Genomic DNA, 52,380 nt, shown 5'->3' with positions numbered 1-52,380 from the left:
AACAGGACCCTAGACAAGTCCCATCGTTGCAGGTCAGGAGCACTCTCCGCTTATTTGATCAAGCCTCGGACGTCCCACCTCGTGAAAGCGCGAGGTTAGCTGCAGCACGTAGAGGTTGAGTCTGTCCCGACGGCCGGTGTTGACGGGTGTGTCCCGCACGGCGACGGCCGTGCCCGATTCCAGCTCCTCGATCCGGTAGGTCGCGTACGTCTCCGTACCGGCCGTGCCGGCCGACGAGCCCTCGCCGGTGTCCTCGCACGGGGTCCGCCGGCTGCTGCCCAGCTCGTCGCTCACGGTGAAGTCCGCGTGCTGCACCCGCGTGTAGAGCTCGCCGCGGAACCGGACCCCGAACGCGCAGGACGCCGCTGCGCCGCCGCCGTCGTCGCCGGAGGAAACCGTGGTGCAGGCCGCCGCGAAGAAGAGGGACGACGCGGCGAACACCGGAGCGGGCGACCTTCGGAAACCGCGAAAAACGTGATCTCCACCGGCATATTCAGTCGTTGCTATTCCGGGGTCGATGCCGCCACCTCGTTCGAATGTTCGGTAAGTGATTTTCGGAATTCGAAACGCCAGCCAAAGTGCAACAAATCGGTCACAAAGCTGACTGGGAGGGGTATTCCTGGCGGTGGCAGAAACTCTGTTGATACTTGAACAGGGCATCTCGCCTTTCCGTATTCAGTGACGTGGCCAGGAATCCGATAACCCTCACGGTCGCGTATCGGGTGACACCCGGTCGTGAGGCCGAGTTCCACTCGTGGGGGTGGGGCGTGCTGCGCGCCGGAGCGCGGCAACCAGGGTTTCTCGGCGGTGGCGTGCTGGTCGACGGAGAGGCGGAATGGCACGTGGTCTACCGCTTCACCAGCGCGGACGCGGCCCTGGTCTGGGAGACCTCGCCCGAGCGGGCGGACTGGCGGGGCCGCGGGGAGACGCTGGCCCAGGAGACCGGCCGACGGACCGTGCAGGGCTCCAGGGCCTGGTTCGATTCCATGGCCGAGAACGCTTCCGCCGCCGCGGCGGCCCCGCGTCCGCCGCCGAAATGGAAGCTGTGGTTCGTGAATATGAGCGCGGTCTTCCCGCCGGTTCTCCTGTTCAATGTGGCAATTCTTCCTTATCTCGGCAGCCTCAATCCTCTCATCCGCACCCTGCTGCTGTGCCTGGCCGTCGCGGCCATGGTCACGTGGATCCTCATGCCCCGGCTGCAGCGTTTCTTCAAGAAATGGCTGTACCCGCCGCTCCAGGCCATACGTGGACGGCACAAACGCCGGGCTGTGCAAGGCTGAGAACGACGATAAAGGGGGGTGGGCGGGTGAAGACCCTGCTCATCGACAATTACGACTCGTACACGTACAACCTGTACCAGCTGATCGCCGAGGTCAACGGCGAGGAGCCGACGGTGGTCCTCAACGACACCCCGGCGGACGGTCTCCCGGACCTCGCCGCGTTCGACAACGTGGTGGTGTCGCCGGGGCCGGGCCACCCGGAACGGCCCCGTGACTTCGGGATAGGCGCCTCGGTGCTCGCGGAGTCCCCCATCCCGGTCCTGGGCGTCTGCCTCGGACACCAGGGCATCGCGTCGGGCGAGCGGGCCCGGGTGACGGCCGCACCGCAGCCGCGGCACGGGCATCTCTCCAGAATCCGGCACGACGGCGAGGACCTGTTCCGCGGACTGCCGCAGGACTTCACCGCGGTCCGCTACCACTCGCTGTCCGTACGGGAGCCGCTGCCCGCGAGCCTCAAGGGCACCGCCTGGGCGGAGGACGGCGTCCTCATGGGACTGCGGCACCGCACCCGCCCCCTGTGGGGTGTGCAGTTCCACCCGGAGTCCGTCCTCACCGAGTTCGGCCACCGGCTGTTCCAGAACTTCCGGAGCCTCACCGTGGCCCGGCCGCGCACGGTCCGACGGGCCACGTCCCCGGTGCCCGGGCCCTGTACCGCGAACAGCGCGGCCACGCTCCTCGTGCCCCGGCCCCGGCGGCCCGCACCGCCCGGCTTCCGGCTGCACACCCGCCGGATCGAGGCAGCCGTGGACGCCGAGACGGCCTTCACCCGGATGTGCGGCGACGCGCCGAGAGCGTTCTGGCTCGACAGCGCGCGGGTCGAGGAGGGGCAGTCCCGCTTCTCGTTCTTCGGCGACGGCACGGGTCCGCTGGCCGAGTTCGTACGCTACGACGTCGAGCGCGGCCTCTGCGAGATCGAGCGGACGGGCCGGCCCACGCGCAAGGTCCGGGCGGGCGTCTTCGACTATCTGAAGCGGCAGTTGGCGACCCGCCGGGTCGACGCCGGTGAGCTGCCCTTCGACTTCACCGGCGGCTACGTCGGCTGGTTCGGGTACGAGGTGAAGGCCGACTGCGGCTCGCCCAACCGCCACCGGGCCGAGACCCCGGACGCCTGCTGGCTCTTCGCCGACAGGCTCGTCGCGGTCGACCACCGGGACGAACACACCTACGCCGTCTGCCTGGCGGAGAACACCCCGCAGGGGACCCGGGACGCCACCGACTGGCTCGACGGCGCGGTCGAGCAGCTGAGCTTCGTGCCGCAGTCCGGTCCCGCTCCCGTACCGCCGTCCGCCGCCGAGCCCGATCCGCGTGCCGCCGAACCGTGGCTGGTCCGCGACCGCGCGACCTACCTCGCCGACGTCGAGGCCTGCCGGCGCGAGCTGACCGCCGGCACCAGCTACGAGATCTGCCTGACCAACGCCGCCGAACTGCCCGCGCCCGCCGACCCGCTGGCCTACTACCGGGTGCTCCGGCGCATCAACCCGGCCCCCTACGCCGCCTACCTCGACTTCGGCGAGGTGACCGTGGCCGGGGCGTCCCCCGAGCGGTTCCTGCGGATCACCCGCGACGGCGTCGCCGAGGCCAGGCCCATCAAGGGCACCGCCCCTCGCGACAGCCGCCCGCAGGAGGACGCCCGCCTGCGGGACGCGCTCGCCACCGACGCCAAGACGCGCGCCGAGAACCTGATGATCGTCGACCTGCTCCGCAACGACCTGGGCCGTGTCTGCGAGACCGCGACGGTCCACGTCCCCCGGCTGATGGCCACGGAGACGTACGCCACCGTCCACCAGCTCGTCTCCACCGTCGAGGGCCGGCTCCGCGCGGGCGTCGACGCGGTGGACTGCGTCCGCGCCTGCTTCCCCGGCGGCTCCATGACCGGAGCGCCGAAACTGCGCACGATGGAGATCATCGACACGCTGGAGACCGAGGCCCGCGGCGTCTACTCCGGCGCTCTCGGCTACCTCGGCTGCAGCGGCGGAGCCGACCTCAACATCGTCATCCGCACCGCCGTCCTCACCGGCGGCCGGATGCGCCTGGGCGCGGGCGGCGCCATCGTCCTCGATTCCGACCCCGAGGCGGAGTACGACGAGATGCTGCTGAAGGCCGCCGCGCAACTGCGGGCCCGTCGCGAGGCCACCGCCACCCCGCCCGCCGCTCTGCCCGCCTCGCTGCCGGAGCGGGTGCGGTGACGCCCCCGACCTCCGCCCCGAGCCCCGCCGGCACGGCCGCTCCCGGATCTGCGGAGACCGCCGAGGCCACCCGGACCGCCGAGGCCACCGAGGGCGGCAACCTGGCCGCCGCGCTCGCCTCGCTGGCCGAGCGGCGGGGCTGGACCGACCGGCCCGCCTTCCACCAGGACCACCGGTCCTGGACCCACGGCGAGGTGCACGACCTCGCGTCGCGCGCCGCCGGTGTCCTGGCCGGGCACGGCGTCCGCCCCGGCGACCGGGTGCTGCTCGCGCTGCCCGACTCCCTCGCCTGGGTGACGGCCTTCCTCGCCACCGCCCGGCTCGGCGCGATCGCGGTCCTCGTCAACCCCGAACTGACCGCGGCCGACCACGCGTTCATGGCCGACGACGCCGGAGCCGACCTCTGCGTCACCGGACCGGGCCTCGAAGAGCGCTTCGCCGGCCGGACCCGGCTGGGCGCCGACCTGCTCCTGGCGCTCACCCACGGCGCCCCGCCGGCCACCGGCGCCCATCCGGCCGGCCCGCGCACCCCGCTCTACCTCCAGTACACCTCCGGCACGACCGGCACCCCCAAGGGGGTCGTGCACTGCCACGGCGACCCCGGGACCTACCACGAACTCATCGGCGAGCGGCTGCTGCGCGTCACCCCGGACGACGTCACCCTGTCCGTGTCGAAGCTGTTCTTCGCCTACGGCTTCGGCAACACCTTCGCCTTCCCGCTCTTCTCGGGCTCCTCGGCCGTACTCGTCGACCGGCGCCCCTCGCCCGCGACGGTGGACGAACTCGTCGCCCGCCACCGGGTCACCCTGCTCTACTCCGTCCCCTCGGCGTACGCGGCACTGGTCGCCGACCGCGCCGACCGGCACGCCGCCTGCTTCGCCTCCGTACGCGCGGCCGTGTCGGCGGGGGAGGGCATGCCCGCCGGGCTCGGCGAACGCGTCACCGAGCTGCTCGGCGCGCCCGTACTGGAACAGATCGGCTCCACCGAGGCCGGACACGCCTTCTGCGCCAACAGCGTCGACGACAACACACCGGGCACCGTCGGCCGGCCGGTGCCCGGCTTCGACCTGGAGCTGCGGGACCGCGCGGGGTGCCCCGCGCCGGACGGCACCGAGGGTGAACTCTTCGTACGCGGACCGACGTTGACACCCGGCTACCTGAACCTGCCCGAGGAGACGGAACGCGTCCTGGCCGGCGGCTGGCTCGCCACCCGGGACCGCGCGCTGCGCACGGTGGACGGCACGTACCGCGTGCTGGGCAGGACCGACGACATGGAGCTGGTCGGCGGCATCACCGTTTCCCCGCTGGAGGTGGAAGCCGTACTGCGCAGGCATCCCGCCGTACGTGAGGTCGCCGTCGCGTCCGCCACCGACGAACGCGGGGCCAGCGCCCTGCGGGCCTATGTCGTCATCGGCGTCTCCTCGACGGCCGCCCCGACCTTCGCGGCCACCAGGGCCGACCTGCAGACTTCCCTCATGGCCCTGGCCCGTGAACACCTCGCCGCGTTCAAGGTGCCCAGGACCATCCACGTGGTGCCGTCGCTGCCCCGCACCCCGACCGGCAAGCTCCGCCGTCACCTCGTACGCCGGGGGGCGTGGTGACCGTCACCGCGGCCGTGGACGCCCACGCCGCAGCAAGGAACAGGCCCATGTCACCAGCACAGCACCTGCTGTCCGACCGCGGCTTCCGTCTCGGCCCGATGTTCGCACGGGCCGCCGCCCGCCACGGAGCCGTCCCGGTCACCCTGGACCGCCAACTGGACGTCGCCCCCGACCTCGGGCTCGACCTCACCTATCCGCAACTGGGCGCACTGGTAGCCGACTTGTCGGCCCGGCTGTGGGCGGCCGGGGTCAGGCCCTCCGAGCACGTCGCCGTCCACAAGAGCGACAACTTCGACATCGTCCTGCTGGCCTGTGCGATCTCCCGGATCGGCGCCGTACCGGTCCTGCTCTCGCCCGACCTCGCGGGCCCGGTCGTCGAACAGCTCCTCAAGCGGCTGAGCGAGCCCTGGCTGATCACCGACCGGGCCAAGCTCACCGGCCCGCTCAGCGACATCGACCTCACGGGAGCGGTCCTGCGGACGCTCGGGGTGGACGACGCGCCCGGTGCCGTCCCGCTGGACACGTACCTCGGCGCCCCGCCCCACGGGCCCGTCCGGCTGCACCCCCGCGAACCCGCGCTCATCACCCACAGCTCGGGCACGACCGGTGTCCCGAAACTCGCCGTGCACTGCGCGAACAGCATGTGGAACCGTCTCGTACCGCAGAAGGCCATGGGCTGGCCCACCCGGGGCGAGCGGGCCGCCCTGCACCTGTCCTTCGTGCACTCCCGCTTCTACCATCTGCTGGGCGTCCTGCTGCACTTCGGCAGCCCGCTGCTCCTCCTCACCGACCCCGAACCCGCCGCCGCGGGCCCACTGCTGGCCCGCCACCGCCCCGGCATCGTCGAGACCCACCCCAACACCTTCGTGCTGTGGGAGGAACTGGCCGACGCGCCCGGCGCTCCGCTGGCCCGCGTCCGCTCGTACGGCAGCACCTTCGACGCCATCCATCCGCGGACCGTGCAACGGCTCCTCGGCGCGTCCGAGCGGCGCTCGCCCTGGCTGATGCAGCTGTACGGGCAGAGCGAGACGGGCCCGGTCGCCTTCCAGTGGTACACCCGGCGCGGCGCGGCCCGCGCCGACGGCCGCCGGGTCGGCATCGGCATCCCCGGCTTCACCCGGGTCCGTATCGCCGACGGCGCGGGACGACCGGCCCGGCCCGGCACCCCCGGCCGCATCGAGGCGCGCACCCGGGGCCGCATCCTCACCTACCTCGGCGCGCGGCAGAGTTACGACCGCCAACTGGACGGCGACTGGTGGCAGATGGGCGACATGGGGCATCGCAGCCGGTGGGGCGCGCTGTATCTGATCGACCGCGAGATCGACCGGATCGACGCCGTGCACAGCAACCTGGAGATCGAGGACACCCTGATGTCCCGCCTCGACGAACTGCGCGAGGTCGTCATCGTGCCCGGCGCCGACCGCGAACCGGTGCCCGCGGTGTGCGTCCGGCGCGAACAGCCCCTCGACCCGGTGCGCTGGCGGGAGGCCACCGCGGACCTGCCCGAGCTGGCGGAACCACGGCAGTGGCGTTTCGAGGACCTGCCGATGACCTCCACCTGGAAGGTCAGGCGCCTCGAGATCACCCGCATGCTCACCGAGGACGCCGCCGCGCCCGCCGACCTGTCCGGCGGTGCCTGACATGGACCCCGTCGTCGTGGTCGGCGCCGGCCCCGTGGGAATGTCGGCCGCGCTCGGCCTGCGCGCCCGCGGACTGCCGGTCACCGTCCTCGAAGCGGAGCCGCGAGGACGCACCCGGCCCGGCAGCCGGGCCCTGTTCGTGCACAAGGAGACACTGCGGCTGCTCGACGACATGCGGCCGGGCCTCGCCGCCCGCGTCGCCGAGTACGGACGGACCTGGCAGACCCGGCGCACCCTGTACCGGGGCCGCGAGGTGTACGCGCGGACGTTCCCGCCGCCCTCCTTCCCGCCCCCCTTCACCAGCCTGCGCCAGGTGGACACCGAACGGCTGCTGCTCGCCGCCTGCGAGGCGGCCGGGGTGGAGTTCGTGTGGGACGCGCGCGTGGCGGCCGTCAGGGTCACCGCCAGCTCAGCCGTGGTGAGCTGCGAGGACGGCCGCGGCTGGACGGCGGGCCACGTCGTCGCCGCGGACGGCGCCCGCTCGGCCGTCCGGCAGGAGCTGGGCATCCGGATGGAGGGCACCAGCTCGGCCGGGTTCCACGTCGTGGTGGACGTCGCCGACATCCCCGGGGCCGAACTCCCGCTGGAACGCATCTTCCACTACGAGCACCCGGGCGTCGGCGGCCGCAGTGTCATGCGGGTCCCGTTCACCGGCGGGTTCCAGCTCGATCTGCAGTGCCGGGACGACGACCGCCAGGAGTCCTGGGGCACCGAGCAGGCGGTACGGGAGTGGCTGCCCGCGGTCGTGGGGGAGGGGTACGCCGAACGGATCCTGTGGGTGTCGACCTACCGTTTCCTGCGCAAGGTGGCGGCGGACTTCACCGATCCGGGGCACCGGGTGCTGCTCGTCGGCGAGGCCGCCCACCTCTTCCCGCCGTTCGGCGCCCGCGGCATGAACAGCGGCATCGCGGACGCGGCGGCGGCAGCGCAGGCCGTGGCCGACGGCACGAGGGAGGCGGTCGCGCGGTTCGCGGCGGCCCGGCGCACGGCGGCCCTGTTCAACAGCGAGGCGGCCGGGGCGGCCCTCGCCCACCTTCGGCCGCGGAGCCGGATCGTACGGGCGAAACAGCGGACGGCGGCGGCTCTCGCCCCCGTTACTGCCGTGGTGCGGGACCTGGCTGGAGCATGCTCCTTACGGCCCCAGACACGGCTCACCGGCGAGTGCCGGCCGGAAGTACTGATCATGCGGACGAGCCCGGGATGAATCCGGACGCGTCGGCGGACGTACTGACGGATGTACTGAGAGGAGAGATTCTTTGATGACACAACCGGCAACCGCAGAAGGACTGTTGGCGTGGGTGCCCGGCCACGGGCTGATCGCGGGTCTCGCGGCCGACACACAGCTGCTGGTCGCGGACTCCTGGCTGCTCAGGGACGGACAGGTGCGCGGCCTCGACCGGCACCGGGAGCGGTTCCTGCGGGCCTGCGGCGACTGCGGAGGGCCATCTCTCCACCAACTGACCGAGTTCTGGCGGGACATGACGGCAGCGCTGCCCCGCACGGGATCCTGGTTCCCGCGCGTCGAGCTGGTGGCCGGCTCCCTCCAGCTGAGACTGCTCCTGAGGCACGCCCCGCCCCTCGCCCCGGAGGTGCGGGTGTGGGCGGCGGGCCAGCCCGACCCGCGTACCGTGCCGCGCCGCAAGGGACCGGACCTGGACGTCCTGGCCCGGGTGCGGCAGCGGGCGTCCGGACAGGGCGCGCAGGAGGCGGTGCTGATCGCCCCGTCCGGCCTGGTGCTGGAGGCGGCCACCTCCAGCGTCCTGTGGTGGGAGGACGACGTCCTGTGCCTGCCCCCGCCGCAGCTGCCGATCCTGGCCGGCATCACCACGGGCCTCGTCCAGGAGCACGCCCTGCGCAGCGGGATCGAGCTGGCCCACCGCGAACGGAACCTGGACCAGCTGGCCGGCCGCGAGGTGTGGCTGGTGAACGCCCTGCACGGAATCCGTCCGGTGGCCGGCTGGGAGGGACGGCCCATGGAAGCGGGCCCGGCTCCCCGCGCGAAGGAATGGCAGGAATGGCTGGACGGCCGTATGGAACCCCTACCGGCTGACTGACCGGTCGACCCACTGGCTGGTCGGCCGATTGGCCGGCCGGGTGGCCGGGTGGCCGGGGAATTCACCAGAAAAAGGCGCGCGCCGGACCGATCGAATTCGGCCCGGCGCGCAAAGCCATATACCGATCAGTGAATCCTTCGAGGGCTGCCGGAATTCCTACTGGGCCGGCTTCGGCTGATAACCGCCCGGAACCATCCGCGTGGCGATCGCGATGCGGTTGTACGCGTTGATGACGGTGGCCGCCCAGATCAGTGCCGCGGTCTGCGCCTCGTCGAAGACCTCGGCGGCCCGCGCGTAGACCGCGTCAGGGACCTGGCCGTCGTGCACCAGCGTCACCGCCTCGGCCAACGCCAGCGCGGCACGCTCCCGGTCGCTGAAGAAGGGCGTCTCCCGCCAGGCGTTGAGCGCGTACACCCGCTGCTCGCTCTCGCCCCGCGCACGGGCGTCTGTCGCGTGCATGTCGATACAGAACGCACAGCCGTTGATCTGCGACGCGCGAATCCGCACCAGCTCCAGCAGTTCCGGCTCGACCTTCGCGTCCCGCGCCGCCGAAACGGCCGCGCCGTGCAGCGCGCCCATTGCCGCGGACACATCGGGGGTTGTCTTCTTGAGCGCCACGCGGGGTACGGATTCGGCGGATTCGACGACGTCTGCTCTTTTCATGAGGCGACTCTATCCGCACCGAATGAGGTGTGCGGCGAATTCAAAACACTGCGAACAGCGGGCCGTCGTCCGAGCGGAGTTTCCGCGCAGAGTTTCCACGCGAGGCTTCCGCAGGACGACGTGATCGAGACGTTGTTCAATGGACGAGTCCGACACATGACGTCGTAGGAGTGCGTATGTCATCGACGGAGTCCAGCTCAGGAGGGGGGCGGGACGCAGCGGGGAGGCTGCGCAGGCTGGGGGAGTGGTGTGCCCGGCATTTCGTGATCGTCATCGTGGCCTGGCTGGTCGTCCTCGCGGCCGTGCAGGTCCTGAACCGGTCGTTCGGCGGGGAGTACTCGGACGACTTCTCCCTCTCCGGCGTCCAGTCGCAGCAGGGCCAGGACGTCCTGAGACAGCACGATCCGGCGGCGGGCGGCTACAGCAGCCAGATCGTGCTGCGCGACGGCAAGCAACCGCTGACCTCGGTGAGTTCGCAGCTGGGGCAGACGGTCACCGACCTGCAGAAACTGCCGCACGTCCTGGCCGTGCAGAACCCGCTGACGGCCCAGAACTCCCAGCAGTCCAGCCAGCAGTCCTCCCAGCAGTCCTCCGCCCCGTCCTCCCAGCCGTCCTCAGCCCCGTCGTCCCAGCCGTCGTCGGGACAGTCCCCGCAGCAGAACGTGGGCCCGCTCTCCGGCGACGGCAAGACCGGATACATCACCGTCCGCTTCGACGTACAGCCGTCCACGCTCGGCGACTCGTACCTCGACGGCGTGGACACCTCGGTCGAACCCCTGCGAGCCGCGGGAGTCGACGTCGAGTACGGCGGACCGCTCGGCGAACTCGCCAGACCCGCCCCCGACGACCGGGTCAGCGAGCTGATCGGATTCGCTGTGGCGATCGTGGTCCTGCTCGTCGGCTTCGGCAGTGTCCTCGCGGCGGGCATCCCGCTGCTGACGGCCCTGATCAGTGCCCTCGGCGGGCTGGCCTGCCTGGGACTGCTGGCCGCGGCCTTCACCTTCGCCACGGTGTCACCGACGCTGGCCACCATGATCGGGCTCGGCGTCGGCATCGACTACGCGCTCTTCCTCATCACCCGGCACCGGCAGAACCTCATGGACGGCGACGATCCGGTGCGGGCGGCGGGACGGGCCACCGCCACGAGCGGCCGGGCGGTACTCGTCTCCGGCTGCACGGTCATCGTCGCCCTGGGCGGACTGTCGGTCTCCGGCGTCGCCTTCATCGGGAAACTGGGCGTCGCCGCGGCCGTGACGGTCGTCTCGGCCGTCGTCGGCGCGCTGACGCTCGTACCCGCCCTCCTGGGCCTCATCGGTCACCGCATCGACCGCTACCGGGTGCGGCGCCCCGTCGCGGAGACGGACGCGGAACCGGGAGCCCCCGCCCACGGCACCTGGCACCGCTACGCCCGGCGCGTACAACGGCGGCCCTGGTGGTTCCTGGCGGGCGGTACCGTCACCGTGCTCGTCCTCGCCATTCCGCTGCTCTCGATCCAACTGGGTCACATCGGGGACGGCGCGGACCCGAAGTCGTTCACGGACCGGCGGGCCTACGACATCATGGCGCAGGCCTTCGGGCCCGGCTCCAACGGCCCGCTGACCGTCGTCGTGGACCAGACGGGTGTGCCCTCCGACCAGCGGTCGTCGCTCAAGACACAGGTGCAGAAGTCACTCACCGATGTGCCGGGTGCCGCCACGACCACCCCGCTCACCGCCACCCAGGACGGAGACGTGCTGGTCGCCACCGTCTACTCGAAACAGGCCCCGCAGAGCGCCGACACGACCGACCTGACCAACCGTCTGGTCGACCGGACCCTGCCCCAGGCCGTCTCGGGAACCGACGCCAAGGGCTATGTCACCGGTACCACGGCAGCCCAGGTCGACTTCCGTGACATCGTCGCGGAACGCCTCCCGCTGATCATCGCGGTGGTCGTCGCCCTGGCCTTCCTGATCATCCTGATGGTCTTCCGCGGCCTGCTGGTCGCCCTCAAGGCCGCGGTCCTCAACGTCCTGTCGATCGCGGCCTCGTACGGCGTGGTCGTCGCCGTGTTCCAGTGGGGCTGGGGCGGCCCCGCCCTCGGCGTGGACGGAAAGGTGCCCATCGAGAGTTACGTACCGATGATGATGTTCGCCATCATCTTCGGCCTCAGCATGGACTACGAGATCTTCCTGCTGTCCCGGGTGCACGAGGCCTGGCTGCACACCGGTGACGCGAAGGCGAGCGTCGCCCACGCCCTGGAGATCACCGCCCGGGTCATCACCTGCGCGGCCCTGATCATGGTGAGCGTCTTCGCCGCGTTCATCGTCAGCGACAACATCGTCGTCAAGATGCTCGGACTCGGCCTCGCGGTGAGCGTCCTGATCGACGCCACGGTCGTACGCCTGCTCCTCGTCCCCGCGGTCATGACCCTGCTCGGCCGTCACGCCTGGTGGACCCCCGGATGGCTCGACCGGATCATGCCCCATGTGGATCCGGAGGGCGATCACAGCTGACCGGGGGCCGTGGCGGGCGGACGCACAGGGCGTACGCGGCGGGCGGGTTGCTCAGGGAGCGATGCCCACACCGTCGATCCGGCTCCAGGCCTTCTCCTGGCCGGACGTCATGGCCGGCCAACGCAGGCCGCCCGGACGGGCGTTGACCTTCGAGGCGTACGAACCGGGCCGGAAGCCCGGGTCGTAGAAGCAGCCGGTGCCGTGGTCGGCGTCGAAGGCGGGGCAGGACGCGGCGACCGACTTCGGCGTCGGCTTCCTGCCCGTGCGCACCCAGGAGTCCAGCGCGGAGATCGAGGTGGCGTACTCGGAGTCGCTCAGCCCGCTGTGCTCGCTCTCCCGCGAGAACGTCTGCACGAGGTACCGGTCCCGGCCCGCGCCCCGGAGGCTGTCCCGGTACGCCGACTCGTGCTCGACGAACGCCGTCGGGTCGTCGATCGCGTGGAGCGTGAGCACCGGGATGTCGACCTTGCCCGTCAGGTCACTGTCGTACGAGAGGTCGCGCACGGCGGTGGGGTCGGCGGAGAAGCGCTCGACGCCCGCGTTGAGCGCCTTGTCGTTGTGGGACCCGGAGTAGCGCACACCCTGGTTGCTGAACGGATTGCGGCCGCCGAGCCGGTTGTGCACGATGTCGCGGAAGGTGAACGTGGCGAACCGCAGATGCGACTCCAGCGTGCGCTCGGGCACTCCCGTGACACCGAGGATGTCGTCCAGATTGCGCTGCTGCGCAGCGGTCCGGTCCTGCGGCGCGGACTCGAAGCCCGTGCACTCCTGCAGTCGCGCGCCGAGCCCGGCGGACGTCATGGTCGAGCCCTCCCGCAACCCCTCCCACAACGGGTACTGGGCCTCGGTGGGACGGGGATGGTTCTGGCAGTAGTACTGGTAGACCACGCGCAGATCCACCCGGTAGTCGTACCCGCGCGACCCGCCGCCGAGGACTCCGTTGGTCAGCAGCGCCCCGTCGTAGGGGCCGTGCTTCCCGGCGCCGTAGGTCTCCACGACCTTCGCGGCGACATCGCCGCCCCAGGACTGGCCGTGCACGTACGTCCGCTTCGGTGTGCCGAACTCCTCGACGAACAGCCGGCGCACCTTCTCCGTGTCGGCGGCGGCCATCCGGGTCCCGTACCCACCGCGACGGTACGACGAGCCGGCCCACGCGTAGCCCTCGTCCACCATCACCGACCAGCGCTCCAGGTCACCCGTGCTGCGCTCCGGGTCGGACTCCGCGCCGAGGTCGGGGCCGCCGTGCGCGTGCACGACGAGGGATCTGTTCCAGTTCTTCGGGACGGCCATCGCGTAGTAGGCGCCGTCGGCGTCCCGGCCGGTGTAGCAGGTGGCCTTGCCGGCGAGGTTCGCCGGACACTCCACGGCCGCCGGAGCGGTCGCGGTCGTGGCCGTCGTCGCGGAGGCCGGCCCGGAGAGGGTGCCGAGGAGGATTCCCGCGATGCCCGCGGCGACCGCCGCCCGGCGGCGCCGCAGGAAACCGGACCCGCCCTGGATCTCCGACGTACGCGGCCTCGTCCTGTCCATGACGTGCTCTCCCTCTCCTCGGCGGCGCACCGTTGCGCGGCGGGGCCGATGCTAAGGAGCGGCGCGGCGAAAACCCATGGCTTGATCATTACGTTCATTGAGTTCGTGATCGGACCGTGCGCGACCGGAGCCCCGGGCCGCCGCGGCGGCCGTGAGATCCTGCTCCTGCGTCCGGAGCTCCGTGACTCGGGGGGATCATCCGTGCTCCACATACATTTCTCCACGGCGGATCTCAGCCGGATCCGTATCGCCCAGGACCCGGACCCGGCCTGGGAGATCCTGCTGAGCCTCCACGCCCTGGGAGGCCCGCCCGACCACGTGGTCTTCGGCCCCTGGCGGTCCGAGACGCTGACCCGCGTCGACTCCTCGACGCGCATGCTGCTCGCGCTGGCGCCACCCCGCGGGTACTCGCCCGACTTCCTCACCCCCGCCGGTGCCCCCGACGTGCGCTCCGCCGTGGACGCCGTGGTCAGTACCGGCCGCAGGCGGCTGCGTGCCGACCTCGCCCAGTTCGCCGTCCGGCGCAGGACACCGTCCTGGACGCGGCTGATGGCGGAGGGCGACACCGAGACGATGGACCGGCTCGGCAGCGCCCTGAACCGCTACCACGACCGTGTGCTCGCCCGCCGCTGGGACCGCATCCGCGCGGTGACCGAGGCCGAACGAAGCCTGCGCGCCCGCGACTTCCTGGACGGCGGAGCCGAGAGACTCCTCGGCGGTCTCGGCCCCCTGGTCCGCTGGGAGGCCCCGGTGCTGACGGTGGACTACCCCCTCCACCAGGAGCTGCGACTCCGGGGCAGGGGACTGCGGCTGGTTCCCTCGTACTTCTGCTGGCGAAGGCCCATCACCCTGCTCGACGAGGAGCTGACACCGGTCCTCGTCTATCCGGCCAACCGCGGCCTGCACCTGCTCACGGGACCCGAACGGCCGGGCCGGTCGGCGCTGGCCCGGCTCCTGGGACGAACCCGGGCGTCCGTGCTGGAGGAGATCGCCCTGTCCGGCGGAACGACGGGCGCGGACATCGCGCGGCGGCTCGGCATGTCACCCGTGTCGGCGGGCGAGCACACCGCCGTCCTGCGGAGCACCGGACTGATCGCCACGCACCGGGGCGCCGACATCGCGCGGCACACCCTGACCCCGCTCGGCCTGGCACTGATCGAGGGACACCTGCCGATCGGCGACCTGCCGTACGGGACAGGGGCGCCGGGCCCGGAGCACTGACATACTCCACGACCAACGAAGCTTGTCCTCAAGGAGGTTGCCGGTGACCCAGGACCCGTCCGCTCCCGACGAAGCGGCGTTGGCGAAGATCGACTCCACGGTGCCGCACTCGGCCCGGATCTGGAACTACTGGCTCGGCGGCAAGGACAACTACCCCGTCGACCACGCGGCGGGCGACGCGTTCCGCCAGGTCTTCGGAGGCATCACCGACCTCGCCCGCGGCTCACGTGCCTTCCTCGGCCGGGCCGTGCGTCATCTGGCGGGCGAGGCGGGAATCCGGCAGTTCCTCGACATCGGCACCGGACTGCCGACCGTCGACAACACCCACGAGATCGCCCAGCGGGTGGCCCCCGAGGCACGCGTCGTCTACGTGGACAACGACCCCCTGGTCCTCGCCCACGCCCGGGTGCTGCTGACCAGCACACCGGAAGGCGCGACGGACTACGTCGACGCCGACCTGCACGACCCCGCGACCGTCCTGCGGGAAGCGTCGAGGACCCTGGATCTCACACGGCCGGTCGCGCTGACGCTGATGCAGGTCAGCGGACACATCGCCGACTACGACGAAGCACGCCGTATCGTCGGCACGCTGATGGCGGCGCTCCCCTCCGGCAGCTACTTCGCGTTCAACGACAGCGTGGACACCAACAAGGGCAACGCCGAGGCCACCCGCCTCTACAACGAGAGCGGCGCGGCACCGTACCACCTGCGCAGCCCGCAGCAACTGGCCGGATTCTTCGAGGGGTTGGAGCTGCTCGCCCCCGGTGTGGTCCCCATCGACGACTGGCGCCCCGACCATGGCGAGGAGCGCGCCGCCGACGTGATCGCGCTGGGCGGCGTCGCACGCAAACCCTGAACCGGGCGATGCGGGGAGGCCTGACAGAACCGGAGAGCCCCGAGCCGCCGGGACATCGGCGGCACGGCTCACCGCCGGCGGACCCGCCGGTTGCCGTCGTCCGCGATCGCCTCGATCACCTCGGTGAGTGCCATGAGGCTGTGCCCGCTCACGAACGCGTCGCAGTGGGGGAGGGCGGCGGCCATCCCGCCGGTGCGCGGCGCGTAACCGGGCGCCGCCCTGCGCGGGTTGACCCACACGATCCGATGGGCGAGCCGCGCGAGACGGGACATCTCGCGCCCGACCGCACCGGGATCCTCGCCCTCCCACCCGTCGGAGAAGACCACCACCACCGCTCCGCGCGCCATGCCCCGGCGGCCGTACCGGTTGTTGAACTCCGCCAGCGCATGGCCGATCCGGGTGCCGCCCGACCAGTCGGAGGCCGCGCCGCCCACCCGGCGCAGCGCCGCGTCCACACCGGAGGGACCGGTGTGCCGCAGTACCGGAGTGAGCCGTGTGAGCCGGGTCGCGAAGACGAACGCCTCCGCCGCGCCCCCGGCCGCGGCGCGCGGAAAGAGCCGCAAGTAGGCGCGTGTGTACGGCTCCATCGAGCGGGAGACGTCGCACAGCAGCACCAGCCGTCGCCGCCTGAGCCGGTCGCGGCTGCGAGCCAGTGACAGCACCTCGCCGCCCGTGCGCTGTCCGGCGCGCAGGGTGCGGCGCAGATCGATGCGGCGCCCCCGTCCGCCGGTCTCCTGGCGGCGACCGCGGCGCAACGGCGTCCGCAGCACCAACAGGGCGAGCAGCCGTTCCACCTCGGCCAGTTCACCGGCGTCGAGAGCGGCGAAGTCCTTGTGTCCGAGAACCTCGGCCGCGCTGCCCACGGAGGGCAGCGCCTCGGTCCGCCGGTCCCGGCCCGGTCTCCGGGCGCGGTCCGGCACCGCGTCGAGGGCGCCGCCCGGCAGCGGCGCGGCGACGGCGTCAGGACCGGCCCCGGGCGGCACCGGAGCCCGCCCGCCCACGGGATCGGGCCCGACGCCCGCCCCCGGCACGGGCCGCCCGCGGTCCTGGCGCACGGACAGCGACACCGAACGCGGCAGACCCCCGAAGACGGTGTCGAAGACCCGGTCGAACGGACCGATCTGCTCGCGCCCCGTCACGAAGGCCAGCCGCGCCGCCCAGTACAGGGCCGCCCGGTCCACCGGCGGCAGCAGACGCAAGGCATCCAGGAACCGCACCGACCGCTCCGGCGTCACCGCCACCCCGGCGCGGCGCAGTTCCGCGCCCAGCCGGACGCCGAACTCGGCCCGGTCGAAGAGCGGAATTTCCACCGCCGTCACGACCGGCGGCCCGCGACCAGCCAGTCCAGACCGCGCTCGCGCACCGACTCCTGGTCCTCCCGGTACTTGAGCAGCGAGCCGAGGGTGCTACCGGCGGTCGGCGCGTCCAGGACGTCCACACCGAGCAGCTTCAGCGCGGAGATCCAGTCGATGGTCTCGGCGATGCCCGGCGCCTTCTGCAGCTCCAGCGCCCGCAGCCGCCCCACGGCCGCCGCCACCGCGACCGCCAGCTCGCGTGACGTGCCGGGCACCCGTCGGCGCACGATCTCGATGAGCCGCTCGGTCTCCGGATAGTCGATCCAGTGGTACAGGCACCGGCGTTTCAGCGCGTCGTGGAGGTCACGCGTGCGGTTGGACGTGAGCAGCACGACGGGCGGCACCGCGGCCCGCACGGTCCCCAGCTCGGGAATGGTGACGGCGGCCTCGGAGAGCACCTCCAGCAGGAACGCCTCGAAGTCGTCGTCGGCGCGGTCGATCTCGTCGATGAGCAGGACGGCGGGCGCGGGCCCGGGATGGCTGAGCGCGGCGAGCACCGGCCGCCGCAGCAGATACGCCTCGCTGAACAGGTCGTCCTCGCCGATCTGTTCGTGCCGCGCCTCGGCGAGCCGGATACCGAGCAACTGGCGGGGATGGTTCCACTCGTACAGCGCCTCCGCCGTGTCCAGGCCGTCGTAGCACTGCAGCCGGATCAGCGGGCTGCCCAGGATCGCGGCCACCGACTTGGCCGCCTCGGTCTTGCCGACGCCCGCCTCTCCCTCAAGCAGCAGCGGCTGGGGCAGGCGCAGTGCCAGGAAGAGGGCGGTGACCAGGCCGTCGTCGGCGAGATAGCCCAGGGCGTCCAGCGCGGCGCGAAGACTCCCGACCCCCGGGAGAGCGCGCTCGACGTACTCGCTCACGGAGCCCCGGCCTCCGTGTCCGCCGCCGCCCGCGCCCGCGTGTGACGGACGGGGTCCTTCTCGTACGCCTCCCGGCAGGAGGGGCAGCAGAACCACTGCCTGCCCGCGCCGCCCGCGTCCGAGTACGGGGTGGTGGCCGCCGACCCCGCGACCTCCATCCCGCAGACCGGGTCGGTGGCCGTCACCGTCACCGGGCCGGCCACCGTGGCCTCTGCCACCTCTGCCGCCGCTGTCGTCCCTTCCGTCACTGCCGCCTCAGCCGTCGGCGAGCGGACCGCCTGGACCACCTCCGCCAGGATCGACAGCGCGATCTCGCCCGGCGTACGGGCTCCGATCCACAGGCCCGCCGGAGTCCGGACGCGGGCCCGCTGCTCCTCGTCCAGCTCGTGGGCGAGCCCGGCCAGCACCGCCGCCCCGCGCCGGGGACTGGCGACCAGACCCACGTACGGCACCCCGGCCCGTACCGCCGACAGCAGGGCCCGTTCCTCGTCGCGGCCGTGCGAGGCGATCACCACGGCCTGGGTCCCGGTCAGCGTCTCGGCGCCCGGGGTGCGGAGCGCGTCGGCACCGGACACCGAGGAGATCGCGTAACCGAGCGCCGGGCCGAAGTCGAGCAGGGTCCGCGCGATGGGGGACTCGCCGAGCACCAGCACGCGGGGCGCGGGCCGCAGCGGTTCGAGGAAGATCTCCAGTTCACCGCCGGACAGACACGGGTTGCAGACGCTGACCGCGCCCTCCTCGACGACCGGTTCCCCGGTGCCGTCGGCCGTCTCCTCCGGCGAGATGCGCAGCAGCAGGGACTCGCCGTCACGCAGGGTCCGCAGGGCCTGGACCCGTACCGTGGCCTCCGCGCAGACCCCGCCGACGAAACCCTCGATCCTGCCGTCGGCGAGGACCAGCGCGGTGTCACCGGGGCGCGCGCTCGCCGGACGGCGGGCACGTACGACGGTGGCCTTCACGAACGGCACCCGCCGGCCCGTCAGTTCGGCCATGCGCGCTTCGAGCGGCCCGGCCCGCGGCGGTACGACGGGCGGGACGGGCAGGACGGGGACGACGCGACTCATTGCGGTGCCTCCACCTCGCCGCCCTGCAGCGCCTGCCACACCCGGCTCGGCGTCAGCGGCATATCGGCATGGCGTACGCCGATGGCGTCGAGGACGGCGTTGACGACGGCCGGCGGTGAACCGACGGTCGCGGACTCGCCGATGCCCTTCGCCCCGAACGGATGGTGCGGGGACGGCGTGACGGTGTGGTCCAGCTCCCAGGCGGGCACCTCCAGCGCGGTCGGCAGCAGATAGTCCATGAAGGACCCGGAGAGACAGTTGCCGTCCTCGTCGAAACCGATGATCTCCATCAGCGCCATGCCGATGCCGTCGGCGAGACCGCCGTGCACCTGTCCCTCGATGATCATCGGGTTGATACGGGTCCCGCAGTCGTCGACCGCCACGAACCGCCGCACCTTCACCGAGCCCGTACCGGGATCGACGTCGACGACGCAGACGTACGCGCCGAACGGGTACGTCATGTTGGGCGGGTTGTAGACGGTCGTCGCCTCCAGATGGCCTTCCACACCGTCCGGCAGCTCCAGCGAACCGTGCGCCGCGAGCGCGATCTCCTGGATGGTCCTCGTCATCGCGGGATCGCCCTTGACCGACCAACGGCCCTTCGTCCAGGAGAGATCGTCCGGGGAGACCTCCAGCATCGCGCCCGCGATGATCCGCGCCTTGTCCCGCACCTTGCGCGCCACCACGGCCGCCGCGGCGCCCGACACCGGCGTGGAGCGGCTGCCGTAGGTGCCGAGTCCGAAGGGCGTCTGGTCGGTGTCGCCGTGCACGACGTCGATGTCCTCGGGCGGGATGCCCAGTTCCTCCGCGACGATCTGCGCGAACGTCGTCTCGTGGCCCTGCCCTTGCGTCTGCACGCTCAGCCGGACGACCGCCTTGCCCGTCGGATGGACGCGCAGCTCGCAGCCGTCCGCCATGCCGAGACCGAGGATGTCCATGTGCTTGCGGGGCCCGGCGCCGACCGTCTCGGTGAAGAACGACAGCCCGACGCCCATGAGTTCGCCCCGGGCCCGCTTCTCGCTCTGCTCCTTGCGCAGCTCCTCGTACCCCGCGAGATCCATGGCCTTGCGCAGACAGGCGGGGTAGTCACCGGAGTCGTACGTCCAGCCGGTCTTGTTCTCGTACGGGAACTGCTCCGGCCGCAGCAGATTCCGCATCCTCAACTCGGCCGGATCGGCGCCCAGTTCGTCGGCCAGACAGTCCACCAGGCGCTCGATGAGATAGACCGCCTCGGTGACCCGGAACGAGCAGGCGTACGCGACACCGCCGGGAGCCTTGTTGGTGTAGACCCCCGTGACCTGGCAGTGCGCGGCCTCGATGTCGTACGAGCCGGTGAAGATGTGGAAGAAACCTGCCGGGTACTTGGTGGGCTGCGCCGTGGAGTTGAAGGCGCCGTGGTCGGCGAGGACCTTGACCCGGACACCCAGGATCTTCCCCTCCCGCGTTGCCGCGATCTCGCCGGCCATGTGGTAGTCGCGGGCGAAGGACGTGCTCATCAGATTCTCGGAGCGGTCCTCCATCCACTTCACCGGCCGCCCGGTGACGATCGATCCGACGATCGCGCAGACGTACCCCGGATAGATGCCGACCTTGTTGCCGAAACCGCCGCCGATGTCGGGGGCCACGACCCGGATCTTGTGCTCGGGGATGCCCGCGACCATCGCGTAGAGCGTGCGGTGGGCGTGCGGGGCCTGGGTGGTCGAGTAGAGGGTGAGCTTGCCGTCCACCGGGTCCATCGAGGCGACCGCGCCGCAGGTCTCCAGCGGGGCGGGATGGACCCGCGGATAGAGCATGTTCTGCTCCACGACGACGTCGGCCCGTGCGAACACCTCCTCGGTGGCCGCGCTGTCGCCCGCCTCCCAGTCGAAGACGTGGTTGTCCGTACGGCCCTCCAGATCGTCCCGGATCACGGGAGCCTCGGCGGCGAGGGCGTGCCGGGCGTTGACGACCGGGTCCAGCGGCTCGTACTCGACGTCGATCAGCTCGATCGCGTCGCGCGCCGCGTAGTGGTCCTCGGCGACGACGAACGCGACCTCCTGGCCCTGGAAACGGACCTTGTCGGTGGCGAGCACGGCCTGCGTGTCCATCGACAGGGTCGGCATCCAGGCGAGCCCCAGACCGGCCAGGGTCTCGCCGGTGATCACCGCTGTGACCTTGGGGTGCGCCTCGGCGGCGGACGTGTCCACGGAGAGGATGCGGGCGTGTGCGAACGGGCTGCGCAGGACCGCGCCGTGCAGCATGCCGGGCAGTTGGATGTCGTCGACATAGCGGCCCTTGCCACGGACGAAGCGGGGGTCCTCCTTGCGCTTCATCCGGCCGAAGCCGATGGGCCGTTCGGGCGCCTGTCCCTGTGCCTGCTCCTGCGGTGTCACCGGGGGTTCGTCGACGGCGGTCATGTCTGGCTCCCCGTTGTTGTTGCTGTTGCCGGGGTCGTGGCTTCCGGGGCGGTGGCGGCGGCCTGTTCCTCGGCCGCCCACCGGATGGACCTGACGATGTTCAGATAGCCCGTGCACCGGCACAGCTGGCCGGAGATGGCCTCACGGATCTCCTGGTCGGACGGGTCCGGATTGCGGTCCAGGAGCGCCCGGCCGGTCAGCATCATGCCCGGCGTGCAGAACCCGCACTGCAGACCGTGCTGTTCGATGAACCCCTGCTGCACGGGGTCGAGCCGGTCGCCGTCCGCCAGGTCCTCGACCGTACGGATCTCATGACCGGCCGCCATCACCGCGAGGACCGTGCAGCTCTTCACGGGCTCGCCGTCCATCAGCACCACACAGGTGCCGCAGTTGCTGGTGTCGCAGCCCCAGTGCGTGCCCGTCAGCTCCAGGTCGTCGCGGAGGAAGCGCACGAGCAGATGGCGGGGTTCGACCTCCCGGGTCCGGTCCTCACCGTTGACGTTGACGGTGATCCGCATACGTCTCACGCCTCCCCTGTGGTGCCCTGGGCGGTCCGTGCCCTTGCGACGGACCGCCGCAGGGCCCGCCTGGTGAGTTCGCCGGCCAGATGCCGTTTGTACTCGGCGCTGCCCCGGCCGTCGGTGACCGGCGAACAGTTCGCGGAGGCCAGCCGGGCCGCCTCCTCGTACAGTGCCTCGGACGGTTCGCCGCCGTTCAGCAGTTCCTGGACCGCGTCGAGGTTCAGCGCGCCCGCGCCCACCGCCGCAAGACCCACGCCCGCGTCGGCGATCCGCCCCTCGCGCAGGGTCAGGGCGACCCCGGCGGCGGCGACGGCCCAGTCGCCGGACTTGCGCTCGACCTTCTCGTACGCGCTGCCCGCCCCCGGCAGGACCGGGATCCGCACCTGGACCAGCATCTCGCCGACGCCCACCGCGGTCTCGTACGGGCCCTGGTGGAAGTCGGCCATGGGCACGACCCGTTCGCCGCCCTCCCCGCGGATCACGACCCGCGCGTGCAGCGCCCCGCACACCGCGGACAGGTCCTCCGACGGGTCCGCCTGGCACAGGGAGCCGCCGATCGTGCCCCGGTTGCGGACCGGCGGATCGGCGATCACCTTCTCCGCGTCGTGGACGATGGGGAAGCACCGGCCGACCAGCGGCGACTCCAGGAGGGTGCGGTGCCGGGTCAGCGCGCCGATGCGCAGCTCGTTCCCGACCTGCTCGATGTGATCGAGTTCGTGCAGGTCGTTGATGTCGACGAGCAGTTCGGGTCCGGCGAGGCGCAGCTTCATCATGGGCAGCAGGCTGTGTCCGCCGGCCACGACCCTGGCCTCCTCGCCGTAGCGCCGCAGCAGCTCCAGCGCCTCGGCCACGCTCGTCGCACGCCGGTAGTCGAACGAAGCGGGTACCTGCACGGCACGCTCCCTCCCTCGAGGACCGGGCCGGTGCCCGGCGATCCGGCGGTCCGGCGGCCGGTCCGGGGGAACAATCGCGCGGTCGTACGGGCCGGTCAACGGCGACTCAAGCGAATGCTTAAGTCGGCCGGTAACGGAACGGGTCCTACCGGCCGAACAGCCGCTGTAATGGCGAACATGACGCTGACTCAGCTGCGCGCATTCGTCACAGTGGCCCGACTGGGTTCCGTGAAAGGCGCGGCTCAGTCGCTCGGAGTCACCGAGGCCGCCGTCTCCGGAGCGGTCGCCGTGCTCCGCCGCGAACTGGGTGACGTGCTCTTCATCCGGGCCGCCGGCGGGATCAGCCTCACCCCGGGCGGCAGCAGGCTGGCCGCGGGCGCCGCCGAGATCGTCGGTCTCGCCGAGGAGACCCGGCACCGGGTCCGCCAGGCGAGTTCCGGCACCGCCCATCTGCGGGTGGCGTCCACCGAGGCCGGTGTGGAACAGGTACTCCCCGCACTGCTCACAGCCTTCGGGCGCAGGCAGCCCGACCTCGACGTGGAGACCCTCGCCGTGCCGGTGGCGGTCTTCGGCGACCTGCTCCGCGACCGCCGCGCCGATGTCACCATCGGTCCGGCGCCGCGCCCGGCACCGGCCGTCGAGTCGATACCGTTCCTGCGCTTCCAGCTGGCCGTCGTCGCCGCGCCGGACCATCCGCTGAAACACCGGCAGCGGCTGGGCCCCGCCCAACTGGCCCACGAACCATGGCTGCTGGGCCCGGCCGGACTCGACCCGGACACACTGTCCGGGGCGTTCCTCGCCCACATCGGCGTCGAGGCGACCGGCGCGAAGGCCTTCCCCAGCGTCACGGCCTCGCTCAACGCGGTGGCCGCCGGGGCCGGGCTGTCCGTGGCCTTCCTGCACGTCGTACGCGACGACCTGCGGCGCGGGTCGCTGATCAGGCTCGATGTCACCGGCGCCCGGCTGGGCGGCATGCTGTACGCGAGCGCGCTCACCGGCGAACGCCGCTCGACGACGGCCGCCGCGCTGTGGCGCTTCGTGACGACACCGGCCGCGACGCAGGCGGTGCTGACGCGGTCCAACGGGGTTCCCATGAACGAGTTCCGTCCACCGGTCCACGTCACGATCTGGAGCTGACGTCCACCACGGCAGTTCGTCGCGGTTGTCCGTCGGGCGTCTTAAGCAAAGGCTGAAGAGCGCGTTGACGGTCCGGCGGGCTGCGCCCATCGTGTGTCCGTCATGGACTTCACCAATGAGTTCCGAGTGAACCTGCCGCCCGACGAGGCCTGGGCCCTGCTGACCGACGTGGAGCGGATCGCTCCCTGCATGCCGGGCGCCCAGCTCACCGGCGTGGACGGCGACGCGTACAACGGGGTCGTGAAGGTCAAGGTCGGACCCATGACCGTCCAGTACAAGGGGGTCGTCTCCTTCGAGGAGAAGGACGAGCCGGGGCGTACGGCGCTGCTGCACGCGCGGGGCCGCGACACCCGGGGGCAGGGCAACGCCGACGCCCGGGTCACCGCCCGGCTCGTCCCGGACGACTCCGGAACGCGCGTCACGGTCGACACCCGCCTCACGATCACGGGCCGGGTCGCGCAGTTCGGCAAGGGGATGATCGAGGAGATCAGCGGGCGGCTGCTGACCCAGTTCGTCGACAACCTGGAGGAACAGCTGGCGGCGGACCGGCGCCGGGCTACGGCCGGCACCGGCGAACCACCGACGCAGTCGGCTCCGGCGCCTGCTGCGGCTGCGGCTGCGCCAGGACCGGCCGCGGTGGGGGCGGACACCGGCCCGGCCCCCGGCGCGGAGGCCGCGGTACCGGCCGCTGCCGCCCCGGGGTCCACGGCGGCGGACGCCTCCGCGGCCGGAGCCGCCCAGGAGGCCCCGGCGGCAGCTCCCGCGACCCCGGTGTCGAACGGGGTCCGCCCCACGTCCCCGCCGCCCGCCCCGGCAGCGGTGCAGCCCCTGAACCTGATGAGCGTGGCCCGCGGCGCCGTCCTGAAGCGAGCCCTCCCGGCAGCGCTGCTGCTGGCCGCGCTCGTCATCGCGCTGATCGTCTGGCTCACGCGCTAGCCCTGCCGGTCCTGGGGCAGGGTTGCCTTGGGCGGTGGCGGTGTGCCGCGGGTCTCGCGGCCGGGGGTGCCCGAGGGGTGGCGGCCTTCCGCGGGTCCCGCGGCCGGGGCGCCCTGGACGGTGACGGTCTGCTGCCGGGTCCACGGCCGGGGGCGCCTTGGGCGGTGGCGGCCTTCGGCGAGTCCCGCAGCCGGCGGTGCCTGAGCGGTGGCGGTGTGCTGGGCCCTGTCGTCCCACAACCGGGCGCACCTGGGCAGTGAGGTCCTTCGGCCCCGCGGCCGGGTCGGCCCGGCAGGCGCCGGTCGAACGCCGGTCTCGCGCCGGTTTCTTACCGGCCCAGCCGCCGGGCTCACCCGGACTGCGGCGGTGCGTCCCGCCCGCCGGTTCCGCGGCCCGGTTCGCGCGGGCAACCGCGGTGTCCCGCCGGGCTCGCGCGGCGCCCGGCGTGTCAGCGGTGCCCGGCGTCTCAGCCGCGCCCGGCGTGCCGCGCCCGGCGTGTCAGCCGCGCCCGCGTGTCAGCGGTGCCCGGCGTGCCGCGTTCGGCATGGCAGCGGTGCACGCTGTGGGCGGTCGCGCGGGCGGCGCGGCCGTCCGGTGGGGGCGCGAGCGAGCTCGCGGATTTCGCACTCACGCCCGCGTATCGACAGGATGGGGGCATGAACGACATCCGTACCCCCCGCCTGCTGCTGCGCCGCTGGCAGGACGACGACCTCCTGCCCCTGTCAGAGATCCACGCCGACCCCACGGTGATGCAGTGGATCGGCGACGGCCTGCCGCGGTCCCTTGAGGAGACCGCGGAGCAGATCGAGGCGTGGGAGGAGGAGTGGGACGACGAGGGTTTCGGGGTCTTCGCCGTCGAACTCCTCGGCTCGGGAGAACTCGCCGGAGCCGTCGGCCTGTACGTCCCCGACTCCCCGCCCGAGATCGCGGAGCGGATCGCCATCACCTGGCGGCTCGGACGGGTCTACTGGGGACAGGGGTACGCGTCGGAGGCCGCCCACGCCGCGCTCGAGTTCGCCCTCCAGGACCGTGGCATCGACCGGGTCGTCGCCGCGCCCCGGCCGGGCGACAGCGCCTCCGCGAACGTGCTGGAGAAGCTCGGCATGAAGATGGAGGGTGCCGTGCAGGACCCGGTCCACGGATACGACCTCCGGCTGTACACGATCGACCTCACGGAGTACGAGGGCTGACGGACCCGACGCGCGCACGGCCGTCGGCGGACCTGCCGTCGGCCGGTGCACAAATGGCTGGAGTTCGCCCTGGCCCGGCACGGTCGGGCTTCGTACGATGCGATCGCTCCCGGCCTTCACAGCGCCTTCATTGAACCTTCACAGGGTCGGGTCCGAGCGCGCCTCCGCGTGATGCACATGTAGTTGATTGAGTGACATGTGCATGACTATCCGTGCGCTCTGCCGTTCCTGCGCTCCCTGCCCGATCGTCTGATCCCAAGCACCTGGTCCGCGAAGGCCCCCTGCACATGGGGGCCGCACCCCCCATTTCGCGGCGGGGCACGTTCCCCGCCGCCGGAACACCGACGCAACGGATTGGAACACCATGACCGGCGGACTGCTTCTGAGCGGCGCGATCGCCGCTCTCTTCGCCACCGCACTGCCCGCGCACGACCCGTCGAGCGCGATCGTCGACCCGCCCCCGGACAAGATCGTCATCAACGTCGCCACCGTGAACGGCTCCGGCTGTCCCGCGGGCACCGCCGCCGTCGCCGTGTCCCCGGACAACACCGCCTTCACGGTGACCTACAGCGACTACCTCGCCCAGGTGGGAGGCAACTCCGATCCCACCGCGTTCCGCAAGAACTGCCAGCTCAACCTGGTCGTCGCCGTGCCGGGCGGCTTCACGTACGCCATCGCCAGCGCGGACTACCGAGGCTTCGCCTCGCTCAAGGCGGGGGCGACCAGCACCGAGAAGGCCTCGTACTACTTCCAGGGCTCGTCGAACACGGCCTCCATCACGCACCCCTTCAGAGGCCCGCTCGTCGACAACTGGCAGGCCACGGACACCACGGAATGGGCCCAACTGGTCTGGGCGCCCTGCGGTGTCCAGCGGAACTTCAACATCAACACCGAGATCCGCGTCAACGCGGGCACGTCGGCTCCCAGCAGCACCAGTTTCATGACCATGGACTCGACGGACGGTGAACTCAGCACCATCTACCACCTGGCATGGAAGGAGTGCCCCGCCTCCTGAGAACCTGAAGGGCCCGCACCGGGTCCCCTCGGCCGGCTCCTCCGCACCGGGAGCCGGCCGAGGGCGTGCCCCGGGTTCACGGGATTCAGCCGCCGGGGCCGGCGCAGATGTGCTCGGGCGGCCGGAACGAGCGGGCGTCGTCCGCGTCCTCGTCCACCTGGACCCGTATGGTCTCCAACTGCCGCAGCAGCGAGTCGAGATGTTTCCTCGCGGGGTCGCGGAAGAACTCCAGGACCGCCCGGTGGAAGGCGTCCCGCAGCTCCGGCGGCATCACGTCGGAGGCGTCGAAACACAGGGCCTGGGCCGTCGAGTTGAGCAGGTGGTCGATCTCCTGCTCGACGGTGTTCGCCGACTCCGTGGGAGGCAGCCCCTTCGTGTCCGGGAACAGCGGACGCACCGCCGGGTCCGCCTCGGCCCGCCACCGCGCCCGCCCGGCCGGGCTCGACAGCCGCTCGACCAGTTCCTGGGCGTCGGGGTCGTCGCTGAAGACGGCGGCCATGTCCCCGGCGACCTCGAAGGTGTCGCGGTTCTCGGCCCGCCCGCGCAGGAACCGGGCCGACGGCTCCACACGGATGTCGTCGCCCGCGTACACGTACCGGATGAAGGCGCTCTGGTGTTCGTGGGAGCAGTCGAAGCCGGGGGAGTTCAGCAGTCCGCGGGGCCCCGCCGGGCCGGACGTGCCCTCGTACGACGTGGTCAGCGACTGCTCCACGGAGTCGTCGGTGCGGCCGTCGAGGAGTTCCGCCCAGGTCGTCCACGCCCGTACGACGTCAGGGTCGCGCCAGCTGAGCCTGCTCGTGGCCCATTGCTCGTAGCGGCCGGGACCCGCCTGGTGGAGCATGATGTCCTCGATCCAGTCCGTACCGGGCCAGCCCGAGGTGGCCTGCGAGGCGAGCCCCACGCACCACGTCGGATCGTCGCTCGGCGTGCCCTTCTTGCTCCACACCAGGCTCTTCAGGTCGACCTTCAGCGGCACCCAGTAGGTGCGGCTGCTGCCGTCCACCAGGATCTCCGGCGACCACGGGGAGAAGGCGCGTTCGAGGGTCGGCGAGGCGAGCGGCTTTAGCTTGTCGCGGCGGGCGTACTCGGTGAGTTCGCCGATGCTGTTCAGGACCGCCACGTCCGGCGGGGTGTCCGCCTCGAGCTGCGAGACGAGGGTTTCGCGCAGGGAGCGGGTGCCCTCGTAGGTGTAGGTCCTGCCGGTCCCGTCGTCGAGCCGCTGGAGCGCGGCCTCGAAGGCCTCGCCCTCCTTGCCGGTCCACGGGCCGAGCACGACGAGCGGGTCGGGGGCGTCCGAGGAGCAGCCGGGAACCAGGGCCAGCAGACATCCGGCCATCACGACACGCAGCCCCCGCAGGAGCCGCATGCCGTGCAGGGCGGCCGGTGGGCGGGTCATGAGACGGCTCCCGGACGGGCGACCACGAGATACTCGCGGCGGTACGCGTGCAGGGCGCCGCCGACGAGACCGGCGGCGAGCAGACCGACGGGCAGGACGAAGGGCGCGACTCCGTCGAGGAAGGGGAGCCGGCCGTCGGACAGCGTCTCGTCGATCCGGGTCTCCAGTACCTCGATGGCTTGTGGGTCGGGGCCGTCGAAGGGGCGCTCCTCGGCGATCGTCTCCGTCTCCGTGGAGGTCCGCTCGGCGAGCGCGTCGGCCAGCGGAGCGGACCGCGCCTGGGCGTTCTGCGCGAGCAGCGCGTCGGCCGCCAGGAGCGGCACGGCGAGCAGCGGCAGGGCGGCCGCCGCCAGCGGAACGCTGAGCCGGATACGGAAGCGGCGGCGCAGGAACACCACGGTGCGCCACAGCCCGACGGCGAGCAGCACCAGAGCGAGACCGGAGACCACGGCCGCGGTGAGCACGCCCCCGCCCCAGGCGGCGCGTTCCGCGAGCCGTTCGTGCAACTCCCGCTCCAGCCCCGTGACGCGGTCCACGATCGAGGTCGCGCCCGAGCCGGTCGCCGCAGGACACGGCGGGTAGCGGTCCTGGCGGTCCGCGGCGGCGACCGGCTCCGAACAGAGCATGCTGCGCGCGTAGGTCAGCTCGGCGTCCCGCAGCACGGCGTCGTTCGCGTGGCCCTGGGCGCGGCCGATCCACCCCGTGTAGTCGACGACCAGCGCGGACACCACACGCAGCTCCTGCTCCTCGGCCACGGTCAGGGCTCCGCTGCGGGTGACCTGGTTGAGGCTCTGCGTCGCCCGCGCCACCCGCGTGCGGTATCGCTCGCTGAGGCCGCCGAGTTCGGCCGCTCCCGCCTCGGCGAGGTTCTGCTCGGCCTCGCCCTGCGCGATGAACAGCGACGCCTTGGCGTTCGCGAGGCCCACCAGCGCGGGCGCCAGCCGGTCCCGCAGATACGCCGAGTCGTCCCGTACGTCCATGTACGCCCACCCGAGCGTGCCGAACGCCACCACGATGAGCAGGGGCAGCGCGATGAGCCGGTCCCGCAGGAACACCCGGTTGCGGCGGCCGGTGGGCGAGGGCCACAGGTAGCGCCAGAGCCGGCGGGCGAGTTCGGCGACGACGACCACCGCTCCCCGCGCGGCCCGGCGGGGACGGGCGAGCGGTGGGGTCGCGGGCGGCGCGATTGCGACATCCGTGCCCCGGGTCGTACGTCCGCGTCGTGTCGCACCGGTCACTCGCGGGCCGTCCGGACGTTCTCGCCCTGCGTCGGCTGCGGCTGATCCCGTGACTCCCGTGACTCCCGTGAGTCCCTTGACTCCGGGGATCCATGAGGCTTCCGCGACCCCGGCGGCTTCTGCGATCCCTGCGACGGCGTGTGGGCGATCGAGCGCAGCCAGGCCGTCGCCCTCTTCCCGAGCCATGGGCTGTCCCGGTGGTGCCGGAAGGCGAGCGGGCGGACCGCGTAGGCACGGTCCAGCAGGGTCTCGGCGACGGCCCCGTCCTCCGCGGTGGCGGAACGGGCGGCCTGGTGCGCGAGGGTGAGATAGAGACGGGAGAGTTCTCTGCGCAGCCCGGGTTCGTCGGACGGGAGTCCCAGCCGTGCGTCGGCGTCCGCGGCGAGCCCGGCCAGCCCCGCCGCGTCGATCGCACCCCGGACGAGGGCGCCCCGTACCGCCTCCCACACCTCCGCCGTCATACGGACCCGGGCCTGTTCGTCCGTCAGCCCGTGCGCGTGGAACAGCCGGGCCAGCCTGGCCAGCACCTCGCGGAGCCGGTCGGCGGCCCCGTCCGGGCGTTCGGCGGTGCGCACGTGCTCGACGCCGACGCGTACGGCGGCCGTCCGCGCGGCGGTCCGGTGCCGGGAGTGCTGCGGCACCGCGTCCAGGGCCCGTACGGCGTCGTCCCACGCGGGCTCCCCGCCCAGCGCGAGCCGGGCCCGCGCCGCGCCGAACGCGGCGCTGCCGAGGGAGGGGTTGCGCAGCCGGACCGCCTCGTAGAACGTCAGCGCCTCCTGCCAGCGGCCGAGGCGCTCGGCGCAGTAGCCGAGGGCCAGTTTCGGCGCGTACTCGCCCGGGATCGCCGCGAACACCTCGTCGAAGTGCCGCCGGGCCGCCCCGACCCGGTCCTGGCCGAGCGCGAGCAGACCGCGGTGCCAGCCGAGCCGCCAGTCGTGCGGGGCGTGCTCGGCGCCGATCAGGGTCTCGGCGGACCGCAGTTCCCGTTCGGCGGCCGAGGTGCCGCCCCCGGCGCTGCGCAACCGCAGCCGGCAGCGCAGCAGCAGGACCTCCGGCGAGTCCCGCCAGTCCCCGGTGTGCTGCAGCAGCGCCTCGGGAGCGGCGTCGGCCAGCCTGCTCAGCTCGGCGTGGTGCAGGTCCTGCGGATCGGGCCGCGGCACGGGCAGTCGGCTGGCGACCTCCGCGGGCGACGGCGGCGCGTACGGGGCGGGCGCGTCCGGCGCGGCCCACCGGGTGACGGGCGGTGCCGAACCGAGGGCCGCGTCGAGCGCGTACGGCGACTGGAAGAAGAGCGGGGACGGCTCGAAGGTCTCGAGTCCGGTCCGCAGCGAGCGCAACTCCCGGAAGACACCGCGCAGTTGTTCCTCCATCTCGCGCGCGGTGGCGAACCGTTCGGCCCGTTCGGCGCGGGTGGCGCGGTGCAGGACCCGGGCCAGTGACACCAGGCCGAGTCCGTGGGGAGGAGGCGCCGTCATGGGAGGCGCCCCGGGGGTCCGGGGGGTGCCGCCCCCGCCCGGTGACTCCGGCGGACTGGTCGTCGTGCCGGTCGCCGGGCCCGTCGTCGGGCTGATCATGTCCAGGCGGCCCAGCTCCGCCAGGTCGTCGGGACAGCGCCCCAGTCCGCTCAGCCGCCGCAGGGTCTCCCCGAGGCTGAACAGGTCGTCCTGGCCGGTGGACTGCCCGTTCGGGCCGACGGTCGGGGCCCGGAAACCCTCCGTGGTGTGGCCGGGCAGCCCGGCCGAGCGGACGCTCCCCACATCGATGATCTTCGTGGCGGTGCCGTCGTGCATCACGTTGTCCGGCTTGAGGTCGCCGTAGACCTTGCCGGGTCGGTCGGCGTGCAGATGCCCGAGAGCGGCCAGGATCCTCACCCCGTAGGCGAGTACGAACTCGTGGAAGCGACCGCCGCCGAACTCGGCCGGGTTCACCTGGACCCGCGCCCGCACCTCTTCGAGCGTGAGCCCGTCCACGTACTGCAGGACGAGGAAGTCGCCGACCTCCGGATGGTGTCCGTAGTTGAAGACACGGATGATGTCGCCGTGGCTGAGATCGACCAGGGCCCGCCGCTCCTGGGCCAGCGCGCCCGACGAGGCCGCCGCCTGCTGCGGGTGGAGGATCTTGATGGCGACCTCGCGGTTGTCGACCTTGGTGTCGAGCGCGAGATAGACCTCGCCCATGCCGCCGTAGCCCAGCGGTCGGATCAGCCGGTACTGGCCCGCGAGCAGCCGCCCCGAGGGAAGGGGCAGTTCCTCCCGGCCGCCGCCGTGGGACGCCGCCCGGTCCAGCAGGGTGATCGACGGCAGCAGCACGGGGTCCGGGCTCTCCTCGGGCAGGACGACGTGCGCGGCCCGCAGAATCGGCGACGAGACCACGAGCGGGCCGAACGACGCGCTGGACTCCGGTGGCTCACCGGTCGTCCCGCTGCCCGCTGCCCCCTCCATGCGACCCCAGAATAGACGCGGCGGCTCCGAATGACCCCGTGCCGAGGGGGAGATGCTGTGTCGGAGTCGATCTGCGTGCCGGTCCGGGAGGGGTCAGTCGGTGGCCTTCGCGTACTCCTGTGCCATGCCCCCGGCGAAGTCGAACACCACGGTGGGTTCGTCCCCCACGACCCAGGCGTCGTGGCCGGGCGGGCAGACGAAGACGTCTCCGGGGCCGACCTCGCCCTCGGCGCCGTCGTCCATCCGGATCCGCATGCGGCCCTGAAGGACGTAACCGTTGTGATGGACCTGGCAGCTCTCGGTGCCCGCGATCGGTCCCACGGACTCGGACCAGCGCCAGCCCGGCTCGAACGTCGCCACGGCGAAGTCGAGCCCGGTGAGGTGTACGGCCTCCAGGTGGCCGTGCGGGAAGTCCCGCCGTTCGTCCGGCTTCTCGACCGCCTTGATCTCCATCATGACGGTCCCTCCAATCCAGCGTGTCCAGCGGCCTCGGGGCCCTTTCCTCCTCATCGTCCGCCCGCAAGCCGGGCGCCGCCAATCGGGGGAACCGCCCGGTGGATCACCCCGCGTCACACCCCGCGTCACACCAGGGGGATGACCACCTCGTCCTCGATGGGCGGGTCGAGTTCCTGCGGCAGGTTCCCGGTCGCCGAGAAGCAGCGCAGCCGCACGGACTCCGGGCTGACGTCCAGGCGCAGGAAGCACTTGAAGAACGGCGGACTGTACGTCGCCGACCCCGGCGAGAAGAGCTGGGTGTAGGCCTTGCGCACCGGCAGGCGCATGCGCGAGGTGCGGTCGGGGCGGCCGCCGGCGCCCAGCAGGCTCGCGACGAGGCGGGTGCGCCGGGTGACCCGGGCGGCCCCGGCCCCGGCCGCCCGGGTCGGGGGGATGCCGAGACGTTCGGAGACGACGGCGGTCGCCTGGTCCTCGGTGAGCGTGAAGAAGCGCCGCATACGCAGTCGGCGCCCGTACAGACCGCTGTAGAAGGCCAGTGAGTCGCCGCGCAGCGGATAGCAGCGGAAGTCGTCCTCGGTGACACCGGCGACGGAGACGCGCGGCATGGTGTGGGTGGCGTGCATGAAGGCTCCGCCGCCACCGGCGACCACGTACTGGATGGTGCGGCCGTCCACCGCCACCGGGTAGCGCTGGTAGTTGTGGATGTCACCGCCTATCGCGGCCACGTAGTGGTGGGCGGGATCGCGCACGATGTCGTCGACCGTGCCGCCGCCGTCGATGGCGCAGGGGTGGTGCTCGGCGTCCACGTACAGGGGGGAGCCGGTGACGAGGATCTTGGGGGTGTCGCCCTTGGAGACCTCGCGGAGCCAGCGTCCCTGCTCGGCGTCGAGGGTTCCGAGCAGCCCTGTGTCGATGCCTATGATCCGTACCGGGCCCGCGTCGATGGCCCAGTACGGGCCCGGCTGGAGGGCCTGCTGGGCGGGGGCCGAGCGCAACTTCCTTGCCTCTGCCAGGCGTTGTTCGTCGGGGGCGCGGGGCTTGTGCCACAGGAGTGAGCGCCACCAGGCCGACGACAGGGGGCGGGGCCGGGGCTGCGGGGGGAGGGATTGCGCGTCGCAGAAGACGCGCATGAAGCCGTCCAGGTCCTCGTACCAGTCGTGGTTGCCGGGTATCGCGTAGATCGGCGCCTGGTAGTCCTGGTACGGGCGGAAGAACTTCGTGCCGTAGTCGTCCGTGGCGCCCACCGGGTAGATCACGTCGCTGGCGAGTACGGCGAACTCGGTGTCCTGACCGGCTCTCAGGAAGCCGGGCACGACCGCGTACTGGGGGTCGTCGCCCTCGCCGGTGTCTCCGATCACCATGAACGAGAAGTGGTCCGGGGCGGGGTGTCCGATCACCTTGTCGGGCGGGGCCCCGGCGGCCGTCCGTTGCTCCACCCAGCGGTTGCGGGTGTGGGCCGTCGGGTCGCCGAAGAGGGAAGCGAGTGTGCCGTTGCGGGCGGGCCAGAGGGTTTTGGGGTTGACCCAGGACAATTCCTCGGTCCGTTGCGGCATCAGGTGCGGGTACGCGCCGCGTTCGGTGTCGCCCCAGCCTGCGCCGGCCGCGGTGTCGCGTGAAGAGTCGGACATCCACGAACGTTAACAATGCGGTTGCCCTGGCCGGTGGTTGGGCGGGGGATCTTCGTCCGCGGGCGGACTGGGGCCGGCCGCGCAGGACGCCGGGGCGCGGTGTGTTTCCCACCTGCGGGCCGGTGGGGGCCGGTCGCGCAGTTCCCCGCGCCCCTAAAAGCAGGGGGTGGGCCCGGGTTTTTAGGGGCGCGGGGAACTGCGCAGTCTTTGACGGGGGCCGGACGGTGGGGCGGTTACACGCGGAGCGTCAGGCGGGCGTCCGGGATCACGGCCACGCCCGTGATCTCGATCATCGCTTCCGGTTGCCACAGCGCCGCGCAGCCGATCCCGGCCATCGCCGGATACACCGGCCCCGCAAGCTCCCGCCACACCCTCCCGATCTCCTTGCCGTGGGCCTGGTAGTCGGGGATGTCGGTGAGGTAGATCGTCACGCTCACCAGATCCCCCGGCTCCCCACCCACCTCGCGCAGCGTCGTCAGCACGTTGCCGAACGCCTGGCGGAACTGCTCGACGATCCCACCCGGCACGATCTTCATGTCGGCGTCGAGAGCGGTCTGCCCGCCCAGATGCAGCGTGTTCCCCGCGAGCGTTCCGTGCGAGTAGCCGCGGGGCGTCGGCAGCGCTCCCGGGTTCACGGCGATGGGAGTCACGTGGCCTCCGTGGGTTCGGGGAGGACGGCCCGGTCCGAGGGGCCGTCTCCGGTCGCGTCCGGCATGCTGTATTGACAATAAATGACGGTCGTGAAAAAAACGAGATACCACACGAACCGCGCCACCGATCACCCGCTCCCGAAGCCGCCCGACCGGAACGGAGCCAGCCCCCATGGAGCCCGACCTCAGCAAGTACCGCCTGGAGGGTGACGCCTCGATGTACCGGCTGCCCAGCGGGATCGTCGCTCCCGTGGTGACGCGCGCCGGATCGGAGAGCGGAAACACCGCCGACTCCGGCGGGGCCGTCCGGATCTCGGGCGTCAGCATCCAGCACACCCCCGCCACGAAGCTGTGGTTCGGCAAGGTCAGCAACGACCCCGGCTACCGCTCGGTCACCCACCACCACGGCGAGGCCGAGACCGGCGGTTATGTCCTGTCGGGGCGGGCCCGCATCTACTTCGGCGAGAAGTTCGAGGACTACGTCGACATGTCGGAGGGCGACTGGGTCTTCGTCCCGCCGTTCATGCCGCACATCGAGTGCAACCTCTCCCGCAGCGAGCCGCTGACCTGGATGACCACCCGCACGCCGGAGAACATCGTCGTCAACCTGACCGACGTCCCCGACGCCGACCTGCGCGACTGGCTCGACCGGTGACGCCGGGTCCCGGATCGGCGCCGGGCGGTACGCCGCCGACCTCGGCCTTCTTCACCGACGCCGTCACGCTCACGCCCACCCCGCCCGAGGACTTCGACCTGGCCTTCACCGCCGTCACCCAGCCCTGCCCCTGGCCCAAGGCGTACGGCGGCGACCTGGTCGCGGCGGCGGCAGCGGCGGCCATGCGGTCGGTGACCGACACCAAGACGCTGCACTCGATGCACAGCTACTTCCTGCGCCCCGCCGACATCGGCGCCGAGGTGCGCTACGAGGTGGAGGTGCTGCGCGACGGTCGCGGCTACAGCACCCGGCAGGTACGCGGCTACCAGAACGGCAAACCGCTCTACGTCTGCCTCGCCAACTTCGCCGCGGGGGAGCCCGGCGGCACCTTCCACGCGGAGTTCGCGGAGGTCGTCCCCGACCCGGAGGACCTGCCCAGTTCGGCGGCGTACCTCGAAGAGCGCAGCGGCGGCTCGATGACCGACGAGTCGAAGGCCTACTGGTCCGCCGGCCGCAGCTTCGACATGCGGCACGTGCCCGGCCCGGTCTACCTCACCGTCGAGGGCAAACGGCTGCCGCAACAGGCGCTCTGGGTGCGGCCGTTCGACAGGCTGCGTACCGTCGAGGGACTGACCGAAGCCCAACGGGACCTGGCCGCGTTGGCGTACGTCTGCGACTACACGATCCTCGAACCCGTCCTGCGCGTACTGGACCTGGCCTGGGCCGACCCCGGTCTCGTCACCGCAAGCCTCGACCACGCCATGTGGTTCCACCGTTCCGGGCCGGTCGGCGACTGGCTCCTCTACGTCCAGGAAGCGGTCGCCGCCGACGCGGGCCGCGGACTGGGCACCGGCCGCTTCTTCACCCGCGACCACCGTCACCTGGCCACCGTCGTCCAGGAGGGCATGATCCGCCCCGCCTGATCCGCCGCCCGGCACGGCACGGCCTCGTCCGGTACCGAGCGGCCCCGCCCGGCACCGACGGGCTCCCGGAAGGACTCCTCCGTTGACTCTTCCGCCACCGCTCCCACCGCGCCCCTCCCAGCCGCCGTCCTCCTCGGCGTACGAGGACACCTTCGCCCGCGACCATCTCCCGCCCGCCCACCTGTGGCCGACGATCGAGTTCGCCACGCCCGCACTGCGCCACCCGGAACGCCTCAACGCCGCCACCGAACTCATCGACCGCCCCACGTCCGCGTTCGGGGCCGGCCGTCCGGCACTGCGTACACCGGCCGGGGAGACCTGGACCTACGGGGAGCTCAGGACCCGCGCCAACCAGGTGGCCCAGGTGCTCACCGAGGACCTCGGCCTGGTCCCGGGACAGCGGGTCCTGCTCCGTTCACCGAACACACCGTGGACCGTGGCGAGTTGGCTCGGCGTGCTCAAGGCCGGGGGAGTCGTCGTCACCGTCATGGCCGCACTGCGCGCCCGCGAGATCGCCCCGGTCGCCGAACGGACCCTGCCCGCCCTCGCCCTGGTCGACCACCGCTGCGCCGAGGACGTCCATGTCGTACGCGACACCGTGCTGCCCTCGCTGAAGGTCGTCGAGTTCGGCGGCACCGGGCCGGGTGACCTGGTGGCCCGGGCCGCGGCGAAGTCCGGCGAGTTCACGGCCGTGGACACCGCCGCCGACGACGTGGCACTCCTCGCCCCGACCTCCGGCAGCACCGGCACCCCCAAGATCACCATGCACTTCCACCGGGACGTCCTGGCCATCGACGACACCTTCGGCCGGCAGGTGCTGCGCCTGCTCCCGGACGACCTGGTCGCCTGCAGCGCCCCCTTCGCCTTCACCTTCGGTCTCGGGATGCTCGTCGTCTTCCCGCTGCGGGCCGGCGCCTGCGCACTGCTGACCGAGACCGTGACCCCGCCGGGCATGGCGGAACTCGTCGAACGGCAGGGCGTCACCGTGCTCGCCACGGCGCCCACGGCGTACAAGGCGATCCTGCGCGAGGGCCGCGAACAGCAGCTCGCCGGGCTGCGCGTCGGCGTCTCGGCAGGCGAGCACATACCGCTCGGCACCTGGGAGCGGTTGCGCGACCGCATCGGACTGCGCGTCATCGACGGGATCGGCGCCACCGAACTGCTGCACATCTTCATCTCGGCGGCCGGTGACGACATCCGCCCCGGAGCCACCGGAAAACCGGTGCCGGGCTTCCGTGCCACGATCCTCGGCCCCGACGGCACGGAACTGGGCCCCGGCGAGCCGGGCAGGCTGGGCGTCATCGGCCCGGTCGGCTGCCGCTACCTCGACGACGAACGCCAGAAGGACTACGTCGTCAACGGCTGGAACGTCACCGGTGACGTCTTCCACCGCGACGAGGACGGCTACTTCCACTACCACGCCCGCGGCGACAACATGATCGTCTCCTCCGGCTACAACATCGGCGGCCCCGAGGTGGAGGCCGCCATAGACACCCACCCCGACGTCCTGGAGTGCGCCGTCGTCGGCCGCACCGACGCCGAACGCGGCGAGGTCGTCTGCGCCTTCGTCGTACTGCGGGACGGTGTGAGCGGTGACGCCGCCAAGGCCAAGGAGATCCAGGACCACGTCAAGCAGGTCATCGCGCCCTACAAGTACCCGCGGGACGTGCGGTTCCGCGCGTCCCTGCCACGCAACGCCAGCGGCAAACTGCAGCGTTTCGCACTCCGCGCGGCCGTCGAGGACGACCAGGCCGCGGCGGCCACCGGCGAGCACTGAAAGAGGAACCCCCGTGAAGATCGCGATCGTTGGCGGTGGCCCCGGCGGCCTCTACTCCGCCGCTCTCATGAAACAGCTCGACCCGGCTCATGAGATCACCGTGTGGGAGCGCAACGCCCCGGACGACACCTTCGGCTTCGGCGTGGTGTTCTCCGACGAGACGCTCGGCGGCATCGAGAACGCGGACCGCGAGTTCGCCGATGCCATGGCCCGCCGCTTCGCACGCTGGACCGACATCGACATCCACTACCGCGGCCGGACCCACACCGTGGGCGGCCAGGGGTTCGCCGCCATGGGCCGCCGCGAACTGCTCGGACTGCTCCAGCGCCGCTGCCACGACCTCGGTGTGCGCGTCCGCTTCTCCACGGCCGCCCCCGACACCGGCGCCCTGCGGACCTCGTACGACCTCGTGGTGGGCGCGGACGGGGTCAACTCGCAGGTCAGGGCCGCTCACCCGGACATCTTCCGTCCCACGCTGGACCAGCGGCACAACAAATACATGTGGCTGGGCACGGACCGGGTCTTCGAGGCGTTCCAGTTCTTCGTCAAGCAGACGGAGTGGGGGACCATGCAGGTGCACGGCTACCCCTACTCCGAGTCCGGCTCCACCTTCATCGTCGAGATGCACGAGGACGTGTGGCGCCGGGCCGGCTTCGACGCCGGCGAGGAGACCGTGTTCCCGCCGGGTGCCTCCGACGAGCGGGCCGTCGAGCGCGTCCGCGGGCTCTTCGCCGAGGAGCTGGCCGGGCACCGGGTGTTCGCCAACAACTCGAAGTGGCTCGGCTTCACCACCGTACGCAACGAGCGCTGGCACCACGGCAATCTCGTCCTCGTCGGGGACGCCGCGCACACCGCGCACTTCTCGATCGGCTCGGGCACCAAACTGGCGATGGAGGACTCCCTCGCCCTCGCCGCGTGCCTGCACGAACACCCGGACACCGAGGGCGCGTTGGCGGCGTACGAGGCAGAGAGACGCCCCGTCGTCGAGTCCACGCAGCGGGCCGCCCAGGCCTCCCTGGAGTGGTTCGAGAACATCGGCATGTACGCCCACCAGGAGCCGACCCAGTTCTGCTTCAACCTGCTGACCCGGTCCCGCCGTATCACGTACGACAACCTCCGCACCCGCGACCAGGAGTTCGCCGACCGGGTCGACGCGGCCTTCGCGGCCTCCCAGGGCCTGCCGGAGACCGCTCCGGCGATGTTCCAGCCCTTTCGGCTCGGGGAGCTGGAGCTGAAGAACCGGGTGATCGTGTCCCCGATGGACATGTATTCGGCCGTCGACGGCGTACCCGGCGACTTCCACCTCGTCCACCTCGGCTCGAAGGCGATGGGCGGCGCCGGACTGGTCATGACGGAGATGGTGTGCGTGTCGCCCGAGGGCCGCATCACCCCCGGCTGCACGGGACTGTGGAGCGACGAACAGCGCGACTCGTGGGCGCGGGTCGTGTCCTTCGTCCACGAGCGCAGCTCCGCCCGGATCGGTCTCCAGCTCGGTCACTCCGGCCGCAAGGGCTCCACCCGGATCATGTGGGAGGGCATGGACGACCCGCTGCCGGACGGCAACTGGGAGCCCGTCGGCCCGTCGCCGCTGCCGTACGGCCCCGGATCGGCCGTCCCCCGCGAGCTGGACCGCGCCGACCTGGACGCCCTGGTCGCCGACTTCGTCGCTGCCGCCCGACGCGGCGCCGAGGCGGGGTTCGATCTGCTCGAACTCCACTGCGCCCACGGCTACTTGCTGTCCTCGTTCCTCTCACCGACGGCGAACCACCGCACCGACGAGTACGGCGGTCCGCTGCGCGACCGGCTCCGGTTCCCCCTGGAGGTCTTCGACGCGGTCCGTGCCGCCTGGCCCGCCGAGCGGCCGATGATCGTACGGATCTCCGCGTCGGACTGGGTTCCGGACGGCAACACCGAGCACGACGCCGTGGAGATCGCCCGTGCTTTCATCGCCCACGGCGCGGACGCGATCGACGTCTCCTCCGGACAGGTCACCCAGGACGAGCGCCCCGCGTACGGCCGCTCCTACCAGACGCCGTTCGCCGACCGCATCCGTCACGAGGTCGCCGCGGCCACCGGCACGGCCGTCATCGCGGTCGGAGCCATCGCGTCGTACGACGACGTGAACTCGATCCTCCTCGCCGGCCGCGCCGACCTGTGCGCCCTCGGCCGCACCCACCTCTACGATCCGCACTGGACGCTGCACGCGGCGGCCGAGCAGGAGTACCGGGACAGCGCCGGCCAGTGGCCGCTCCCGTACCGGGCCGGCGCCCGCAAACCTCCCAGCGCACGCACCGACGCCGTCCGCCCACGGCTCTCCCTGCTGCGGGCCGAGGACCCCGGACAGACCGTCCACCTGCGCTGGACCCCGCCCAGGAAACCGGCCGCCGTCTCCTGAGGACGAGCCACCGCGCACCGCTCCCACCTGACCGGAAAAGGACCCCTCACTACGTCATGTGACGCATTGACCCCAATGCTCCGCCACGGTTGCATGCTTCAGGACCTCCGGCGGGGAGCCGGAGGGCACGGTGTGCCGAGTGTGGGGGGAAACGATGATGCGTACGGGCTGGGGCGCCGCACGACGTGTGAGAGCCGCCGTGGGCGTGACGGTCGCGGTCTGCGCCGTCACGGCGGCGCTGCCGGGAGCCGCCTCCGCCGAGCCCGCGCGCGGCGCGGGAACCGTGGGCGCGCTCGGAGCCGGAGTCGAGCGGGTCAGTGTCGCGTCCGACGGCACGCAGGGCGACGGCGGCTCCGTCGGCGGCACGATCACGTCCGACGGCCGGCGGACCGCCTTCTCGTCGGTGGCGCAGAACCTCACGACCGGCTCCCCGACGACCTATGAAAAGGTGTTCGTCCGCGACCGGCGGACGAACGAGACCGTGCGGATGAGCACCAGTGCACCCCCGGTCCAGCGTCACCCGGTGATCAGCGGCGACGGGGAGTACATCGCCCACTGGGGGCTGATACAGCGCGACACGAAGACGTTCCTGTCCCAGCTGAGGTCGCAGGGCACGATCGGCATCAACTGTCCCGGCCTCAGCTGCAGTCAGCCGTCACTGAGCGAGGACGGCCGCTACCTCGCGCAGGTCGGCACCTCCGGGCGACCGGCGGTCAGGCAGCGCATCGAGGTGCAGGACTGGCACGCGAACACCACGCGGACCGTCTTCGAGTTCGACCACACCGCCCCGTCCCGGCCGTCCATCAGCGGCGACGGCCGCTTCGTCGCCTACCAGGACGGCCGGGCGCAGGACGTCTTCGTGTGGGACCGGACCGACGACACCTCAACCGGCCCGATCGAGGGCCCGTCCCAGGCGGCGACACTCGTCCAGCTCAGCAGGGACGGCAGCAAGATCGTGTACCTCTCGGGCTCCGACACCCACGTCCAGGACGAGGCCTCCGGCACCGACCAACTGGTGCCGGACGTGCGGGGCCTGGCCATCGACCCCACCGGCCGCTATCTGCTGTACGCCCCGCAGGACCCGAACGGCCCGTCGCTCGTGCTGCGCGACCTGGTGACGGGCACCGACGAGACCGTCTCGGAGCAACCCGCCTCGGCCGGCACCGACGCCGTCAGCACCGGCGGGCGTGACGTGGTCTTCCATTCCACGGCCGACGACCTCGTGCCCGACGACACCAACGGCACGTCGGACGTGTTCGTCCGCCACTTCTACTGATGGCTCCGGTTCGCTCCGGCCGCTACGTCGAGGCCTGGTCGTTGTCCTTGAGCGCGCCCCAGCCGTGCCACCGGTCGACCTCGATGAAGGCGCTGACCCGGTCGCGGACGCGGTCGGGGTAGGCCTCGCCGGTGTAGTGCCGGGAGATGCGGTCGATGTCGACCAGGCCCTCGTCGTCCTTCATGTCCGTCACCTGGCCCAAGAGGGTGACATGGGTGTACCAGTCGTCCCCGTCGAGGACGGTGAGTGTCACCCGGGGGTCGCGCCGCAGGTGTTTCAGGCGCACCCGGCCCAGGTCCATGCTGATCAGCGCGCGGTCGTCCTCCCACAGGTACCAGGTGGGCGTGGACACGGGCGCGCCGTCCGAACGCACCGTGGCGATGACGGCCGCGTTCGGGCGGCTCAGCAGTTCGACGGCCTCGGGCGGAAGCGGCGGCTTGGACATGTGCACTCCTCCATCTGGGCGGGCCCGCAGGGTGAGGACCTCCCGCGACTGCATCCTCGTGCCCCGCGTTCACCCCCGCCACTCGACGCTCCCGCCCTTCGGCGCCGCCGCCACCTCGGGCGGGCTCCTGCCGTCAGGGCTTCACGGCCACCGCGCCGAACTGCGGGACCGTGGCGGGGGAGCCGGTGCCGGGGTGCCAGTGCGTGCAGGAGACCAGGCCCGGTTCGAGGAACTCCAGACCGTCGAAGAAGGCGGTGACCTCCGCGCGGGTGCGGGCGGTGATCGGCGGGGTGGCGTTCTCGTTCCAGAACTCCATCGCCGCCACGTTGCCCTCGCCGCCGAGGTCGGGGTCGGTGGTGGGGTGGGTGAGGACCAGATAGCTGCCGGACGGGACCGCCGCCAGGACCTGGCGCACGATGTCCTGGGCCTTGTCGGTGTCGAGGACGAAGTTGAGGATGCCCAGCATCATCACCGCGACGGGCCGGTCGAGGTCCAGGGTCGCCGAGGCGCGCTCGACGATGCCCTCGGGGTGGTGGACGTCGGCGTCGATGTAGTCGGTGGCGCCCTCGGGAGTGCTGGTCAGCAGGGTCCGCGCGTGGGCGAGCACGATCGGGTCGTTGTCGACGTACACGATGCGCGCGTCGGGCGCGGACCGCTGGGCTATCTCGTGCGTGTTGTCCAGGGTCGGCAGACCGGTGCCGATGTCCAGGAACTGCCGTACCCCGTGCTCCTCGACCAACTGGCGGACCGCACGGCCCAGGAACTCCCGGTCGGCGCGGGCCACGTCGCGGATCACCGGGAACATTCCGGCGACCTGGTCGCCGACGGCCTGGTCGACCTCGTAGTTGTCCTTCCCGCCGATCCAGTAGTTCCAGACCCGGGCGTTGTGCGCCACCCCGGTGTTGAGCCTCCCGGAACCGCTGGACGGGGTCTGGTTCTCACTCATGTCTTTCCTCTCCCGGGCACCCGCGGACCCGCCGCGCGTGTCCTGGGCGTCTGCGGCCGCCGTGGCGGCACCGAACCGTCGTCCCCGCCATTCTGCCGCCTGTTGATCACGCCGTCCCGGTATTCCGGCCTGCCCGTCCGACACATCCGGCGGACGGCCGGGCCCATGAGGCCGTGGCGGTCAGGCAACCGCTGCCCCCGGGGCTCTCTTGATCACTTTGAACGATTCAAATCGGAGGGTGCAGTCCTGACAACACCCCTTCGTGCGCGAACCCTTGACGCTTGTGGTGTGCACACTTACCGTCTCCCGCGGACGATGTAAAACGATTCAAGTTTGCTCGATTCGCCACCTCTGCTTTCCGTCTGGTACTTCCCCCTGCCCGGAAGGAGCACGGCGTCTTGCCCGCACCGCACGACATGCCCCGCCCGTCCCGCCGCCAGATCCTGACCGCCGCGTCCGCGGCGGCCGCAGCCGCCTCGCTCGCCCCGCTCGCCGCGGAAGAGGCCACGGCCGCGACGGCCGGACCGCGGTCGGTCCTCACCGCCTTCCGGCTGTCCGACGTCCGGCTGCTGGAGAGCCCGTTCCTCGCCAACATGCGGCGCACCTGCGCGTATCTGCTCTTCGTCGACACCGACAGGCTGCTGCACACCTTCCGGCTGAACGTGGGGCTGCCCTCCACCGCCGAACCCTGCGGCGGCTGGGAGGCGCCGGGCGTCCAGCTGCGCGGCCACACCACCGGACACCTGCTCAGCGCGCTGGCCCAGGCGTACGCCAACACCGGCGACGACGCCTACGCGGCCAAGGCCCGTTCCCTGGTGTCCGCGCTCGCCGAGTGCCAGCGGGCGGCCCCGGCGGCGGGGTACCACGCGGGATATCTGTCCGCGTTCCCCGAGTCCGTCTTCGACCAGTTGGAGGCGGGCGGCAAGCCCTGGGCCCCGTACTACACGCTCCACAAGATCATGGTGGGGCTGCTCGACCAGTACGAACTGGCCGGCGACAAGCAGGCGTTGGCCGTGCTGCTGGACATGGCGGCCTGGGTGGACGCCCGCACCGCGCCGCTCTCCACCGAGCGGATGCAGACGCTGCTGAAGGTCGAGTTCGGCGGCATGAACGACGTACTCGCCCGCCTCCACCTCCTGACCGGCGACCCGGCGCAGCTGCGGACCGCCCGGCGCTTCGACCACGAGGAGCTGTACGCCCCGCTGGCCGCAGGCCGGGACGAACTGGCGGGCCGCCACGCCAACACCGAGATCGCCAAGATCGTGGGAGCGGTACCGAGTTACGAGGCCACGGGGGAGAGGCGCTACCTCGACATCGCCGACCACTTCTGGACAACGGTCGTGCGGGACCATTCGTACGCCATCGGCGGCAACTCCAACCAGGAGCTGTTCGGGCCGCCCGGCGAGATCGTGAGCCGCCTGTCCGAGGTCACCTGCGAGAACTGCAACAGCTACAACATGCTCAAGCTCGGCCGGCACCTGTTCCTGCACCGCCCCTCCCGCTCGGCGTACATGGACCACTACGAGTGGACGCTCCACAACCAGCTGCTCGGGGAGCAGGATCCCGACTCGGAGCACGGGTTCGTCACCTACTACACCGGACTGTGGGCGGGTTCGGAGCGGCAGCCCAAGGGCGGCCTCGGCTCGGCGCCCGGCAGTTACAGCGGCGACTACGACAACTTCTCCTGCGACCACGGCTCCGGTCTGGAGACCCACACCAAGTTCGCCGACAGCATCTACTTCCGTACGCGCGACTCCCGCGGCCCCTCGCTCTACGTCAACCTGTTCATCCCCTCCGAACTGCGGTGGCGTGAGGCCGGGGTGACGGTACGTCAGGACACCGAGTACCCCACGGCCGACCGGACCCGCCTCACCGTCACCGGGGGAGACGCCCGCTTCACACTGCGGGTGCGTGTCCCCGCCTGGGTCGCGGACAGCGGCCGGGAGCCCCGCCTCGAGGTCAACGGCCGGCACGTCCAGGGTCGGTTGAAGCCGGGCACGTACGCCGCCGTGGAACGGCACTGGCGTGCCGGGGACACCGTGGAACTCGTGCTGCCCCGACGGCCCGTCTGGCAGGCCGCCCCCGACAACCCGCAGGTGAAGTCGCTCTCGTACGGGCCTCTGGTCCTCGCGGGGGAGTACGGCGACACCGCGCTCGCCACCCTCCCCGTGATCCGGCCCGAGACCCTGCGCCCGGTGCCCGGCAGCGGCACGGCGTTCACCGCACTCGCCGACGGGCGTCAGGTGTCACTGCGCCCGTTCCACGAGGTGCACCACCAGCGCTACAACGTCTACTGGGCCGTGGAACCGCGGCCCGCACGCGAACGGGACATCGCGCGCTACCCCTTCGACGAGGGGACCGGCACCTCGGCGGCCGACCGGACCCGCACCTTCGCCGACGCGACCCTCGCGCCGGGTGCCACCTGGGCCGAGGCCGACGGCGTGCGGTCCGTGTCCCTGGACGGGAAGGGCGCCCATGTCGTCCTGCCGGCCGGACTGCCCGGCGGACTCGGCGAACTGACCGTCAGCGTCCGGGTCCGCGTGGACACCCTGACCGCCTCCGCCCGCGTCTTCGACCTGGGGTATCACAAGGACACGTACCTGTTCCTGGCGGCGACCACCGGAGCGCAGCGCGCACGGGCCGCGCTGAAGATCGCCGGCATGGAGTCCGAGGACGTCGTCGACGCGGGCGGCCCGCTCCCCGTCGGCCGGTGGGTCCACGTGGCGCTCACCCTCGGCGGCGGCACAGGTGTCCTCTACCTCGACGGTGTCGAGGCGGGCCGCAACGACGCCATGATCGCGAGTCCGCTCCTGCTCGGCGCGAGCACCCGCAACTACCTGGGCCGCTCCCAGAACATCACGCACCCCTATCTGCACGGCGCGGTCCGTGACTTCCGGCTGCACAACCGGGCCCTGAGCGCGTCCGAGGCGGCGCGCCTGGCGGCCGGCTGACCTGCCGTCTCCGGTGCTCCACGGAGCACCGGCCCCCCCACCACCCCGATTACTCGGATTCCCCCAGTACACCGTTCCGTCCGGCGGGCGCCCCGGTGCCCGCCGTTCACGCAGGAGTTCAACCATGTCCCACATGTCGCACGACGACCTGTCCAGACGCCGCTTCGTGGCCGCCGCCGGTGCCGCGGGCACCGTTCTCGCGGTCGGCCTGCCCGATACCGCCCTCGCCGCGGGAGAAGGCGCCACGGGCGTCGGCGCCACGGCTCCGAGCGCCGAACGCTCGTTCTCCGCCCAGCAGTTCGCCGATCCCCGGCGGGACAGCAGACCGACCGTCTACTGGTACTGGAACGGGCCCGTCACCCCCGAACTCGTGGACCGTCAGCTGGCCGACCTCCGGGACAAGGGCATGTACGAGGTGGTGCTCTTCCCGTTCGACAACGCCGAGATGCAGCCGGTGTTCTTCACCGAGGAATGGTTCGACATCGTCGGACACGTACTGCGCACAGCGGAACGCACCGGCATGCGCGTATGGCTGTTCAACGACGACCACTTCCCCAGTGGCCGCGCGGGGGAGTACATCGTCAAGGGCGGCACGGTCGGCTCCCGCACGTACGAGCCACGGCCCGACCTGCGCCTGAAGGCACTCTGGCGCTCCACCACCGTCGTCGAGGGCCCTGCCACCGTCGACCTGCGCCGCAGCAGCGGGGTGGGCGTGGCGGCCGGACAACTGGTCGCCGACGCGGCCGTGCTCGACGGCGCCGCCGTACTGCGCGGCGGCGACGGGTGGGCGGACTACACCGTCACCGGCAGCGCCAAGGCCGACCACACCGCGGCCGGTCTCGTCGTCCGCGCCTCCGCAGACGGACTCGACGGGTACGCCGTCACCTTCGACCAGACCGGAGTCGTCACCGTCCTGCGTCTGGCGCGCGGAACGGACCCGGCCGAACTGCTGCGCAGCACCCGCACCGACGGATTCAACAAGACCAAGTTCCACACGGTGGCCGTCACAGTCCGGGCGGGCACCCTGTCCGTCACCCTCGACGGCAAGGACAAGGGCACGCTCTCCGACGACCGCTACCCGACGGGCGGGGCGGGCGTACGGGCCGTCGCCGACCAGCGCTCCCTGTGGGACACCTTCACGGTCACGGACGCCGACGGTACCTCGCTGCACACCACGGCCTTCACCGACCCGGCCGACGCGGGGGACTTCCCCGAGCGCGCCCGACTCGCCGCCGACGCCACGGCCGTCGCCGCCGCGGCCCGCCCGGTGGGCACCGCCGAAGCCACCGAAGTCGTCGACCTGACCGGCCGGTTGGGCGGCGCGCACACCTGGCAGGTCCCGGCGGGCCGCTGGCAGCTCGACCTGTTCGGCGGCTCCCCGCTCGTCGACGACACCCAGGGCTACAGCCGCAGTTACGTCGACCTGCTCGACGACGAGCCCGTGGAACTCTTCCTCGACATCGTCCCGGGCGAGTACCACCGCCGTTTCCGCCGCTACTTCGGTACGGTCATCCCCGGCTTCTGGGACGACGAGCCGTTCTTCGCCTCGGCCGAGGCACACTTCAAGCGCCTGCCCTGGTCACCCACCCTCGACAAGGCACTGCGCGCGGTGGACGTCGAGCCGGGTGTCGCCTACGCCGCCGCCTTCGACGACCTGGGCCGCGATGGGCGCATAGCCCGAGGCCGCTACTGGCAGGCCGTCTCCAACCGCTTCGCCCGCTCCTTCCAGAAGCAGGCCCGCTGGTACGAGCAGCGCGACGTCGCCCTGATCACCAACCCGCTCTACGACGAGACGTCCCCGGCCAAACGCATCCCCTCCACCGGAGACCTGCACAAGGTCAACCAGTGGGCCCATGTGCCCGGCGGTGACATCATCACCGCCGAGTACGTGGCCGGTGAACCCACCATGATTCCCCGTAACCCCGTGTCCGTCGCGCATCAAATGGGCCGGGAGCGTGCCCTGTTGGAGATGTTCGGCAACATGGGCTGGCAGGTCACGCCCGGGTTTGTGCACACCACGGTCGGCGCGCAGGCCGCCCGGGGCGTCAACCTGACGGTCCTGCACGCCCTGTGGACCGATGAGGTCCGCGTCTACTTCCCGCCGCCGTTCGGTCCGCGCGCTCCCTGGTGGTGGGCGATGCGGCCGCTCGCCGAGTGGATCGGCCGCGTGATGGAGGTGGGACGCGGCACCTCCGGGGCCCGTACCGCCGTACTGCAGCCGCAGCGCGCCGCCGAGCAGTGGACCGGCACCGACCGGCAGGGCGAGGTCGACGGCGCGCTCTCCGACGCCGCCTACGCGCTGGAGCGGGCCCAGGTCGACTTCGACCTCGTCCACGAGGGCGCCCTCAGCGGTGACCCGGACCTGCTCGCCCACGCCGACGTCCGCGGAGGCCGGCTGACCGTGGGAGCGGCCCGCTACGACCTGGTGGTGGTGCCCGTGACACCGACCCTGGACGTGGCTTCCGTACGCGTCCTCGCGGAGTTCGCGCGGTCCGGCGGCACCGTCGTGGCCGTCGGCACCCTCGCCCCCGAGGAGGCGGACCACAAGGACCGGTCCCTCGCTCGTGCCCTGACCGACCTGTTCGGCGAGCGGGTCCCCGGCCGCCGGTCGGTCGGCCGCGGGCACGCCGTGCGCGTCGCCGACCCGGAGGGCCTGCGCGACGCCACCCACGCGGCAGGGGTGGCAGCGGCCGTGCTGGAGACACCCCAGGACGCGGTACGCGTCATACGGGTCCACCGCGGCGAGGACACCGCCTTCATCGTCAACAACGAGGGTGGCGAGTACGTCGCGACGACCGCGACCCTTCCGGCCACCGGCGTCCCCGAGCTGTGGGACCCCGCGACGGGCGGCACCGGCACCGCACCCGTCCACCGGAGCGGCAAGAACGGCATCCAGGTGCCCCTGACCCTGGAGCCGTACCAGACCCGGATCGTCGTCGTACGCCACGGCGCACGGGCGGTCCCGCACCTGACGGCCGCACCGCTGCCCGTCCTCGCGGTCGAGCGGCACGGGAAGGGGCTGCGGGCGACCGTCGAAGCCTCGGCCCCCGGCAGCCACCGGTTCACCGGCACCGACGGCACCCGCACGTACCGGGGCACGGCCCGCACCGACGACCCCCTCGCCCCGGTCACCGTGGACGGCGACTGGACCCTCACCCTGGAACGCGAAGGCTCCACCCCGGTCACCGGCCCCCTGGGCAGCTGGGTCGAGCACGACCGGCTCTTCTCCGGCAGCGGCACCTACACCAAGGACCTCGACGTCGAGCGCGCGCTCCTCGACGGGCGCCGCGTCCTGCTCGACCTCGGCGACGTCCGTGACGTGGCGGCCGTCACCGTCAACGGCACCGCGCTCCCGCCGCTGCTGTGGGCGCCCTGGACCGTCGACATCACCCGCCTGGTGAAGGCCGGCCGCAACTCCCTCGCCGTCCGCGTCGCCAACACGCTGTCCAACGAGCGCAACAAGCCCCTGCCGTCCGGCCTCCTCGGACCGGTGACCCTGCGCTTCCGACGCCACCTCACCGTCGACCTCACCCGCGACTGACTCTCCCTCGCGCTTCTCTCCCGCCCCGCACGCACTTCATGGAGCCCTCAATGCCCAGACCCCGTTCGCGACCGCGTCCCCGCAGCGGACACCGGCGGCCCGTACCCGTACTCCTCGCCGGACTGACCGCGTTCGTGACCGTGCTGGCCGGCGCCGTCACCGCCGACGCCACCACCACCGGAAACAGCGCCACCATCACCCCGGACCGGCTGCGCACCCAGCACCTGAGCCAGGCCCTGGGCATCGACGACACCACGCCCGACCTCGGCTGGGAGACCGAGGCCCGCGTCACGAACACCCGCCAGGCCGCCTACCGCGTCCAGGCGGCCAGTTCCCCGGAGCTGCTGCGCCGCGGCAGGGCCGACCTGTGGGACTCGGGCAAGGTCCGCTCGACGGTGCCCGAGACCACGTACGGGGGGAAGAAGCTGGGCTCCCGCGACCGCGTGTACTGGCGGGTCATGCTCTGGTCGTCGCACGGCTCACGTGACCCCGGCTGGAGCGACACCGCCGTCTTCGAGACCGGGCTGACCCGGCCGTCGGACTGGAACACCGGCGGCGACGCCGACTGGATCACGCACCCGGACTGGCGGCTGAGCGAGCGCACGGTCGAGCCCGTCGTCGTCAAGGTCCCCCGCACCACGGCCCGTTACGTACGGCTGGACGTCACCGAGCTGGGACTGCCCCTGGAAGAGGCCTTCCCCGAGCGCACCTGGCGCGTGCAGCTCGGCGAGATCGACGTACGTGACTCCGCGACCTCCACCACCGGCCTCGCCCGCAGCGCCGCGGTGACCGCCTCCGAGACCAACACCCTGCGCAAGACCTGGGAACCCGCCCTCGCCGTCGACGGTCTGCCCAACAGCGCCCTGCAGACGGCCGCCGGCTACGCGAGCGCCGCCCACACCGGCGCCGACGTCTCCGGCACACCCGTGGTCCTCACCCTCGACCTCAAGTCGGCCAAGACCTTCGACGAGGTGGCCCTGTATCCGCGCGCCGACGTCCTCACCGCGGACGGCCGCGTCCCCAACTTCCCCGTCGACTACGCCCTTTCGAGCGGCGACAGCGCCACAGGACCGTTCACCGCACTCGCCGACGTGACCGGACAGAAGGCTCCCGAGCCCTACCTCCCGGCCGGACTGCCCCTGCTCACCGACGACTTCAAGCTCCCCAAGAAGGTACGCAGCGCCCGTCTGTACATCGGGGGACTGGGCATCTACGACGCGACCCTCAACGGCGAACCGGTGGGCGACGCCGTCCTGGAACCCGCCAACACCGACTACGCGGAACGCGTCCAGTACGCCACCTACGACGTCACCGACCGCCTGAGGACCGGCGCCAACACCCTCGGTGTGGCCCTCGGCAACGGCATGTCCAACGTGGTCAGCACCGCCGACCGCTACCGCAAGCTGTACGGCAACCTGAGCGACCCCAAGCTGATCGCCCGGTTGGAAGTGACCCTCGCCGACGGCAGCGTCCGTACCGTCACGAGCGGCGACGACTGGCGGACCACCCTCGGACCCACCACCTCCTCCAACTGGTACGGCGGCGAGGACTACGACGCCCGCCGCGAGAGTGCCCACTGGGACGAGCCGAGCGGCGACCGCCGCGCCTGGGACAAGGCCGTCACCGTGGCCGGTCCCGGCACGGCCGAGAAACCCGCGGCACTCAGCGCCCGCGAGACCGAACCCGTCAGGGCCGTCGAGACGCTCAAGGGCAAGGAGGTCGAAGGCGCCGCCGACAGCAGGGTGTTCGACCTGGGCCGCAACATCGCCGGCTGGCCCGAGATCACCGTCGGCGCGCCCGCGGGCACGGCCGTCCGTGTCTACCCGGCCGAAAGCCTCAAGGACGGACACGCCTTCCAGTCCATCAGCAATGTGGGCTCACCCCTCTGGGACAGCTACACCACCCGGGGCGCCCGCACCGAGACCTGGCACCCGCGCTTCAGCTACCACGGCTTCCGCTACCTGGAACTGAGGGGCGTCCCCGAGGGCGCGACCGTGACCGTACGCGGCAAGGTGCTGCGCACCGACAACACCTCGGCCGGTGACTTCAGCAGCTCCGACCCGCTCGTCAACGACATCCACTCGCTGATCCGCCGGGCGATCGAGGGCAACATGATGAGCGTCCTCACCGACTGCCCCAGCCGGGAGAAACTGGGCTGGCTGGAGCAGAACCAGCTCGTGTTCCCGGCGCTCGCGGGCAACTACGACATGCGGTCCTACCTCCGCAAGATCGTGCGGGACATGGCCGACGCGCAGACCACGGACGGGCTGATCCCCAGCACCGTGCCCGAGTACACCAGCCTGCCCGGCGCCTACCGCAACGACTCCAACTGGGGCGGCGCGTTCGTCCTCGTCCCCTGGCAGCTGTACACGACCTACGGGGACCGGGACACGATGGCCGCGTACTACCCGCGCATGCGGCAGTACGCGGACTTCCTTCAGACGCAGGTCTCCGGCGGCATCCTCGACTACGGCCTCGGCGACTGGTTCACCCCCGACCGCACCTTCCCGCGCGCGGTCGCGGGCACCTACGGCTACTGGCGTGTCGTCGACGCCCTGAGCAGAACCGCCGCCGTCCTCGGCGACCAGGAAGCGGCCGACACCTACCGGGCGAAGGCCGACGCGAGCGCCACCGCCCTGGCCGCCAAGTACTACGACTCCACCACAGGCACCTTCGGCGGCGGAGGACAGGGCGCCGAAGCACTCGCCCTCGACATGGGCGCGTACCCGGCGGGGGAGAAGGACCGGCTGCTCGGCCACTTCACCGGCGCCGTCG

General features: G+C 71.9%; 38 protein-coding genes and 1 pseudogene (1 of these 39 cut by a window edge). 21 read left to right on the top strand and 18 right to left on the bottom strand.

The genetic code is table 11. The annotated features are described in order from the left end of the window. Window positions 1–33 precede the first annotated feature (33 nt). Window positions 34–441 carry a DUF6281 family protein gene (locus tag ACZ60E_RS11340; RefSeq protein WP_469439638.1) on the bottom strand — a complete coding sequence of 136 codons (408 nt, stop codon included), beginning with the start codon at window positions 439–441 and terminating at the stop codon, window positions 34–36. Between the two features lie 242 nt (window positions 442–683). Here ACZ60E_RS11340 and ACZ60E_RS11335 point away from each other — a divergent pair, with 242 nt between their 5' ends. The 6 genes and pseudogenes from ACZ60E_RS11335 to ACZ60E_RS11310 all read left to right on the top strand — a co-directional run bounded on the left by ACZ60E_RS11335 (window position 684) and on the right by ACZ60E_RS11310 (window position 8,761). After that, window positions 684–1,280 (top strand): antibiotic biosynthesis monooxygenase, encoded by a 597-nt coding sequence (locus tag ACZ60E_RS11335; RefSeq protein ID WP_469439636.1) that lies wholly within the window; start codon window positions 684–686, stop codon window positions 1,278–1,280. A gap of 26 nt (window positions 1,281–1,306) precedes the next feature. Continuing rightward, complete coding sequence (gene pabB, locus ACZ60E_RS11330; protein WP_469439635.1) at window positions 1,307–3,466, top strand: aminodeoxychorismate synthase component I; 2,160 nt, start codon at window positions 1,307–1,309, stop codon at window positions 3,464–3,466. Next, window positions 3,463–5,067: an AMP-binding protein gene (locus tag ACZ60E_RS11325; RefSeq protein WP_469439634.1), complete on the top strand. Its 1,605-nt coding sequence runs from the start codon at window positions 3,463–3,465 to the stop codon at window positions 5,065–5,067. The genes pabB and ACZ60E_RS11325 overlap by 4 nt, the downstream gene beginning before the upstream one ends. 47 nt (window positions 5,068–5,114) lie before the next feature. Next, entirely contained in the window at window positions 5,115–6,707 is a 1,593-nt protein-coding gene (locus tag ACZ60E_RS11320) for a class I adenylate-forming enzyme family protein (protein ID WP_469439633.1), read from the top strand. Between the two features lies 1 nt (window position 6,708). Further along, window positions 6,709–7,888 (top strand): annotated as a pseudogene (locus ACZ60E_RS11315) (FAD-dependent oxidoreductase). A gap of 78 nt (window positions 7,889–7,966) precedes the next feature. After that, window positions 7,967–8,761 (top strand): aminotransferase class IV, encoded by a 795-nt coding sequence (locus ACZ60E_RS11310; RefSeq protein ID WP_469439632.1) that lies wholly within the window; start codon window positions 7,967–7,969, stop codon window positions 8,759–8,761. A gap of 156 nt (window positions 8,762–8,917) precedes the next feature. Here ACZ60E_RS11310 and ACZ60E_RS11305 read toward each other — a convergent pair whose 3' ends face one another. Next, window positions 8,918–9,424: a carboxymuconolactone decarboxylase family protein gene (locus ACZ60E_RS11305; protein ID WP_469439630.1), complete on the bottom strand. Its 507-nt coding sequence runs from the start codon at window positions 9,422–9,424 to the stop codon at window positions 8,918–8,920. A gap of 176 nt (window positions 9,425–9,600) precedes the next feature. On the opposite strand from ACZ60E_RS11305, the gene ACZ60E_RS11300 reads away from it, so the two are divergent. Continuing rightward, window positions 9,601–11,916, top strand: a complete 2,316-nt coding sequence (locus ACZ60E_RS11300; RefSeq protein ID WP_469439628.1) for an MMPL family transporter — start codon at window positions 9,601–9,603, stop codon at window positions 11,914–11,916. Between the two features lie 51 nt (window positions 11,917–11,967). Here the strand turns inward: ACZ60E_RS11300 and ACZ60E_RS11295 are convergent, their stop codons facing one another. Then, window positions 11,968–13,443, bottom strand: coding sequence for a hypothetical protein (locus ACZ60E_RS11295; RefSeq protein WP_469439626.1), 1,476 nt, complete (start codon window positions 13,441–13,443; stop codon window positions 11,968–11,970). Between the two features lie 201 nt (window positions 13,444–13,644). Between ACZ60E_RS11295 and ACZ60E_RS11290 the strand changes: the two genes are divergently transcribed. Further along, complete coding sequence (locus tag ACZ60E_RS11290) at window positions 13,645–14,664, top strand: ArsR/SmtB family transcription factor (protein ID WP_469439624.1); 1,020 nt, start codon at window positions 13,645–13,647, stop codon at window positions 14,662–14,664. A 43-nt stretch (window positions 14,665–14,707) separates the two neighbouring features. Then, window positions 14,708–15,520: an SAM-dependent methyltransferase gene (locus ACZ60E_RS11285; protein ID WP_469439621.1), complete on the top strand. Its 813-nt coding sequence runs from the start codon at window positions 14,708–14,710 to the stop codon at window positions 15,518–15,520. A gap of 68 nt (window positions 15,521–15,588) precedes the next feature. On the opposite strand, the gene ACZ60E_RS11280 is transcribed toward ACZ60E_RS11285, so the two are convergent. Genes ACZ60E_RS11280 through ACZ60E_RS11255 form a run of 6 tightly spaced genes read right to left on the bottom strand, consistent with a single transcriptional unit; the run spans window position 15,589 to window position 22,609 of the window. Beyond that, window positions 15,589–16,839, bottom strand: a complete 1,251-nt coding sequence (locus tag ACZ60E_RS11280) for a vWA domain-containing protein (protein WP_469439619.1) — start codon at window positions 16,837–16,839, stop codon at window positions 15,589–15,591. Further along, a complete protein-coding gene (locus ACZ60E_RS11275; RefSeq protein ID WP_453790751.1) occupies window positions 16,836–17,735 on the bottom strand; it encodes an AAA family ATPase in 900 nt (299 codons plus the stop codon). The genes ACZ60E_RS11280 and ACZ60E_RS11275 overlap by 4 nt, the downstream gene beginning before the upstream one ends. Continuing rightward, entirely contained in the window at window positions 17,732–18,799 is a 1,068-nt protein-coding gene (locus ACZ60E_RS11270) for an XdhC family protein (RefSeq protein WP_469439618.1), read from the bottom strand. The genes ACZ60E_RS11275 and ACZ60E_RS11270 overlap by 4 nt, the downstream gene beginning before the upstream one ends. After that, window positions 18,796–21,195 (bottom strand): aerobic carbon-monoxide dehydrogenase large subunit, encoded by a 2,400-nt coding sequence (locus ACZ60E_RS11265; protein WP_469439616.1) that lies wholly within the window; start codon window positions 21,193–21,195, stop codon window positions 18,796–18,798. The genes ACZ60E_RS11270 and ACZ60E_RS11265 overlap by 4 nt, the downstream gene beginning before the upstream one ends. Beyond that, entirely contained in the window at window positions 21,192–21,713 is a 522-nt protein-coding gene (locus ACZ60E_RS11260; RefSeq protein ID WP_469439614.1) for a (2Fe-2S)-binding protein, read from the bottom strand. Before ACZ60E_RS11260 ends, ACZ60E_RS11265 begins: the two co-directional genes overlap by 4 nt. A gap of 5 nt (window positions 21,714–21,718) precedes the next feature. Then, a complete protein-coding gene (locus ACZ60E_RS11255) occupies window positions 21,719–22,609 on the bottom strand; it encodes an FAD binding domain-containing protein (protein WP_469439612.1) in 891 nt (296 codons plus the stop codon). Between the two features lie 177 nt (window positions 22,610–22,786). Here ACZ60E_RS11255 and ACZ60E_RS11250 point away from each other — a divergent pair, with 177 nt between their 5' ends. Next, on the top strand, window positions 22,787–23,746 hold the full coding sequence (locus tag ACZ60E_RS11250; protein ID WP_469439611.1) for a LysR family transcriptional regulator: 960 nt from the start codon (window positions 22,787–22,789) through the stop codon (window positions 23,744–23,746). 102 nt (window positions 23,747–23,848) lie between these two features. After that, window positions 23,849–24,682: an SRPBCC family protein gene (locus tag ACZ60E_RS11245; RefSeq protein WP_469439609.1), complete on the top strand. Its 834-nt coding sequence runs from the start codon at window positions 23,849–23,851 to the stop codon at window positions 24,680–24,682. Here ACZ60E_RS11245 and ACZ60E_RS11240 read toward each other — a convergent pair. Further along, window positions 24,679–24,921 (bottom strand): hypothetical protein, encoded by a 243-nt coding sequence (locus tag ACZ60E_RS11240; RefSeq protein WP_469439607.1) that lies wholly within the window; start codon window positions 24,919–24,921, stop codon window positions 24,679–24,681. The genes ACZ60E_RS11245 and ACZ60E_RS11240 overlap by 4 nt on opposite strands. 417 nt (window positions 24,922–25,338) lie before the next feature. On the opposite strand from ACZ60E_RS11240, the gene ACZ60E_RS11235 reads away from it, so the two are divergent. Both ACZ60E_RS11235 and ACZ60E_RS11230 read left to right on the top strand, forming a co-directional pair. Continuing rightward, a complete protein-coding gene (locus ACZ60E_RS11235) occupies window positions 25,339–25,872 on the top strand; it encodes a GNAT family N-acetyltransferase (RefSeq protein ID WP_469439605.1) in 534 nt (177 codons plus the stop codon). A 364-nt stretch (window positions 25,873–26,236) separates the two neighbouring features. Next, window positions 26,237–26,887 (top strand): DUF4360 domain-containing protein, encoded by a 651-nt coding sequence (locus ACZ60E_RS11230; protein ID WP_384808246.1) that lies wholly within the window; start codon window positions 26,237–26,239, stop codon window positions 26,885–26,887. An 85-nt stretch (window positions 26,888–26,972) separates the two neighbouring features. Here the strand turns inward: ACZ60E_RS11230 and ACZ60E_RS11225 are convergent, their stop codons facing one another. The 6 genes from ACZ60E_RS11225 to ACZ60E_RS11200 all read right to left on the bottom strand — a co-directional run bounded on the left by ACZ60E_RS11225 (window position 26,973) and on the right by ACZ60E_RS11200 (window position 34,696). Then, a complete protein-coding gene (locus ACZ60E_RS11225) occupies window positions 26,973–28,283 on the bottom strand; it encodes an alpha-glucoside ABC transporter substrate-binding protein (protein ID WP_469439602.1) in 1,311 nt (436 codons plus the stop codon). Then, a complete protein-coding gene (locus tag ACZ60E_RS11220) occupies window positions 28,280–29,413 on the bottom strand; it encodes a hypothetical protein (protein ID WP_469439601.1) in 1,134 nt (377 codons plus the stop codon). The genes ACZ60E_RS11225 and ACZ60E_RS11220 overlap by 4 nt, the downstream gene beginning before the upstream one ends. 104 nt (window positions 29,414–29,517) lie before the next feature. After that, on the bottom strand, window positions 29,518–31,962 hold the full coding sequence (locus ACZ60E_RS11215; RefSeq protein WP_469439600.1) for a tetratricopeptide repeat protein: 2,445 nt from the start codon (window positions 31,960–31,962) through the stop codon (window positions 29,518–29,520). A 93-nt stretch (window positions 31,963–32,055) separates the two neighbouring features. Then, window positions 32,056–32,418 (bottom strand): cupin domain-containing protein, encoded by a 363-nt coding sequence (locus ACZ60E_RS11210; protein ID WP_469439599.1) that lies wholly within the window; start codon window positions 32,416–32,418, stop codon window positions 32,056–32,058. Window positions 32,419–32,543: 125 nt separating this feature from the next. Next, window positions 32,544–34,046: a metallophosphoesterase family protein gene (locus ACZ60E_RS11205; RefSeq protein ID WP_469439597.1), complete on the bottom strand. Its 1,503-nt coding sequence runs from the start codon at window positions 34,044–34,046 to the stop codon at window positions 32,544–32,546. A gap of 233 nt (window positions 34,047–34,279) precedes the next feature. Next, window positions 34,280–34,696 carry a RidA family protein gene (locus ACZ60E_RS11200; protein WP_469439595.1) on the bottom strand — a complete coding sequence of 139 codons (417 nt, stop codon included), beginning with the start codon at window positions 34,694–34,696 and terminating at the stop codon, window positions 34,280–34,282. Between the two features lie 172 nt (window positions 34,697–34,868). Here ACZ60E_RS11200 and ACZ60E_RS11195 point away from each other — a divergent pair, with 172 nt between their 5' ends. The 5 genes from ACZ60E_RS11195 to ACZ60E_RS11175 all read left to right on the top strand — a co-directional run bounded on the left by ACZ60E_RS11195 (window position 34,869) and on the right by ACZ60E_RS11175 (window position 41,722). Beyond that, window positions 34,869–35,351 carry a cupin domain-containing protein gene (locus ACZ60E_RS11195; RefSeq protein ID WP_384808233.1) on the top strand — a complete coding sequence of 161 codons (483 nt, stop codon included), beginning with the start codon at window positions 34,869–34,871 and terminating at the stop codon, window positions 35,349–35,351. Further along, window positions 35,348–36,274, top strand: a complete 927-nt coding sequence (locus ACZ60E_RS11190; protein WP_469439594.1) for an acyl-CoA thioesterase — start codon at window positions 35,348–35,350, stop codon at window positions 36,272–36,274. The genes ACZ60E_RS11195 and ACZ60E_RS11190 overlap by 4 nt, the downstream gene beginning before the upstream one ends. An 82-nt stretch (window positions 36,275–36,356) precedes the next feature. Then, window positions 36,357–38,051 carry an AMP-binding protein gene (locus tag ACZ60E_RS11185; protein ID WP_469439592.1) on the top strand — a complete coding sequence of 565 codons (1,695 nt, stop codon included), beginning with the start codon at window positions 36,357–36,359 and terminating at the stop codon, window positions 38,049–38,051. A gap of 13 nt (window positions 38,052–38,064) precedes the next feature. Further along, window positions 38,065–40,446, top strand: a complete 2,382-nt coding sequence (locus ACZ60E_RS11180; protein WP_469439591.1) for a bifunctional salicylyl-CoA 5-hydroxylase/oxidoreductase — start codon at window positions 38,065–38,067, stop codon at window positions 40,444–40,446. 139 nt (window positions 40,447–40,585) lie between these two features. Next, the gene (locus ACZ60E_RS11175; RefSeq protein WP_469439589.1) at window positions 40,586–41,722 is read left to right on the top strand and encodes a hypothetical protein; all 1,137 of its coding nucleotides are present in this window, start codon (window positions 40,586–40,588) and stop codon (window positions 41,720–41,722) included. 22 nt (window positions 41,723–41,744) lie between these two features. Here ACZ60E_RS11175 and ACZ60E_RS11170 read toward each other — a convergent pair whose 3' ends face one another. Continuing rightward, the gene (locus tag ACZ60E_RS11170) at window positions 41,745–42,167 is read right to left on the bottom strand and encodes a PPOX class F420-dependent oxidoreductase (RefSeq protein ID WP_210893278.1); all 423 of its coding nucleotides are present in this window, start codon (window positions 42,165–42,167) and stop codon (window positions 41,745–41,747) included. Window positions 42,168–42,300: 133 nt separating this feature from the next. Then, the gene (locus ACZ60E_RS11165) at window positions 42,301–43,113 is read right to left on the bottom strand and encodes an SAM-dependent methyltransferase (protein WP_469439586.1); all 813 of its coding nucleotides are present in this window, start codon (window positions 43,111–43,113) and stop codon (window positions 42,301–42,303) included. Between the two features lie 398 nt (window positions 43,114–43,511). Between ACZ60E_RS11165 and ACZ60E_RS11160 the strand changes: the two genes are divergently transcribed. The 3 genes from ACZ60E_RS11160 to ACZ60E_RS11150 all read left to right on the top strand — a co-directional run. After that, a complete protein-coding gene (locus tag ACZ60E_RS11160) occupies window positions 43,512–46,064 on the top strand; it encodes a glycoside hydrolase family 127 protein (RefSeq protein WP_469439584.1) in 2,553 nt (850 codons plus the stop codon). A gap of 124 nt (window positions 46,065–46,188) precedes the next feature. Then, a complete protein-coding gene (locus ACZ60E_RS11155) occupies window positions 46,189–49,605 on the top strand; it encodes a glycosylhydrolase-like jelly roll fold domain-containing protein (protein ID WP_469439582.1) in 3,417 nt (1,138 codons plus the stop codon). A 50-nt stretch (window positions 49,606–49,655) separates the two neighbouring features. Then, window positions 49,656–52,380, top strand: partial view of a family 78 glycoside hydrolase catalytic domain gene (locus ACZ60E_RS11150; protein ID WP_469439580.1) — the 5' portion only. It continues 560 nt past the right edge of the window; only the first 2,725 of its 3,285 coding nucleotides appear in the window; it begins with the start codon at window positions 49,656–49,658; the stop codon falls past the right edge of the window.

Source organism: Streptomyces sp. NPDC102514, assembly GCF_055584525.1.
Note: the sequence above shows the minus strand (reverse complement) of the source record. Positions and strands in the feature narration are given on the sequence as shown.

Excerpts from the sequence above, each read along its gene's own strand:
- ACZ60E_RS11225 (WP_469439602.1), bottom strand. The coding sequence starts at position 28,283 with ATGACCCGCCCACCGGCCGCCCTGCACGGCATGCGGCTCCTGCGGGGG.
- ACZ60E_RS11230 (WP_384808246.1), top strand. The coding sequence starts at position 26,237 with ATGACCGGCGGACTGCTTCTGAGCGGCGCGATCGCCGCTCTCTTCGCC.
- ACZ60E_RS11155 (WP_469439582.1), top strand. The coding sequence starts at position 46,189 with ATGTCCCACATGTCGCACGACGACCTGTCCAGACGCCGCTTCGTGGCC.
- ACZ60E_RS11295 (WP_469439626.1), bottom strand. The coding sequence starts at position 13,443 with ATGGACAGGACGAGGCCGCGTACGTCGGAGATCCAGGGCGGGTCCGGT.
- ACZ60E_RS11250 (WP_469439611.1), top strand. The coding sequence starts at position 22,787 with ATGACGCTGACTCAGCTGCGCGCATTCGTCACAGTGGCCCGACTGGGT.
- ACZ60E_RS11205 (WP_469439597.1), bottom strand. The coding sequence starts at position 34,046 with ATGTCCGACTCTTCACGCGACACCGCGGCCGGCGCAGGCTGGGGCGAC.
- ACZ60E_RS11270 (WP_469439618.1), bottom strand. The coding sequence starts at position 18,799 with ATGAGTCGCGTCGTCCCCGTCCTGCCCGTCCCGCCCGTCGTACCGCCG.
- ACZ60E_RS11165 (WP_469439586.1), bottom strand. The coding sequence starts at position 43,113 with ATGAGTGAGAACCAGACCCCGTCCAGCGGTTCCGGGAGGCTCAACACC.
- ACZ60E_RS11305 (WP_469439630.1), bottom strand. The coding sequence starts at position 9,424 with ATGAAAAGAGCAGACGTCGTCGAATCCGCCGAATCCGTACCCCGCGTG.
- ACZ60E_RS11310 (WP_469439632.1), top strand. The coding sequence starts at position 7,967 with ATGACACAACCGGCAACCGCAGAAGGACTGTTGGCGTGGGTGCCCGGC.
- ACZ60E_RS11195 (WP_384808233.1), top strand. The coding sequence starts at position 34,869 with ATGGAGCCCGACCTCAGCAAGTACCGCCTGGAGGGTGACGCCTCGATG.
- ACZ60E_RS11215 (WP_469439600.1), bottom strand. The coding sequence starts at position 31,962 with ATGGAGGGGGCAGCGGGCAGCGGGACGACCGGTGAGCCACCGGAGTCC.
- ACZ60E_RS11320 (WP_469439633.1), top strand. The coding sequence starts at position 5,115 with ATGTCACCAGCACAGCACCTGCTGTCCGACCGCGGCTTCCGTCTCGGC.
- ACZ60E_RS11210 (WP_469439599.1), bottom strand. The coding sequence starts at position 32,418 with ATGATGGAGATCAAGGCGGTCGAGAAGCCGGACGAACGGCGGGACTTC.
- ACZ60E_RS11265 (WP_469439616.1), bottom strand. The coding sequence starts at position 21,195 with ATGACCGCCGTCGACGAACCCCCGGTGACACCGCAGGAGCAGGCACAG.
- ACZ60E_RS11170 (WP_210893278.1), bottom strand. The coding sequence starts at position 42,167 with ATGTCCAAGCCGCCGCTTCCGCCCGAGGCCGTCGAACTGCTGAGCCGC.
- ACZ60E_RS11235 (WP_469439605.1), top strand. The coding sequence starts at position 25,339 with ATGAACGACATCCGTACCCCCCGCCTGCTGCTGCGCCGCTGGCAGGAC.
- ACZ60E_RS11245 (WP_469439609.1), top strand. The coding sequence starts at position 23,849 with ATGGACTTCACCAATGAGTTCCGAGTGAACCTGCCGCCCGACGAGGCC.
- ACZ60E_RS11300 (WP_469439628.1), top strand. The coding sequence starts at position 9,601 with ATGTCATCGACGGAGTCCAGCTCAGGAGGGGGGCGGGACGCAGCGGGG.
- ACZ60E_RS11260 (WP_469439614.1), bottom strand. The coding sequence starts at position 21,713 with ATGCGGATCACCGTCAACGTCAACGGTGAGGACCGGACCCGGGAGGTC.